Genomic DNA, 57,671 nt, shown 5'->3' on the forward strand with positions numbered 1-57,671 from the left:
TTAACCATGAAATATGTCCATGCGCTAATTTTGCTGGATAACATTCAGATTCACTTGGAATCGATTCAATACCAAGCTCGTAAATTTGATGACTTGACTGTGGTGAAAGTATTACCCGATAACCTAAATTTGTAAAGAATGTGTACCAAAATGGATAGTTTTCAAACATATTTAAAACTCTAGGGATTCCTACAACACCTCTTGCAGCTTTGTCAGCGGTGAGTGGTTCGTAGTCAAATAATCTATGTAATTTGTAATCAAAAAGATTCGGAATATTTTCTTTGTTTTTTTCCTGACCCAGACCTCGTTCACAACGATTACCAGTGATAAATTGTCGGCCACCAGAAAAACGGTTAATTGTAAGATGACAGTTGTTCGTACATCCCTTGCATCGAGCCATTTTTGTATCAAATGAAAGCGCATTGATATTATCTATTGTAAGCATCGTGGATTCTGTAATGGCGTCATATCTTTCTCTAGCAATTAAAGCGGCACCAAAGGCTCCCATAATACCGGCAATATCAGGACGTACAACTTCACATTTTGAAATCATTTCAAAGCTTCTAAGAACTGCATCATTATAAAAAGTACCACCCTGAACAACGATATGTTTACCAAGATCTTTTGGATCTGTGATTTTAATTACTTTATATAATGCATTTTTGATTACAGAATAAGCAAGACCAGCAGAGATATCTGAAACATCAGCGCCTTCCTTCTGAGCTTGTTTTACTTTTGAATTCATAAATACAGTGCAGCGCGTTCCAAGATCAATTGGATGTTTTGCAAATAGTGCAACCTTAGCAAATTCTTCAATTTCAAAGTTGAGTCCCTTTGCAAATGTTTCAATAAAAGATCCACAACCGGAAGAACATGCTTCGTTTAACTGGACACTGTCAACTGTCTGATTCTTGATTTTGATACATTTCATATCCTGACCACCAATATCAACGATACAGTCAACGGCTGGATCAAAAAATGCTGCAGCATAATAATGTGAAACAGTTTCAACTTCACCTTCATCAAGTAAAAGAGCGGCTTTAATTAATGCTTCTCCATATCCAGTTGAACACGAACGTACAATAACCGCTTCTTTTGGTAGTTTGCTATAGAGGTCCTTGATGGAACGAATCGTAGTAGCAAGTGGACTACCGTTGTTACTGCTATAGAAGGAATACAGCAAATCGCCATCTTCACTAACTAAAGCAACTTTGGTTGTAGTGGATCCAGCATCAACTCCAAGATAACAGTTACCTTTATAGGTAGCGATATCAGCAGCCTTAACACTATGAGAACTATGGCGCTTTGAAAATTCAGCGTATTCGACTTCATCTTTAAATAAAGGCTCCATACGTTCAACTTCAAACTCCATCTTAATCTTTCCATTTAACTTCTCAATAATAGAAGAAACAGTTACGACGATTTCTGGATTAAAGTTCATTGCAGAACCAGTAGCAGCAAAAAGATGTGCATGCACTGGGGCAATCGTTTGCTCAGGAGTCAAATTAAGAGTCCTAATAAATGCTTCTTTTAACTCTGAGAGGAAATGAAGAGGACCACCTAAAAATGCAACATTTCCACGTATTGGTTTACCACAAGCAAGTCCGCTAATCGTCTGATTAACAACAGCCTGAAAGATAGATGCAGATAAATCTTCCTTTGTTGCTCCTTCATTAATAAGCGGTTGTATATCCGTTTTTGCAAATACGCCGCATCGAGCAGCGATAGGATAAATTGCTTTATAATTTTTTGCGTATTCATTAAGACCAGTTGCATCTGTTTGAAGAAGAGTTGCCATCTGGTCAATAAATGATCCTGTACCACCGGCACAGATACCATTCATACGTTGATCTATTCCATTCGTAAAATAAATAATTTTGGCATCTTCGCCACCAAGCTCAATTGCAACATCTGTATGTGGTGCATAATCAATAAGCGAAGTAGCAACAGCTACCACTTCTTGAGTGAAAGGAATACCTAGATGTTTTGCAAGTGTGAGTCCTCCAGAACCAGTGATCACAGGATATACATCAAAGGTACCTAGTTGTGTCGTTGCTTTTAATAGAAGAGATTGAAGAGTCCCTTGAATATTAGCAAAATGTCTTTCATAGTCTGAAAATAAGATATTGTTGTCGTCATCTAATATAGCGATTTTTACAGTTGTGGAACCAATATCAATTCCTAATTTATATGTATTATTCATAATTATTTTGGCTAAAGCCAGCCTCCCTTATTGCAAGTCACTTTTTAATATAATCTGTATTATTATAGTATAGATTAATTAAATATTCAAGAAAAACAATTTTTAATAAACGTTTATAAACTCTTAATAAAGTGTTCGTTGACAAAACAGGCTCGTATCCGTATAATGGTAAAAGCGTCTTTGGGCTTATCCAAACAGAAAGGTACTGGTAATGTATGAAATGGTTTAGTAAATTAGAACGCAAGTATAGTAAGTATGCAATTAAGAATTTAATGTTCTATATAATTGCGTTATATGCTTTTGGATTCATAATTAATCTTTTTTATCCAATCGTTTATGTCGAATATTTTTCGCTCAATGCAGAGATGATTTTGCATGGTCAGGTTTGGAGGATTATAACATTTATAATTCAACCCACTACCACAAGTGTAATATTTATATTTTTCTCATTATACTTATACTATATGATCGGCACGGTTTTAGAACGTGCGTGGGGAGCCTTTAGATTCAATGTATATTTCTTTATGGGAGTTATACTTCACGTTTTGGCAGCAATATTGATATACTTGGTATTTGGAGTTAACCTTCAACTTAACACATATTATCTTAATATGGCATTATTTATGGCTTTTGCGACAGTACAGCCAGATATGCAGTTATTACTATTCTTTTTTATTCCTATCAAAATTAAGTGGTTGGCATATTTGGATGCAGCATTTTTTATTGCAACAATTGTGTTTGGATACTTAACACCTTGGTTACCAACTAATATATGGTTGGGTTTGTCTTCTATTGGAGTATTGCCTGCACCTGGATATGTATATTCAGCATATGTTTTAGCGACAGCAGCTTTGGTTTCAATGCTAAATTTTATAGTTTTCTTTTTGATTTCAAGATCAAATCAGAAAACAAAGACACAAAAAAGATATTCACAAGCTATGAAAGATAATTACAAAGGTTTTGGTGGAAGCACAAAACAAAATAATCAAGCGGGTACAAGTAGTACAAATAGTACAAACAGTACAAGTGGTACAAGTGATGCAAATGTAACGAATAAATATCACAAAATTACAAAGCACAAATGTGCAGTTTGTGGTAAAACAGAGAATGACGGTGATGATCTCATATTTAGATTTTGCTCAAAATGTGAAGGCAATTATGAATATTGCAGCGAGCATTTATACACACATAAACATGTTACTAATGAAACAAAAGAAAATGTTTCTAATTTTCCCAATAATAATTAACGTTAAAATAATGAATAATAATAACGAAGGATGAAGATTGGTAAATTACAATATATTATATTTCTATGGAGGAATTTATGAAAAAGACTAAAATTATTTGCACAATGGGACCAAACACAAATGACAGAGAAGTGATGAAACAACTTGCATTAAACGGAATGGATATTGCAAGATTTAATTTTTCACACGGTGACCATGAAGAACAAAAAGGCAGAGTTGAATTGCTTAGAGGCGTAAGAGAAGAAATCGGTAAACCAATTGCTATGTTACTTGATACAAAAGGCCCTGAAATCAGAACTGGATTATTAAAGACAGATGAAAAGATTACACTTGTTGAAGGAAATATCTACACATTAACAACAAGAGAAATCATAGGTGATGATAAAATTTCTTCAATCACATATGCAGGACTTGCAGAAGATGTTGTACCAGGTAACACAATCCTTATTGACGATGGTTTGATTGAACTTACAGTACTTGAAATCAAAGATGGTACTGAAATTGTATGTCGTATCGTTAATAACGGAGAAGTTGGACAAAAACGTGGTGTTAACGTTCCTAATGTAAATATCAAACTTCCAGGACTTACAGAAAAAGATAAAAGCGATATTGTTTTTGCTACAGAGCAAGGTTATGATTTCATCGCAGCTTCATTTGTAAGAAATGCAGCTGTAATTCAAGAAATCAAAGATATTTTAAAAGCACACAATTCAGATATTCAAATAATTGCTAAGATTGAAAATGCTGAAGGTATTTCAAATATCGACGAAATCATTGCAATTAGTGATGGTATCATGGTAGCTAGAGGTGACATGGGAGTTGAAATTCCAGCTGAAGAAGTTCCACATATTCAGAAAATGATCATCAAAAAATGTAATGCGGTTTACAAACCAGTAATTACAGCTACACAAATGCTTGATTCAATGATTAGAAATCCACGTCCTACAAGAGCAGAAGTAACAGATATTGCTAACGCAATTTATGATGGTACTGATTGTATTATGCTTTCAGGCGAAACAGCAAATGGTAAATATCCAGTTGAAGCTTGTAAAATCATGGCTCAGATTGCTGAAACAACAGAAAAACATTTAGAAACAAAGCTTGAAAATGTAATCCTTCATGCAAAACGTAATGTATCAAGTGCAGTTGCAGCCGCAGTAGTATCAACAGCAGCAACATTAAATGCAAAAGCAATCATTACTCCAACTATTTCTGGCTTTACTGCTAGACTTATTTCAAAAATGAAACCATCAATACAAATAATTGCAGTTTCACCTTCTGATAAAGTTCTTAGAAAAATGCAGATTTATTGGGGAGTAAGACCAGTGAAATCAGTAGAAGAAAAAACAACAGATGAAATTGTTAGCAATGCTGTAGAATCAGCTAAGAATGCAGGATATGTAGTAGATGGTGATTTGGTAGTCGTTTCATGTGGTTTAGCTGCTAGTACAACTGATCACAGTATACCTGGAGTTACAAACACAATGAGAGTTTTGAATGTATAATTTAATATAATATTGAGTTGTATTGATAAAAGTCAATATAATTAAAAAGTCAATATTAATAGACTATGTCTATTAATATTGACTTTTTTGTTGCTTCAAATGAAAGCTTATCAAAATATATCTTGTTTACAATTTATATTTTATAATCGTTTGTATTTTTATACTTTCTTAATATATTTTTAATATTTGTAAGATAACAAACACTAATTGATGAATAGTTTATTTCCATTACGTCTTATTTAATTTAATATATAAACATAGATACATTAAAAAATAAAGAGGAAAGGAAATAAACTTATGAAACAGATGGAAACGGCAAAAAAGAAAATCAATTTTGATAAGATTTTCCCATTTTTACTGATTAGTCCAACAGTTATATTGATTTTATGTTTTATGGGATATCCTATAATTAAAGTGTTTTATTTAAGCATGCAAAACTATAATTTAAAAAATATATTTGCCAACGGATATGTAGGTTTTGATAACTTCGTAAAGCTATTTACAAAGGATGAATTGTTTTGGAGCTCGGCAGTAATTACCTTGAAGTGGGTGGTTTCGCAAGTTGGTATTCAATTAGTTTTAGGAATGATTGTTGCCTTAATCTTGAATCAGAAATTCAAAGGAAGGGGTGCAGCTAGAGCTGTAGCACTTGTCCCATGGGCAGTATCTGGAGTTTTGGTGACGATGCTTTGGACCTTGATGTATGACCAGTCCAGTGGATTGATTAATGATCTTCTTATGAAAACTGGAATTATTCATGAAAAAGTAGCATGGTTATCTAATTCAAAAACATTTTTCCCGGCAGTAGTAGTTGCTGAATTATGGAGGGGCGTACCTTTTTTTGCAATCAATATACTAGCCGCTTTGCAATCAATTCCCGAGGATATATATGAATCAAGCTCAATTGATGGTTGTGGAAAAATAAAGACATTTATATATATAACACTTCCATTTTTGAAAGAAAGCATTATATTTGCAACGCTATTACGTGGAATTTGGGAATTCAATTCAATTGATATGATTTTCACATTAACAAATGGTGGTCCAATGAATCAAACAACAACCTTGCCAATTTACATGATGAAGACAGCAATTATAAAAGGTAATTATGGGTATGGTTCAGCAATTGGTGTAGTTACATTCTTATTCCTTCTAATATTTGCAGTCTTATATATAAAGTTAAGTCATTATGGAGGCGAAAAAAATGAATTATAAAACAAAAAAACAAATTGCCAAAATATTATTTGTATATATACCTTTGTTAATAACAGTAATTATTGTATTAATACCGTTTTTATGGGCTTTGTCAACTTCATTTAAAACCTTGCCAGAATTCACATCAGAAACAATTCAATATCTACCTAAAAAACTTAACTTTGAAAATTACATATTTGTATGGACAAAGAGTGGTTTCGCAAAATATTTTATAAATAGTATCGTTGTATCATTTAGCTCAGTCATCATCATAAGCTTGCTTTGTATATTTAATGCTTATGCACTTAGCAGATATTCTTTTAAAGGTAAAAATGCTTTGATTATTCTATTACTTGGAACTCAGATGATGCCTGTAATTTTATACATTGTTCCAATGTTTTCAGTGTTTAAAAACCTTAGCTTAATTGATACACCATTAGCTCTTATTATATTCAACGTTTTATTGCAGACACCATTTAATACACTTTTGATGAGGAGTTTTGTAAATGCGATTCCGAAAGAAGTTGATGAGGCAGCAATGGTTGATGGAGCTGGAAGATTTACGATACTGATTAAGATTATAATGCCATTGTTAAAGCCAGGCTTTGTAGCTGTTACGGCTTTTGGATTTATAGGATGTTGGAATGAGTTTTTGGTTGCATTTACATTTATTCAGACACAAAAGAAATTTACGATTCCAGTAGGCTTGAAATCAATGATAGGAGAATACTCCGTCAACTACCCTGCATTAGCAGCTGGGAGCGTTATAGCATTGATTCCACCAGTGATCTTATTCGCTTTCATTCAAAAATATTTAATAGCAGGATTGAGTTCAGGTTCAGTAAAAGGATAATAATGAAATATTATTATAAATATGTATTGAGGAGGAAATTTACATGAAATTGAAAAAATTATCAGCATTACTGCTTACAACAGTAATCGCATCAACAGCTTTATTTACAGGCTGTGGCAATACCAAGAACTCTGGTTCTAATGGTGAGACACAAAATCCGAATGATCCAGCCACAGTAACATTCTGGGCAGCATCAGTAACCCAAGAAAGACAGGAGTTTTTTGATTGGTTTGCAAAGTATGTACATGAAGTTTATCCTAATATCACTTTGGATATGCTTGGGGTTCCTGGTAACCTTACTGATTACAGACAAAAGCTTGATGTCGCAATTCAAGCAGGAACAGCACCAGACATCACAAATGATTTTAGACCAGAATTAGTAACCAATGGTTATTACCAAAATATGAATGATTATTTTAATAACTGGTCAGACAAAGGCTTAATCAATGAGCAATTAATCAAATCAAATAAAACATATGATCCAAATGGAACAGGTCTTTATGCATTACCATATAGCTCTCAAACATGGAATATGTGGGTAAGAACAGATTGGTTAAACGCAATCAATATGAAAGTTCCTACAAATTGGCCTGACTTTTTTACTGCCGTACAGAAATTGACTGATAAGAAAAGCGACAAATATGGTTTGGCAATTAGAGGCGGTGGCGGAAGTGCAAATACATTAGAAATGTTAATGTATGCATATTCTGGAGTTACAAATTACTTTGATGCAAATGGAAAATCAACAATCAACAATGCAAAAAATGTAGAATTTGTACAAAAGTACTTAGTGGATACTTATAATACTTATACATCTCAGGATGACCTTACAAAGGGTTGGGCTGAACTTGCAAATGCATTCCAGTCTGGAAAAGCAGGTATTGTTGTTCATAATCTTGGCTCAGCAAAATCTATGGTTACTGCATTTCAAAGCGATTACAGTAAGTTCCAGGCAGCTGTATTTCCAGCAAGCGTACAAGGATATGTAGTTCATGCAGGCTTAATGCCACTTGGATTATCAATGAATTCACAATCAAAGAATAAAGATGCGGTATGGAAAGTAATGCAGCTTTACTTGAGCAAGGAAGTAAATACAAAATATTGTCAACTATATGGTGAAATACCAGCAAATACAGAAGCTGCAAAAGATTCTTTCTTTTCAGATTCACCATACATGAGTGTAGGCGTTAAAATTGAAACTGATAAAACAATAAAATTTAATGATACACCATACTATTTACCAACGTATTCAAATATCCAAGCTGATATGGAAGCCAATATTCAGTCAGTAATGGCTGGGAAAATGACACCACAGAAACTATTAGATAATTGGGCTGCTGCACTTGAAGAAGCCAATAGTGAATATCATAGTTCATTAAAGAAATAAAATATAATAACAGCAAAACATGGACCTCATTTTAAACCATTCGAGGTCTGTGTTTTGTTTGTTACTTTTGCAAATGGTATTTTAATATGTTATACTTTGGAAATTATGTATAGGAGGAAGAAAAAATGTTAAAAAAAGTATATAGGAACCTTCCTTTTAAGAAACAGTTAATGTTATTTTTGACTGTAATAGGGTTGATTTGTGGCATTGTTATAGCTATAGTTATATATTTTTTTGAAACAAATCAAGTCAAGAAAAACTCAACTTATTTAATTAATAATACAACAAAACAAACAGCAACAATGTTTAATAGCAGACTTGAAATAATTTTAAATCAATATAATAAACTTGGAGATAATTTAAGCCTGTGGAGGCTTGTTAATGATAGATATAGTTCCGAAAATAGTGCTCAAAAGTATGATGATATTATTGAGATTTATAATAAAATGGATGAGATATATTCTAACAATGGCGAAATAATGGATTCAATATATTTTGAGAATTCACATGGAACGGTAGTACAGATTTATAAAGATATGGTATACGATAAGGCATCTGCCGATCTTGGATCCTATAATCTTAACCAGAATCCAGAAAATTATGGGTATATCTGGATTAATAATCATGAAGATAGCATCTTTAAGACAAAAATACCTCGAAATGTAATTACTATTGTACAAAAACTTAAAAATTTAAAAAATGAAGAAATCGGAACAATGATTCTTAATTTAAAAAGTAATTATTTTGAAAAATTATTGAATCAGGTAGAAATTAGTGAAAATGGATATGCTATGTTATTGAGCGAAGATGGATATATGATATCAGATGTAGTTGATGAGAAATTTATGTTAACAAAAGAGGAACAAGATTTGCTATTACAACAAGCACAAGTGAATACTGTAAATACAGAAATAAAAGGCACAAATTCAAACCAAAATATGTTTCTATATTATGCACCATTAAAAGTAAATAACTGGTATCTAGTGTCAGTTGTACCATATAATGATTTGATGAGTAGCTCAAGACAATTGGCCTACGTCTTAACTTTGATTATAATAATTGTATTGGTAGTAGCCATTATTATTTCTGCATTTTTAGCGACATTAATCACAAGACCTATTGAAAAATTGTCAAAGCAAGTAATTGAGTTTCAGACTAATCCCAACGTTGAATTTGAAGTGAAGTCAGGGTATGAACTTACAACGTTAGCAAATGGGCTATCAAGTTTGAAAATGTCTGTTGAAAAATTATTGGATCAAGTACGCATTGAGCAAGAGCAAAAGGCGAAATTGAAACTCCTTATGCTTCAGGCGCAGATACAACCACATTTTTTGTATAATACATTAGCTTCAATCAACCAACTAATTAATTTGAAAGAAAATAGCAAGGCAAGCAAAATGTGTGAAGCTTTGTCAAAGTTTTATCGATTAGGCCTTAGTAATGGAAAGGACATTATTTCTGTGAAAGAGGAAATAGAACATATCAAAAATTATCTTTTTATACAAAAATATCGATATGAAAAAGATTTTGAATATAGTATTAATATTGCTGAAAATATTATGGACATGAATATTTTAAAATTATCATTACAACCTTTGGTTGAAAATGCAATATATCATGGTATTAAAAACAAAGAGGATATTGGTATGATAGTAATTTCAGGATATAAAGCTGAGAATACAATGATTTTGGAAATATTTGATGATGGTTGTGGCATGACAGAAGATGAATTAAAACAAATCAGAGAAAATGCAAATTCACTTTCAAATGAAGTGATGGATAGTGGTTTTGGAATATACAATGTCAGCAGCCGACTAAAACTGTTTTTTGGAAATGAGGCCCAACTTATGTTTGACAGTAGTAAAGGTGTTTATACCCAGGTAAAGATTATCATTCCTTTAGATAAGTTAGGAGAATAATGCTATGTACAGATTAATGATAGTTGATGATGATGAAATAATAAGAGAAGGACTCGTTAAAAATATTAACTGGAATGAGAATGGAATTCAAGTAGTAGCAGAAGCAAAAAATGGTAAAGAAGCGCTCGAAAAGATAGAATTATTTATACCAGAGATTATTTTGTCTGATATTAAAATGCCATTTATGGACGGGATAGAACTTGCAAAATATTTATATGAACACAACCCTCAAATAAAAATACTTTTATTATCTGCGTATGAAGAATTTGAATATGCAAAGAAAGCACTACAGTATCATGTTAGCGATTATATTATGAAATATGAAAGTAATGATGTGATTCTTGATAGAGTGAAACATCTTATAGTTCAATATGAGATTGATAAAAAACATAATGAAATAATAGATAGTAATAAAGATTATCTTATGAAGGATTTTATCCAACAGTTATGTTTTAATAAATTGGAAAAAGGCGAAATAGAGAAGAAAATAGATGATGTTAACAGTGAATATAAAACAGGATTATTTTCTGTGTTATCATTTGCAATTGAAACTTATAACAGTAAGAGGGAAACAAGTATTATAACGCTTTCAAATGACCAGAAGATAATAAATCATATTAATGAGTTTTTTAAACAGAATGAGTTCTTAACTGTTGTATTTCAAGATAAGGAAAACATTAAATTCGTAATAAACTATAAAGGATATGTAGAATTAACTGCGGATATGTTTCGGAAAAAATTAGAATTATTGGTTTATGAAATCGAATCATCCCATCCAATTAATATGCAGATTGGTGGAGGAAACTTTTATACACGAATAGAGGATATCCATAAATCATATCTAGAAGCAGAAGAAGCTTTAAGCACAGTGAAATATATTGAAAAGGGTAGAAGAGGCTCTAGAGTAATTCTATTTGGAACGACAAAAGATAAGCATGGGAATATGGCTGAAACAATGGACAAGATTGTTCAATATATTAATGAGCATTTTTCAGATACCGATTTATCGCTTAATACAATTGCAAGACAAGTATATCTTTCGCCTAATTATATAAGCACTCTATTTAAAAAATATCTAGATGTAAATATAAGCAATTATATAATTGATATTAGAATGAAAAAAGCTGCAAAACTATTACGTGAAAGTGACTATAAAGCATACGAGATAGCAAATATGGTGGGATACACCAATTCACAGTACTTTAGTATTTTATTTAAGCGAAGTATTGGTATCTCCCCCACGGATTACCGTAGCCAAAATCAATAGGGAAAGGTCTATTACTATAGAACGTTAAAAAGCTAATTCTGTACAATACAGAATTAGCTTTTTATATAATTTAGTAACTTGAATTTAGTGCTTTTTAACCTTCGAAGCCGCTAATGCTGCTGAAAAGATTGCCAAGGCAAATATAAACTCAATTCCTAAATAACTTAGAAATGTATTGATTTGCGTAGAAGTTCCTGTGTAAGTATCGATAATCTCATTTGCCTTTACATACCAATAAGTTGGTAAAAACTTTGCGAAAGCGACAACACCGCTACTCATATATTCAAGAGGAACGAATATTCCACCAAGGAAGCTAAGTCCAAGGCCAAGAACATTTGAAGCCATATTTAATGTACTAGAAGATTCAACAAAATAACTAATGAAATAAACAATACTCATGGCAACTAATAAGAAAACAATACTATTACATACATAGAGTAAACCCTTTATACTGAAAAAATCCGAGTTATACATAATTGCAGCTAACACCATAAATAATGCCCAACAAGAAAAACTAAATAACAAACTGCTTAAAGTTAAGGATATATTTTTCTTGGTTATGGAGAGTGCTGAACACTGAATCCTTGAATTTAAGTCATACTTCCTAAAAGTAATTAAAATAGATCCAAGTCCAACGGTAAGTATACATATAAGAATATAAGGGATATATGCAAAAAAGTAATAAGTTGAACTTCGTACGTTTGAAGTATCACTAACTTTGTGGAGCGATATTTGTGCAGAGATAGCAGAAGTATCAAGTGCAGATTTCGCAGCATCCTCTACAGAGTAACCAGAAGATACATAGATGTTTAAGGTTTTTAAATATTGATTGATTTGATTATCAACAAATTCACCACTTACACTTTGAGGAACTTTAACACTTTCTATCACATTTTCACTGTCACCAGCTTTGATTTTATCTTGGAATCCTTGATTTATAATAACAATATATTCAACATTTTGATAAAAAAGTTCGTCTGCCATCGTATCTTTATCATCTATAATATTAACAATTGTGTGATTATCATCTATATACTTATATAGGCTTTTACTAAGAATTGTGTTATCCCTATCAATCACGGCAATTTTTACTTTGGTCGGCTTATAAGTCGTCTCTAGTTGTGATGGACCATTATTTGTAAGAAATATAGTTAAAGCTAGAAAAATACCGAAATATATAAATAGGCTTGATAATTGCCGTTTAACTGTTTTGAAAAATGCTTTAAATACTTGCATATTTGTTCCTCCTTAATAAGAAAAAGCTTCCGAAACAAAGCAATAATGCCATAATCCCAATAATAGCGATATCACTAATAAATCGATCATATGTATCGTACATATTAAGCGAATATAGACAGTCGGTAATTAATGCAGCTGGATTAAGTCTATTAATTATTGGATAGGTATGTTCAATGATATCTTTCATGTCGTTCTTCATTAGACCACTTAAAAAGCAACACAACATGGTAAATGCCATAATCACAGATTCTTTTGTTTTGTCAGACCATTTGCCAACTGATCCAAGAAAAGTACCTGTAGATACACCAATTACAGAGCCGGCAAAACTGGTAAGTAGTATTAATCCTATTTTTGATCCAAAATCGATTTTTAGTATGACGATTAAGTAGAAGAATAAGAGTAATACTGACATGTAATTCACCACAACGGACGCACAGAAATCACCGAATATTACAATGAGTTTATGCGCTGGTGAAACTTCTCGTCTTGCACCAAGTGCCGATAAATTAGCCTGAATATTCATAACCGTATTAAGTCCAGTAATTGAACCATATAAACAAGTCATTGCAATCAGTGCGTAGAAATACTGCGAAAGTGCATCCATTTTTGAGTTGGAAAAAGATACTTCTTTGTTAAAACTAATATCTTGTGACATCAAATTAATTGTATTAGTCAATTCTTCTGGATGATTGATAGCGATTTGCTTAAATATATATTCATGTTGAAGATATTGCTCAATAAATGATTTTATAATACTTTGATTTAAACCATCACCTGAAACTGTTATTGTTGGAGTTCCAGTTGAATATATAATGCCATCAATTTTTTTATCTTTTAGTAATTGAAGTGCTTCTTCATTATTACTTGCGCTAGTAATCGTGAATAATTGGTTACTATTTTCTTGGCTAAATTGATCAATGACTGTTTCAAAAGCACTGTTTGGTATGCCTTCTGATACTAATGCTACTGGAATTGGTTTGAAATTAAATTCATTAGTATTCAGTAAATGACCGAATGAAAAATAAAATAACGTTCCAAGTACAATTGGAAATGCGAATGTCCATAAAACTAATTCTTTCACATGGAAAAGTTGTTTGATTCTATATTTGAAAATATGAATAAACATATATTTGAATTCCTTTCTGAATGATTTATTTGGTTAATCTCTTAATTCTTTTCCAGTGATTTCAAGGAAAACATCATTAAGTGTTGGCAATTCTGAGTGTACACGCCCAAAATTAATATTGTTATCCTGCAAATAGTTCATAACATGGATAAGATTATGTGTGCCGCCATTACATTTAACTACTAATTGATTATTTGAATAATCAGCTGAATATACATGGTTGAGTTGTTTGATATTTCCTACGTTTTCATTAGAAAGATTGAGAACATCAATATAGATGGTTTCGTTATTTTTAATCATCATTTTCAATTCGTTAGCAGTACCGTTAGCAAGATTCTTTCCTTTATCCATAATTACAATTCTAGAACAAATCTGTTCAACTTCTTCCATATAATGAGACGTGTATATGATAGTGGCACCATTTTTGTTGAGGTCTAAGATTCCTTCAAGAATCTTATTCCTACTTTGTGGATCAACTGCAACCGTTGGCTCATCAAGAATAATTAACTTTGGTTTATGCGCAATACCACATGCAATATTGAGTCTTCTAAGTAAACCACCGGAAAGCTTTCTTGGATAGAACTTTCTGAATTCTGTTAATTCTACAAATTCAATTGCTTCCTCAACATATTGTTTACGAAGCTTTTTGTCAGTTATGTATAAGCCACAGAAGAAATCAATGTTTTCATATACAGTAAGAGAGTCAAATAAGGCAACGTTTTGCAACACTACACCAATATCTTTCTTTAAGTCATAACTGTCTGGTCTCATCTTTTTACCAAATACCTCGATATTACCTTTGTCATAAGTGAGTAATGAAAGTAGGCAATTCAGTGTAGTTGTTTTACCAGAACCATTTGGTCCAAGCAATCCAAGTATTTCACCTTCTTCAAGGTTTAAGTTAAAATGATCAACTGCAATTAGTTCTTTGTATCGTTTTACTAGATTTTCAATTTTTACAACAGATGTGTTCATTTACAAATCCTCCTAATATTTTTTGAAATTTCTTATAGGTGTATTGTATACATTTAAATTACATGTGTGTAGTGTAAAACGTAAGCATCTTATATGACATTTGTCATAATTTACAAATACGGTTAAATTTTATAATTCTCTATAAAAAAGTAGATTAGTATATCTAAATTTGATATAGTAGTAATAATTGGTAAAGAAATGGAGACAGGTGCGAGAGCTATGCAAGGAATAGGTGATAGATTAATCGTTTGGATGTGTTGTTTGACATTGGCTATTTATAACAGCGGTTCATCAACAATCGTTCTAATTGGGGCCTTATTAGCATTTACAGTAAGCAGCTTCGGAATTTATATTGAAGGTAAAATTATTCGATTATCACAAATACTGATTTTTACGATAGTTTCAGTTAACTTTTCTGTTTTCATGTTTTTTATGCCCGTGGTTGTATATGAATGGTTAAACGTGGTTTGGGCATTCAACAAAGTTAAGCGTGAAAGCAAAAATAGGAATGAGTTATTTACGTTCCAAGATATATATGAAAAAAATATAATAATGTGTGCGATCCCTGCGATTGTTTTGGCTATATCAGTTGTTAATAATTTGAATAAGATTAATATAAGTTATAAGTTATGTATATTCGTCCTTACATTTATAGCTATATGGCTGAATGTATATTGTAACAATTATTCCGAACTAAAACAGAAATTCATAATCAATAGAGATAATAGTGCAGAACTGACGATAGCATTAAAGAATAAAAATAAGTATCTAATGGAGAAACAGGATAGTGAGATATATCTAGCAACGCTACATGAGCGAAACCGTATTGCCAGAGAGATACATGATAATGTCGGACATATGTTGTCACGTTCTATTTTGCAGATTGGTGCAGTCCTTACGATTAATAAGGACAAGGAATTACAACCCCACATAACAGGTATTAAGGATACGCTTGATATGGCAATGACGAGTATACGGACAAGCGTACATGATTTACATGATGAATCAATTGATTTAAATGAAGCCGTGAAAGAAATCGCTGCAAAAGATATGAAGAACTATGAAGTTAATATAGATTTTGACATGTCAAACGATGTGCCTCGTAATATAAAATATTGTTTTATTTCAGTATTAAAAGAAACCGCTTCAAATATAATTAAGCACAGCAACGCTGATAAGGTTAATATTTCATTGCGAGAGCATCCAGCCTTCTTTCGATTATCAATAGAAGATAATGGAACGGTATGCGATAAAATAGACCTCGTGAATTTTGAAAATAATGGAATTGGTTTATCAAATATAAACGAACGGGTTGAAACTTTTAATGGAACTTTGAATATTAATACTAGTAAGGGATTTAGAATCGTTATTTCTATTCCAAAGAAGTATACGGGGGATGATTTCAAATGAAAATAGTTATTATAGATGATGATAAATTAGTATCGATGTCATTACAGACAATATTAAATGCGCATGAAAAGATAGAAGTCGCAGGAGTTGGAAATGATGGGACAGAGGCAGTGATATTATATGATGTACATTTACCAGATGTATTATTGATGGATATCAGAATGGAAAAAATGACGGGATTAGAGGCTGCAGAAACAATTATACATAAACATCCAAAAGCAAAAATATTGTTTTTAACAACATTTTCTGATGATGAATATATTGTAAAGGCATTGAAAATCGGAGTGAAAGGGTATATCTTAAAGCAAGATTTTGAAGGGATTGCACCAGCCTTAGAGGCGGTTTTTCAAGGACAGTCTGTTTTTGGAGAATTAATTGTTGATAAGCTCCCTAATCTTTTACAAAATAGCGAAATATTTGATTATGGAGAACTTAATATCACCAAAAAAGAATATGAAATAATTGAACTAGTAGCAGAAGGACTTAGCAATAGAGAAATTTCGGAGAAGGCATTTCTTTCCGAAGGTACAATTCGTAATTATCTTAGTTCAATTCTTGAAAAACTCGAATTACGAGATAGAACGCAGTTGGCAGTTTTTTATTACCAACACGGAGGCAGAAAATAATAAGTTATCAAGTAAAGGAAATAGTATGAAATTTAATTTGAAATTTGTTGTAAAATTTATATTGAAATTATTGGTTTGGGTTCCGCCAGTTATAATTGCATTATTTATATTTGGATTTTCTAGTCAAAATGCAGAGGAATCATCCGGTTTAAGCTCCAAAGCAGCCACGACTATTATTCACTTTGCAAATGATTCGCATATTATTAGTGTAAATGCCGAGAATGAGGCGAAATTCATTGAAAACTTGCAGTATCCCATTAGAAAATGTGCGCATATGACGGAGTACATGATATTTACTTTATCTGTTGTGCTTGCATTATATGTGTGGAATGTCAGAAACAAATGGCTTTATTTAGTTGCATTGGCAGTGGCAGTAATATTTGCCAGCACAGATGAATTTCATCAGCTATTTGTTTCGGGAAGATCTGGAAGGATTGTAGATGTACTGATTGATAGTATTGGGGCTTCAATCGGACTTCTTATTGTTTGGGGTGTTAGAAGAAAGATGTTCAAGAGAAAAATGATAAATAATTCTATTGTTGATTATTGAGTTGACATTCTAAATTCATTGTTTTATAATCGTGATAGTTGAATATTGAAAAATGCATTGAAAAGAAGAAGTAATAATATGTGAAACTTACAGAAAGCCGCCGGCTGATGAGAGGCGCAATATATCAGATTTATTTGGTATATAAGGGAAACACATTATGAATACATCTTAGAGCTTCGTACCGAATATAAATCATCAATCAGTTGGATATAAATCTGCTGATTAGATAATTTGAAAAGTAGGCTACGACGGAACCTCGCACACGTTATAGTGCTATAGTATTGTTCCTATATAAGGGGCGTACTAGAAAAGGTAAGCAGTGTGAACTGTTTATAAATTAAGGTGGTACCACGAATATATCTCTCGTCCTTATTGGTTTGTTAATTATAAAACCAATAAGGGCGGGAGTTTTCTTTATGTGTAAATAGTTTTAATATTATTAATTATAATCCAAATATTATATGAAAGGCGCCAAATTTGGCGGTACTGTTATAAGCTGATGCACCTATTACAATCAACCCCAGTACAGGAATAAAAACATGAAAATATACGAAGAACTACAAGCAAGAGGTCTAATTGCACAAGTAACAGATGAACCAGAAATCAAAGAATTAGTGAATAACGGAAAAGCAATATTTTATATCGGATTTGATCCAACAGCAGACAGCCTTCATGTAGGACATTTCATGGCACTATGCCTTATGAAGAGACTTCAGCTAGCAGGAAATAAACCAATCGTCTTAGTTGGTGGTGGAACAGGCATGATTGGCGATCCATCAGGCAAGTCAGATATGCGTAAGATGCTTACAGTGGAAGACATAAATCATAATTGTGATTGCTTCAAAGAACAAATCAGCAAATTTATTGATTTCTCAGACGATAAAGCGATTATGGTAAATAATGCTGATTGGCTTATGAAACTTAATTATGTTGATATGCTTAGAGAAGTTGGACCACATTTCAGTGTTAACAGAATGCTTTCCGCTGAATGCTACAAACAACGTATGGAAAAAGGACTTAGTTTCCTAGAATTTAACTACATGATTATGCAAAGCTATGATTTCCTTCAGTTATTCCAACAATACGGATGTAACATGCAGTTTGGTGGAGATGACCAGTGGAGCAATATGCTTGGTGGCACAGAACTAATCAGAAGAAAGCTCGGTAAAAATGCCTATGCAATGACAATCAACTTGCTACTTAATTCAGACGGTAAGAAGATGGGAAAAACAGTTTCAGGAGCTGTATGGCTGAATCCAGAAAAGACCACACCATTTGAATTTTACCAATACTGGAGAAATGTAGCGGATAGCGATGTCCTAAAATGCATCAGACTTCTTACATTTTTACCACTTGAGGAAATAGATACAATGGATTCATGGGAAGGCTCACAACTGAATGTTGCGAAGGAAATACTTGCATTTGAACTTACAAAAATGGTTCATGGAGAAGACGAAGCTCACAAAGCAGAATCAACAGCAAAATCATTATTTACAGGTGGTGAAGATGCAGAAAATATGCCAACTACTGAACTTACAATAGAAGATTTTACAAATGATTCAATTGACATTATTTCAATCCTTCACAAAGCAGACCTTGTAACATCACGATCAGAGGGCAGACGTGCAGTTGAACAGGGCGGTGTAACTGTTGATGGTGAAAAAGTTAGTGATTTTACAGTTTCATATACGAAGGATCAATTCGAGGGTGATGGGATTGTTGTAAAACGTGGTAAGAAGAACTTTAAGAAAGTGATAGTTAAGTAAAAAAATATAGCCATTTCATATAAAAAGAGGAGTGTAAAATGCAAGCGTTTCGTATTCTAAAGGGAATAAATAAAATGAATATTGATGAGGTTAAACAATTAATAGCTCAGACATATTGGGCAAAAGACCGTACAATTGATGTAATACGAAAGTCAATGGAAAATTCTATTTGTTTTGGTGTATTTCTAGACAAAGATGTTAAACAGGTTGGCTTTGCAAGAGTAATTACAGATTATGCAACGACTTATTATATATGTGATGTGATTATAGATTCCCAATATAGAGGCTATGGTTTTGGAAAAAAACTATTGGAGTCAATCGTAAGTGATCAAGATTTATGCGACTTGAAAGGAATATTAGTGACCAAAGATGCGCATGGGTTATATGAAAAATTTGGATTTGCTAAGGATGGAAGCATCTTCATGCAAAAAGCAAGAAAAATATAAATAATGGGATAATTTCTAATCAAACAATTAAATAGAGTCCCAATAAGACATAACAAGTCTGTCATTCTAGTTTTTTTACAACTAGAATAGCAGGCTTGTTTTCGTATTCAGTTATTTTGAATGTAAAATAATAGTACATTTCGTGATTTTATTTTACAAAAGTTATATGTAAATATTACTTAGAAGTGATTATGGACTTTACATGAAGATAGTATCATTCATATATCAAGTTAATAACAAAACTTGATGGAAAATACTATTACAAGTTGTGAATTGATAATAGTATTTCTCAAGTTAGAAAGAGCATATAAATTTAATCGTTGGAGGAAAAGAAAAATGAGAATTAAGAAATTATTGTGCATGTCATTGAGTATTATGGCAATTGCGGGAGGTATCGTTGGATGTGGATCAGATACTTCTAGTACATCAGGTACAACTACAGGAACTGCTGCAGTTACAGCAACGAAATCAAGCATTTCAGGAACAGTTATCGGTTCTGGTTCATCAGCATTACTTCCATTAGCTCAGAATGCAGCTGATAAGTTCAAAGAAAGCTATCCTAATATTTCAGTAACACTCAATGCTGGTGGTTCTGGTACAGGCTTAAAACAAGTAGCAGATGGTACAGTTGATATTGGTAATTCAGATGTTGAAGCAGCAAGCAAGTTAGAAGCTTCAGTTGCAAGTGCATTAGTAGATCATAAAGTATGTGTAATCGCAATGGCACCAGTTGTGAACAAAGATGTTGCAGCAACAGTCAAGAGTCTTACAAAACAACAACTTGTTGATATATTTACAGCAAAAATAACAAACTGGAAAGATGTAGGCGGTCCAGATGAAAAAGTTATCCTTGTAACTCGTCCAACAACTTCAGGTACAAGAGCATTATTTAAACAATATGCATTAAACAATACTGATGAAGCATCTAATGCATCATTGGAAACAGATGATTCAGGTACATTGTTACAAAATGTTTCAGATAACAAAGGCGCAATTGGCTATGTAGCATTATCTTACCTTGTTAACAACACTAAGGTTAGTACATTAGCAATCGATGGTGTAGACCCAACTATTGCAAATACATATAGTGGAAAATACCCAGTATGGGGATATGAGCACATGTATACAAAAGGTGCACCAAAAGAAGCTGTTAAAGCATATCTTGATTATATCCTTTCAAGTGATTATGCTACACAAATTGAAGCTCAGGGTTATTGTGTAACATCTAAGATGCAAGTATCTAGATAAGGTATCAGGATAAAAATTCAATGGATAAGTTGGTAGTTAACTTTCCATAAGAGTAAACCAGAGAAATCAGAATATCGGTTCTCTGGTTTTTTATAGAAAGGAAGTGTTGTATATGAATCACAAAAGAAATATGTTTCAAAAAGAATATTTCTGGCATGGTCTGGTTACAATCGGTGGTTGTTTTATGATTGTGCTTACGTTGGCAATAGGTATATTCCTAGTGTATAAAGGAAGCGCATCTTTTACAACTTATGATCATAAAATAACGGAGTTTTTATTTTCTTCAAAGTGGAATCCAGCGGATAATTCAACTGGTGGGGGTAATATAGGCGCAGCAATATACATTTTTGGTTCTATTAGTACATGTGCGCTTGCTTTATTAATTGCTACACCATTTAGTATTGCAGCTGCAATTTTCATGACTGAAATCGCTCCCAAGGTAGGAATGCATGTTTTTCAACCAGCAGTGGAGATCTTCGTTGGAATCCCTTCGGTCGTTTATGGTTGGATAGGGTTAACCGTTCTCGTTCCTGCAATAAAAAATATATTTCACTTAACCTATGGATTTTCTGTTTTGGCGGCTGGAATTGTACTGGCGGTTATGATTTTTCCAACGATTACTAGCGTTACAGCAGATGCCATTCGAAGTGTACCAATTCAATTTAGACAGGCATCCTATGGACTTGGTGCTACAAGATGGCAAATGATTCGTACAGTGGTTCTTCCGTCAGCGAAGTCAGGAATATATACTGGTATCATTCTTGGACTAGCGCGGGCATTTGGTGAAGCGTTGGCTGTAGCAATGGTTATTGGTAAGACAAGAGCATTTCCTAAAAATATTTTGTCTTCTACAAATAATCTTACAGCCTCCATTGCATCAGACATGGGTGGGGCAATGGAAGGTGGAGAATATAACAGTGCATTGTGGTCAATGGCGTTATTACTGTTCCTGATTTCATTGTTGTTTATATTCATAATTCATTTTATTTCATCAAAAGAGGAGAAAAAACTAAATGGGAAAAATTAAAAGCGCAAAAATTGCTGACAAAATTATGACGATTGTTTTTTACTTTATCGCTCTTTTGTTTTTGATATTGTTATTAGTATTAGCTTTATATGTAATTTTCAAGGGATTTGTAGATTTTAAGCTTGAGTATTTATCATTTAATAGAAAAGGAATAGGCAATCAATTCTTTAACACCATATATTTGGTATTCTTATCATTAGTAATCAGTGTTCCATTGGGGACACTTGCTGGGATATATATGGCAGAGTATGCAAAGCAAGGAAAAATAACAAATTTTCTTCGTATTAGTATTGAAACGCTTTCTTCCTTACCATCAATTGTAGTTGGTTTATTTGGATATTTGGTATTTATCGTTATGACAGGTGCTAGATGGAATTTGATGGCAGGAGCACTTGCGGTATCAATCTTAAGTATCCCGTTAATTACGACTACTACGGTGGATGCATTTAAGTCGCTTGAAAATGGATATAAGAATGGTTCGTTAGGACTAGGAGCCACACATTGGCAAACGATTTACCATGTTATGCTTCCTGCGTGTTTTCCACGCATTATGACTGGTATAATATTAGCGGCAGGTCGAGGGTTTGGTGAAGCAGCAGCTTTACTATATACATCGGGCATGAGCACGGATATAAACTGGTCTAACTGGAATCTATCGGCTGCAACATGCGCATTAAATCCATTTCGACCAGGTGAAACATTGTCTTTACTAATATGGGCATCTCGTTCAGAGGCAGTATCTGCGAATGCAACCCAGATAGCAAATCTATCATCAGCAGTTTTAATGATTATGGTATTTACTTTTAGTATAGGTGCAAGAATGTTAAGTCGAGGAATTAATAAGAAAGCGAAAGGGTGTTAACCATGGACAGTAAGATAATAATAAATGATTTAAATTTGCATTATGGTGCTTTTCAAGCGTTAAAGAATATAGGTATGGATATAAAAAAGAACGAAATCACTGCCTTAATTGGTCCTTCAGGATGTGGAAAGTCTACATTTTTAAAGACGTTGAATCGAATGAACGATCTCGAGGAAAATGTAAAAATAGAAGGAAGTATTTTGTTGGATGGTATCGATATTTATCATGAAATGGATTCTATATTGCTTCGTCAGAAAATAGGAATGGTGTTCCAACAACCGAATCCATTTCCGAAAAGCATTTATGATAATGTTGCATATGGACCTAGGATTCTAGGAATAAAGAAAAAAAGAGAACTTGATAAAATTGTTGAAACTAGTTTAAAACAAGCGGTAATCTGGGAGGAAGTTAAGGATCGTCTTCATAAGAGTGCACTTAGCTTATCGGGCGGCCAGCAACAACGTATATGTATAGCAAGAACGCTAGCTGTCAATCCAGATGTGATTCTTATGGATGAGCCAACATCAGCGCTAGATCCTATATCAACATCAAAAATCGAAGATTTAGCCGTTGAATTAAAGAAAAATTATACCATAGTAATTGTTACTCATAATATGCAACAGGCAACAAGAATCTCAGATAAAACTGTATTCTTCCTATTAGGTGAGACAATTGAATCAGGCGAGACTCATGAAATTTTCTCAAGACCGAAAGATAAGAGAACTGAAGATTATATTACTGGTAGATTTGGTTGATGCAAATGGAGGCGGAAAATGAGAGATATATTTAACGAACAATTAGAACAGCTAAATTCGGATTTGGTTGAAATGGGAACGCTTATAGGGCAAGTGATTAGAATGACAGTCGAGGCCTTGGTGGATAAAGATATTGAGAAGGCAAAGAAAGTTATCAGATTTGAGGACCAAATTGATCGTCAAGAAAAGACAATTGAAAATCTATGCCTTAAATTATTGCTACAACAACAACCAGTCGCAAGTGATTTTACACAAATTTCTGCAGCGCTTAAGATGATTACAGATATGGAAAGAATTGGTGACCAGAGTGCTGATATTTCCCAAATATTAATAGGTATGGCAGGTCAACCATATATCAAAAAATTAGATCATATTCAAGCAATGGCGAATGAAACGACTAGGATGGTTTTTAAAAGTATAGATGCATATGTAAAAAAAGATCTTGAATTAGCAAAAGAAGTTATTCTGCAAGATGATATCGTGGATAATCTGTTCTTAATTATTAAACACGAATTAATAGATTTAATTAATGAGAATACCGAAAATGGTGAACAAGCAACTGATCTGCTTATGATTGGTAAATATTTTGAGCGCATTGGTGATCATGCGACTAATATTGCTGAATGGGTCATTTTTTCTATTACAGGTAAACATGATGACATTGATAAAATAACAGAATAGTTTATTGGAGAGGAGTTATCATGCCACTAATTTACATAGTAGAAGATGATATTGATATACAAGAAATTGAGACTTATGCGTTGAAAGATAGTGGATATACTGTTGAAGCATTTGGGTGCGCGAAAGATTTTTATAGATCAATATCACTGAAAGTACCCGATTTGGTTTTACTTGATATAACACTTCCTGATGATAATGGTTTCGATATATTAAAAAAGCTCCGTGAATCTCCTGAAACAAAAAAGATTTCAATTATAATAATCACAGCAAAAAATGAAGAAGCCGATAAAGTTAAAGGCCTTGAATTGGGTGCAGATGATTATATGACTAAACCATTTGGTATACTTGAGTTTCTTGTTAGAGTAAAGGCTGTTTTACGTAGAACACATAATATGCAAGAAGAAAAAATCTTAGAAGTTAATAATATATACTTGGATAGTGAAAAAAATATTGTATATAATAATGGAAACTTATGTAAGCTCACATTTATTGAATATAATATATTAAAATTATTAATGGTAAATAACAAAATAGTAGTATCAAAAACTGATATGATTGAGCAAATTTGGGGAACTAACTTTAACTGTAAACCAAGGACATTAAATTTGCATATGAATACGTTAAGGATAAAACTTGGTGATACAGGCTCTAAGATTAAGACCGTTAGGCATGTGGGATATATTTTAGAATGAAAGTTGGTAATTTGTAATCAATATAATGTTTAATTTATTAGGTTATTAGTAATGTTAGGGCTTTGAGTGGAGAATGTTGAATATAGTAAAATACAAACGGTTCTGTTACACAGTAAGTTATTTGACTTACTGTGTAACAGAACCGTTTTAGATTGATTTCAATCATGTATTATGTTAAGTCCTGAGATATCAGTGTCAGCAACCATAGAAAAATTAGTATTATAAATTACAAATCCTGGCTTTGCTGCATTAGGCTTTTTGAGATTCTTGCGTTCGGTATAGTCAATTTCCACCTTTTCCTGGTCACGACCTTTTGAATAGTGGGCTGCAAGGCTTGCGGCTTCTTCATATGTTTTGTCCGTAAGTTCATTTCCGCCAGTTTTTACAATAACATGGGAACCAGGGATGGTTTTTGAGTGGAACCACCAGTCACCACCATTGGCAAATTTAAATGTAAGTTCATCATTTTGAAAATTATTCTTTCCAACATACATATGGAATCCATCGGACGAGATATAGTGAAAAGGCTTGCTTGTAATCTTGACTTTTTTGCCAACATAGCCTTTTTTACCAAGAAGACCTTTTTTGCCAGTAGGGCCTTTTCTTCTGATGTATCCATATTCAATTAATTCTTCTTTTAGTTGAACAAGGTCTTCTTCTGCAAGTGCAATATCAAGTGATGTTGAAATGGACTCCAAATGATTGATCTCTGAACTGGTTTCTGCAACTAATTTTGTATCAGCTTCAAAAGTACGTTTTAACTTGTTATATTTATCAAAATACTTCACAGCATTTTCTTTGGGTGTAAGCATGTTGTCTAAAGGAATTGTAATCATTTCATTTGTATAGTAGTTCAAAGCTTCAAAAGACTTGCTTCCTGATTCAATCCCATAACCATAAGTATTGATTAACTCTCCATACACCTTAAATTTATCACGTTTATCAGTATCTTTAAGTTGTTTTAACTGCAAATCGTATTTTTTATAATTTCGTTCAAGAGCAGTGTTTAGAATTTTTCTTAAATCAACGGAGCGTTGTCTGATTCTAGAAATGGCATTTTTGGTCGCATAGAAAGTATGAAGTACTTCACTGATTGTTGAATATTTCACACAAGTTAATAAACCACCTGCTTTTTTGCTTTCCTTACTGTCCGTGTCTTGATAGATACTTAATTCAAGACTTCCAAATTCAATTGGCTCATTTCCCTTGTAAACAATATTGGGAATGTATTGTTTTGAACTGACTGTTTCCATGATGCCTTTAAAAATAGTATAAAGATGCTTTTGTTCGTTTTCACTGAGGACATTTGCAGGGGTTGTGCTGTCAATAGATGCATCATAACATAATTCTTCAGAAACAATAGGACTAATGCCTGTAATACTCGTATAGATGGCTTTTACAAGAGGTATCGGCTTACTATATACAAGCTCTGCAAAAGTTTCATAATCGACTTCCAAAGGATTGGCTTTATCCGTTGTCTGAGGAATGAAGTATTCACGTCCTGGAAGAACTTCACGAACGGAACTCATTTGTGATGAAACATGTTTGATACTGTCAATTATCATGTTTTTGTCATCACAGAAGATGATATTACTATGTTTTCCCATAAGTTCCACAATAAGATGCTTTTTGCATAAATCACCCATTTCATTTAGATGTTCCAGCTCAAAATCAATAACTCGTTCCAAACCAGGCTGGCTGATGCGAATAATTCTTCCATTATTTACGTGCTTACGCAGTAGCATGCAAAAGTTCGGAGCAGTAATTGGGCTTGTCTTATTAACATCTGTAAGATAAATAAGTGGAAGACCAGCATTTGCTGAAATTGTAAGTCTGTATTGTGTACCATTATTTTTAATTGTCAATAAAAGTTCATCAGCCTCAGGCTGTGCAATTTTATATAAACGTCCACCGACAAGACTACAATTTAATTCATTTACTATATTTGAAATTACGATACCATCTAATGCCATAAATTCACTCCATTCTTGCGTCTAAGACGCCATAAAATAATCTTTGTTCGACTTAATATTTTAACACATTTATGCTTTAATATGCTGATAATTATTCATTTTTCTTAAATATTAAACTTATTTAAGCTTATTCAATCATATTTGGTAAATTAATAAGAGTTAATAAGAGATATCTAGTGAATAAATAATGTATAAACTTGCTTTTATACGGAAACTTGATATACTTAAATAGGTATTTGTTAGGCTTGAGATTTAACTTGGTCTATTATAAAAAAAAGTGGGGATAATTATAATGATTAAAAGTATGACAGGATTCGGTAGATATGAAATAGAGGAAGGACAACGAAAAATTTGTGTTGAAATGAAGTCGGTTAACCATCGTTATCTAGAGACTGGTATCAGGATGCCTAAAAAGCTCAATTTATTTGAGGCACGTATTCGAGATGTATTAAAGAAATATGTCCAAAGAGGCAAGCTAGATGTATTTATTACATATGAAGATATTTCAGAGAACAAAGTATCGTTAAAGTACAATCCTGAATTAGCGGCTGAATATATGGGGATATTCGACCAGATGTCATCAGATTTTGGAATCAAGAATGATGTTACAATATCGTTGCTTTCAAAATATCCAGAAGTTATTATCATGGAAGAGCAATCTGGTGACGAAGAAGAATTATGGAATTTTATAAAAAGTACAATTGAACAAACTTGCAAACGATTTGTAGATACAAGAATTATAGAAGGCGAGAATCTAAAGATTGATTTGAATAGTAAGCTGAATAATATGCTTGAATTAGTGAATTTCATCGAAGTCAGAAGCCCACAAATAATTGAGGAATACAGAACTAAAATAGAAAACAAAGTAAAAGAGCTTCTTGCAGATACAACGATTGATAAAAATCTATTAGCAGCCGAAGTCATCATATATGCTGATAAAATCTGTGTGGATGAGGAAATTGTACGACTTAGAAGCCATGTAGATCACGCTCAAAAGTGTCTTGCGCAGGAAGGTGGAATTGGACGAAAACTTGACTTTATTGCCCAGGAAATGAATAGAGAAGCCAACACAATTCTTTCAAAAGCAAATGACTTAGAAATATCAAATAAGGCAATAGATTTGAAAACTGAGATTGAAAAAGTTAGAGAACAAATTCAGAATATCGAGTAATATAATTTACACTTGATTGTTACTTGATTATTGTGTATACTATTGAAGCATCTTTATTACTTAGAAGGAGCTTTGTATGACGCAATTAATTAATATAGGATTTGGAAACATTGTTAATTCAGATAAGATTGTTGCTATAATTGCACCTGATTCTGCACCAGCCAAAAGATTGGTACAGAATTCGAAAGAAACAGGTAACGTTGTAGATGCTACGCAAGGTAGAAGGACAAGAGCTGTAATTATAACCGATAGTGCTCACGTGATTCTATCGGCATTACTGCCAGAGACAATATCTGGAAGGTACAAGGGTGAAGATAATGAGTGAAAAAGGTCTATTGATTGTTTTGTCTGGTTTTTCAGGGGCTGGTAAAGGTACCGTTATGAGGAGATTGTTACAAAAATATGAAAATTATTCTTTGTCAATTTCAGCAACTACAAGATCCCCTAGATTTGGCGAAGTAGATGGCCAAGATTATTTTTTTAAAACAACTGAACAATTTGAATCTATGATTTCAGATGGGCAGTTGATTGAATATGCAAAGTATGTAAGCAATTTTTACGGAACTCCAAAAGATTATGTTGAAGAACAACTTGAACTTGGTAAAAATGTAGTCCTTGAAATAGAAATTCAAGGCGCACTTAAAGTAAAGGAAAAATTTCCAGGTACTGTGCTTTTGTTCTTATTGCCCCCAAGTGCAATGGAACTTCAAAAAAGACTGATTGGAAGAGGTACCGAAGATTTCGCAACAATTAAAGCAAGGCTTTCTAGGGCAGTTGAAGAATCACAAGGAGTTGAAAACTATGATTATATCGTAGTGAATGACAATTTGGATATATGTGTTGATGATATCAATTGTATTGTTGCAAGTGAACACAACAAAGCAGTTAACAATTTAAATTTGATTGATAATATAAGAGAAGAACTCAAGAGTTTTTCGGAAGGAGTAATATATGATACATCCATCGTATAAAGATTTAATGGCAGTAGTAAACAGCGAGGTAGAAGAAGGCGAACAACCTGTTGTTCAAAGTAGATATTCAATTGTAATTGCAACTTCTAAAAGAGCTAGAGACATCATTAGTGGGGAAGAACCTTTGATTGATAATGCTGCTGGAATGAAACCATTATCAATTGCTGTTTCCGAATTATATACTGGTAAAGTAAAGATTGTAAGTGACGAAGATATATCCGAAGATTAAGGAATTGGTTTTTGATAGACGGACGAAAAAGCCAATGCATTTCCGCTTGTTCGCTATTGCCTCTACAGCCTTACGTGATTGTTTGCATTCGGTTCGACACCGTGAAAATGGTGTCAACCGCCTGCAGACAATCGCGTAAGGCTGTAACGGCAAATGCGTACAATTGCGAAAATGCATTGGCTTTTTCTGCGCGTTGGCGATTCAAGAAACTGCACGGCGCGGTGATGCGAGACGGCGATTAAAAAACGGCATGGGGATTATCTCACCCCCATTCCACTCCCGTTCGACATCCAACGCCCAAAATAAATTCGTCGCACGGAATATTCAGCGAAAAAGCATATAGGTCCTCAATTGTCCGCATATTGCCGTTACAGACCCGATTATTGTTATACAGGCTGCAGACACCGCTTTTTAGGTGTCTGACAGAATGCATAACAAAAACCGGGCCTGTAGAGGCAACTAAGGACAAGTGGACCTATATACTTTTTCGCGTCCGTCCGCCAACCTATATCCTCGTACTCCACTCGGAGCAGTCATATACTTTCGTTACAATGTCTTCGTAAAACTCAGGTTCATGACAAATAAGTAAGATACTACCTTTGTAAGCAATAAGCGCGCGTTTTAACTCAGCTTTTGCATCCTGGTCAAGATGGTTTGTGGGCTCATCAAGAACTAGAAGATTAGATTCCCTATTGATTAATTTGCAAAGTCTAACTTTCGCTTGTTCTCCACCGCTTAGTACACGAACCATACTTTCAATATGCATCGTTGTAAGACCACATTTTGCAAGAGCAGCGCGAACTTGATACTGTGAGTAGGAAGGAAATTCCTTCCATATCTCTTCAATACAAGTTGTATTGTCTGTTGATTTTGATTCCTGCTCAAAATATCCTAAGTAAAGGTAATCACCAAGTTCAGCAGTACCACTGATTGGTTTAATAAGTCCTAAAATACTTTTAAGAAGTGTTGTTTTACCAATACCATTTGATCCAATCAAAGCGATTCTTTCACCACGTTCCATTGATAAGTTAAGTGGTTTTGAAAGGGGCTCATCATATCCGATTACAAGATCTTTTGTTTCAAATATAACCTTTCCAGCAGCACGAGCTGTAAGGAAGTTAAATTCTGGCTTTGGTTTATCTTTTGTAAGTTCAAGTACATCCATTTTGTCAAGTTTCTTTTGACGAGACATCGCCATATTTCTAGTTGAGGCACGTGCTTTATTTCTGGCTACAAAATTCTCTAAACCCTTAATTTCTTGTTGCTGACGGATATAAGCTGACTCTTGTTGTGATTTTCTTACAGCATGAACGTCCTCGAATTTCTCGTAATCACCGACATATCTGTTAAAACTTTGATTTTCCATATGATAGATGATATTTATTACACTATTAAGGAAAGGAATATCATGAGAAATCAATATAAATGCATTTTCATAATCAATTAAGTAGCGTTTTAACCAGGTAATGTGAACTTCATCTAGGTAGTTAGTCGGTTCATCAAGAAGAAGAATGTCGGGTTTTTCTAAAAGAAGTTTTCCAAGTAGTACTTTCGTACGATGACCACCGCTAAGCTCAGATACATCCTGGTCAAGGCCTAAGTCAAGAAGACCAAGCGCTCTTGCGACTTCTTCAACCTTAGCATCTATAACATAAAAATCATGTATAGTAAGCGTATCTTGAATAACGGCAAGCTCATCCATCATCTTATTAAGTTCGTCTTCGCTTGCTTCACCCATTTTGTCGCAAATTTCGTTCATATTTGTTTCCATATCAAATAGATATGAGAAAGCAGAAGATAAGACATCTTTAATCGTCATCCCTTTCTCAAGAACGGTGTGCTGGTCTAGATAACCGATATGAATGTTTTTAGCCCATTCAATTTTACCAGTGTCAGGCATGAGTTTGCCTGTGACTATATTCATAAATGTTGACTTACCTTCGCCATTCGCACCGATAAGACCAATATGTTCGCCTTTTAAAAGACGGAAAGATACGTTATTAAAAATTGCACGATCACCAAAACCGTGACTCAAATTTTCTACATTTAAAATCATATAAACCTCCGAAATAATAATTGTAATCAACTTTTCCTATTATTACATAGTAAGAATGATTTCTGCAACATTAATTAAAAATAATTTTTCCCATAATAATTAATTACATAAGTCAAAATAAATGGTTAATAATAAAAAAGGTACAAGGTTAATAATAAAAAAAGGTACAAGACTTGTAATTTTCACATCTATATTCTATAATAAACTCATTATGTTGTATTGAAGTACACAGTTATTATTAAGATTTGAAGAAAAGGATGGATATTATAAGATGAAAAGTGCAATTAAAGCATTGACGGAAGGAAAAAATCTTTCTATCGACGAGTCAAAAAGAGTGATGAATATTTTACTTGGTGGTGAGGCTACACAGGCACAAATAGGCGCATTTCTTACAGCATTAAGAATGAAGGGAGAAACTTTGGATGAAATCGTAGGTCTCGCAAGTGTTCTTAGTGAGAAAGCGATACATATTTCACCTAAAGTAGATAAATATATTGATTTTGTAGGTACTGGTGGAGATGGAACGAATACATTTAATATATCTACGACATCAGCACTTGTTGTTGCGGGTGCAGGAGTATCTGTTGCAAAACACGGTAATAGAGCTATTTCTAGTAAGAGTGGTGCCGGTGATGTACTGGAAGCACTTGGTGTGAATATTACTGCAAAACCTGAAGAAGTTGAAAAATGCGTTGAAGAAGTTGGAATTGGGTTTATGTTTGCACAAATATTTAATCCTGCAATGAAGCATGTTGGCCAAGCTAGAAGTGAAATGGGAATTCGTACTGTATTTAATATCCTAGGTCCACTAGCGAATCCTTCAGGAGCAAAATGTCAGGTAATTGGAGTATATGATCCAAAGCTTACAGAGGTAATTGCAAAAGCAATGCTTATTATGGGTGTTGAAAGAGCTATGGTAGTGAGTGCTAAAAATGGTATGGATGAAGTTTCAACGGCAGAAGATACTGTGGTTTCTGAAATCAAAGATGGTCAGGTATCTACATATACAGTCACACCGGAGCAATTTGGTATGAGAAGAGTTGATGTAATTGAATTGGTTGGTGGTACAAGTAAAGAGAATGCTAAGATTACGATTGATATTTTATCTGGTTTAAAAGGACCTAAAAAAGACATTGTAATTCTGAATGCAGCATGTGCGTTATATATAGCAGATAAAGCCTCTTCAATTGAAGATGGAATTAAGCTTGCAGAGGAGTCAATTCATTCTGGTAAAGCGATGGAAGTATTAAATAAACTTATTGAGTTTTCAAATAAGTAATTATGTTAGTTAGGAGAATTTTAATAAATGAAATTGTTATTTATATCACTTGGATGTGATAAGAACTTAGTAGATACTGAGGTAATGCTCGGACTTTTAAATCAAAATGGGTATACATTTACTGATGATGAGAATGAAGCCGATGTTATTGCAATTAATACCTGCTGTTTTATTAATGATGCGAAACAAGAAAGCATCGATACTATATTAGAGATGGCAGAACATAAAAAAGACGGAAATTGTAAGGCCTTAATTGTATCTGGGTGTATGGCACAAAGATATAAGCAAGAAATTATTGATGAGATTCCGGAAGTTGATGCGGTTATTGGTACATCAACATATGATAAAATTGTTGATACAATTAATGCGGTTTTAGCTGGAAAAGGGTTTAATCAATTTGATGATTTAGATAGATTACCTGTTGTTTCATCAAAAAGAGTGATTACAACTGGCGGATATTATGAATATTTAAAAATTGCTGAAGGCTGTGACAAGCACTGTACCTATTGTATAATTCCTAAAGTCAGAGGGAATTTTAGAAGCGTTCCTATGGAACAACTTATTGAAGAAGCCAAGAATCTTGTAGAACAAGGTGTTAAGGAAATCATATTAGTTGCACAAGAAACAACACTCTATGGTATGGATATATATAGTGAAAAATCGCTTCCAAAACTTTTGCACGAATTAGGTAAAATTGAAGATTTGAAGTGGATTAGAATCTTATATTGCTATCCAGAAGAGATAACAGACGAATTAATTCAGGCAATTAAAGAGGAACCAAAAGTTTGCCATTATCTTGATATTCCGATTCAACATGCGAGTGATGTAATACTCAAACGTATGGGAAGGCGTACCACGAAACAGGAACTTATAGATATAGTAAACAAATTAAGAAAAGAAATTCCTGATATTGCACTTAGAACGACATTAATCACAGGATTTCCTGGAGAAACCATTGAACAGCATGAAGAAGTACTTGAATTCGTGGATGATATGGAATTTGATAGATTAGGCGTATTTGCATATTCACAAGAAGAAGATACACCAGCTGCTCAGATGGATGATCAAGTTGATGAAGATGTGAAAAACGAAAGACGCGATGCGATTATGGAGATGCAACAGGAAGTTTCTATTGATAAATCAGCTGATATGGTAGGCAAAACGATTGAAGTTCTTATCGAAGGAAAAGTCGCAGATGAAAATGCATATTTAGGCCGCTCATATATGGATGCACCTAATGTTGATGGTTATATATTTATAAATACAAATGAAGAATTAATGTCTGGAGACTTTGTGTTTGTTAAAATAACAGGAGCTTTAGAGTATGATTTAATAGGAGAGATTGATTATGAATTTACCAAATAAACTTACGATTGCAAGAATAATATTGATTCCATTTTTTTTATTCTTTTTGATGACTGATTTTGCAGGTGATTTTAGTAATTATATAGCTGCAGTTATTTTTATAATAGCAAGTTTGACGGATTTCCTTGATGGCAGTATAGCTAGAAAGAATAATATTGTTACTAATTTTGGTAAATTTATGGATCCATTAGCGGATAAGTTGTTAGTGTGTTCTGCATTAATTGCATTTATCCAACTTGAATATTTACAAGCGTGGATAGTAATTATTATAATTAGTAGAGAATTTATTATTAGTGGGTTTAGACTTGTTGCATCTGACAATGGTATTGTTATAGCTGCTAGTTACTGGGGTAAATTCAAGACAACTTTTCAGATGCTTATGATTATACTACTCATTTTTAATTTTGATTTTCCATATGTGAATATAATCGAAAATATATTTATATATACAGCACTTATATTAACAATTATTTCACTTCTTGATTATTTGATTAAAAATAAAAATGTTATGATTGAAGGGGGCAACAAATAATGGTTGCAGAGCTTATTTCTGTTGGAACTGAAATTTTACTCGGAAATATTGTTAATACAAATGCCGCTTATTTGTCAGAAAAATGTGCTTCATTCGGACTTTCTTTATATAACCAACAGGTTGTGGGAGATAATGAAGATAGACTAGCAGATGCATTAAAAGTCGCAATAGAAAGGTCAGATATAGTGATTCTTTCAGGTGGACTGGGACCAACGCAAGATGATCTTACGAAAGAAGTTACCGCAAAAGTAATGGGATGTGAGCTTATTGAAGATGCACATTCGAAAGACCATATAATAAGTATGCTTAAAAGTTTCGCTTTAAAAGAAAATATTACTGAAAACAATTGGAAACAAGCATTTGTTCCAAAGGGCGCTATTATTATGGAAAATCATAATGGAACTGCACCTGGAATCATCATTGAAAAAGATGGTAAATCTATCATTTTATTGCCAGGGCCTCCTAATGAAATGATACCTATGTTTGAAGAATCAGTTACCGTGTATTTAAATAAATTGCAACCGGAAATACTATATTCCATGATGGTTAAAATATGTGGAGTTGGAGAAAGCAAAGTTGAAACACTAGTCCTTGATTTGATTAATGGTCAGACGAATCCAACAATTGCAACTTATGCAAAAACAGGCGAAGCACATATACGTATTACTGCTAAAGCAAAAAACTTAGGATCTGCTAAAAAAATGGTAGAGCCAATAGTGGAAACATTAAAAGATAGATTTAAGGATAATATATATAGTACAAATGAAAATGAAGAGTTAGAAGATGTCGTTGTTAAAGAACTTATCAACAAAAAACTTCAAGTAGTTACAGTTGAGTCTTGCACAGGTGGTTTATTGGCAGGAAGATTAATTAACGTTAGTGGTGTTTCCCAAGTTTTAAAACAAGGTTTCATTACTTACGCTAATGAGTCAAAGATGAAATTAGTTAATGTCAACGAATCAACTTTAAAACAGTTCGGTGCTGTCAGTAAAGAAGTCGCTATCGAAATGGCAAAAGGCGGTATTATTGAAGCGGATGCAGATATAGGAATCGCAATAACTGGTATTGCTGGTCCTAATGCGGAAGAAGATAAGCCAGTAGGTCTTGTATATATTGCTTGCTGTTACAAAGATAATGTTGTCGTAAAAGAATATAATTTCAATGGAAATAGACAAAAGGTCAGAGACCAATCGGTTACTAAGGCACTTGATCTTCTTAGAAGGTGCTTGAAGTAACGGAACCTAAAATTATCACTTTATATTTGCTTTCTCATTGGCTTGTATGAAAGTTACTAATGTATTCGTTTTATGCTAGAAACAAAGATAATAAGCAAAGACTAGAAGAACAATATATAAACGCTTGGCAATAATTATTTTTGAGAAGTATATTTAAATTAAGCTATATTTTAATCATGGAAACTTTCAAGTTAAGTGATACTATATGGCTTATTTTTATACATGTGGAAAATAGATAATGTAAAATTTATGATATTAAATAAAGTAGTTTACGTAATAACATTTATATGATATAGTGAAATTGTAAGTTATAAAATGGGTTAAGAGCAGGATATCAAATTCCATTTTGAATAATTTTTCCCTACCAGTCATGTGCTGTAAATTATTCGAACAAATATTCGTAAAACTCTTGACACATAGCAGAAAATATAATATAGTTATGAAAGAAAGCGAACAGCTGTTCGCAATATGGATTATTTAAGGAGAGGGATATATGTTAAGAGAAGATAAATTAAAAGCACTGGACGTAGCGATATCTAATATTGAAAAACAATTTGGTAAAGGTTCTATAATGAAGTTAGGAGATCCTAATATTAATCTTAATGTTGAAACCGTTCCAACAGGCTCATTAAGTTTAGATATTGCTTTGGGTCTTGGTGGAATCCCAAGAGGAAGAGTCGTTGAAGTATATGGACCTGAGTCAAGTGGTAAAACAACAGTTGCATTACATATGGTTGCCGAAATTCAAAAACGTGGCGGAATTGCAGGATTTATTGATGCAGAGCATGCTCTTGATCCCGTTTATGCTAAGAATATAGGCGTTGATATTGATAATTTATATATTTCACAGCCAGATAGTGGAGAGCAAGCTCTTGAAATCACTGAGACGATGGTACGTTCTGGCGCAATTGATATCGTAATTATTGATTCAGTCGCTGCACTTGTACCAAAGGCCGAAATCGATGGAGATATGGGTGATTCACATATTGGTCTTCAAGCACGTCTTATGTCACAAGCCTTAAGGAAGCTAACACCAGTTGTAAGTAAAAATAACTGCGTAGTAATTTTTATTAATCAGCTTCGTGAAAAAGTTGGCGTTATGTTTGGTAGTCCAGAAACAACATCCGGAGGTAGAGCTCTTAAGTTCTATGCTTCCGTTAGACTTGACGTTAGAAAAATCGAAACTTTAAAGATGAATGGTGAAGTAGTTGGTAATAGAACCAGAATTAAAGTTGTAAAAAACAAAATTGCGCCTCCATTTAAAGAAGCAGAATTTGATATTATGTTTGGACATGGGATTTCACAAGAAGGAGATATTCTTGATTTGGCTTCTAATGTTGGAATTGTTCAAAAGAGTGGAGCTTGGTTCGCTTATAATGACGGTAAAATTGGTCAGGGACGTGAGAACGGAAAAGCTTATCTGAAGGAGAATCCAGATATAATGCGTGAAATTGAAGCGAAAGTAAAGGCACATTATGGAATTAGTGAAGATGGAAAGATAAAACCGGCACCAGATAAAAATGCAAAAGATGCCACAGAAGCATCACCTGCTAAAGTAGCCGCAGAAACACCACCTACTAAGAAAAAAGCTGCTGACAAATAGTTATTAGAAACATACGTTATAAGTCTTCTGAAATTGTCGCAAAAAGCTTGCTGTAGGTGAAGTATAATATAATACTTCACCTACAGCATTTTTAAAATTCATAATTAAGCAAAATCAAAGAAAGCAGAAAATATAAGATGGATAATGATGAGATATATTTAGTTACTGAAATAGTTGAGATTAATAAGAAAAAAAGAAGAATATATATTAATTATGATTCAGCATTTTCATTATATGTTGGTGAAGTTAGAAAGTACAAAATAAAAAAAGATTTGCCTATTGATAAGGAAATCTATGATGAGATTGTGAATGAAATCTTGCCTAAAAGAGCAAAACTTAGAGCAATGAATTTATTGAAGGATAGAGATCTTACAGAGCATTCGCTTAGAGGAAAGCTTAAAGAAGGATATTATCCGGAAGACTCTATTCGTATTGCAATTGAGTATGTTAAAAGTTATGGATATATAGATGATAGAAGATATGCACAAAACTATGTTAACTTTAAAAGTGTCTCAAAAAGTAGGTATCAAATCAAAAATTTGCTTCTACAAAAAGGACTAGATAAAGATTTGATTTCCGAAGTTTGCGACGAATATTATGAAAATAGCGATAACAATGAAAACAGTGAAAGTAAGTTGATAGAAAAGCTCATTTCCAAGCGTAAAGTAGACATAATTAATATAACTAGAGAAGATAAATCAAAGCTTTTAGGTTATTTGACGAGACGAGGATTTCGAATTGACTTAATAAATGGTGTAATTAGTGAAATTGTTAATAAATGAAGCTGAATTAATACAGTCTTTGCTTGACATAATGTCCAAAAAAGTATAATATTTAACTATTGTATATTTGTACAATGAAAATTAAATAAGGAGGTGCTCCTGTGCTAATTATAATTATTATTTCTATAATTGTCACACTTGTTGTAGTCGCACCTATTACTTGGATTATATCAGGAACTATTCAAAAGAGGGTTAGTGATGCTAAAATTGGAAGTGCAACTGATAGAGCAAGGGATATAATAGACGATGCACTAAAAACTGCCGAAACGAAGAAGAGAGAAGCGCTTTTGGAAGCAAAGGAAGAGTCAATTAAGACTAAGAATGAGCTTGAGAAAGAAACACGAGAAAGACGTGCTGAAGTACAACGTTATGAAAAACGTATACTTATTAAAGAAGAAACTCTTGATAGAAAAACGGAAACAGTTGAAAAACGTGATGCAAATATTACTAGGAAAGAAGAAGATCTTAGTAAGCAAAAACAACAGGTTGAAGAACTTGAGCAAAAAAGGCAACAGGAACTAGAAAGAATTTCAGGATTAACCTCCGAACAGGCAAAAGAGTATCTTTTGAAAACTGTTGAAGATGAAGTTAAACATGATACTGCTATAATGATTAAAACATTAGAAAGCAGAGCTAAAGAAGAAGCAGACAAGAAAGCAAAGGAATATGTTGTAACTGCAATACAGAAATGTGCTGCAGATCATGTAGCAGAAACAACAATTTCAGTTGTTCAGCTTCCAAATGATGAGATGAAAGGCCGCATAATTGGTCGAGAAGGACGTAATATTCGTACTTTAGAGACTTTGACAGGTGTTGAATTGATTATTGATGATACGCCAGAAGCAGTTGTGTTATCAGGTTTTGATCCTATTAGAAGAGAAGTTGCAAGAATCGCACTTGAAAAGCTTATTCTTGATGGACGTATTCATCCAGCAAGAATCGAAGAAATGGTCGAAAAAGCTCAAAAAGAAGTCGAAGTATTAATACGAGAAGAAGGTGAAGCTGCAACCCTAGAGGTTGGCGTTCATGGAATACATCCAGAACTAGTTAGATTATTAGGAAAGATGAAGTTCAGAACAAGCTACGGACAAAATGCGTTAAAGCATTCTATCGAAGTTGCTCAGCTCTCTGGATTATTAGCAGGGGAAATTGGTGTCGATATTAAAATGGCTAAAAGAGCTGGTTTATTACATGACATTGGTAAAGCTGTTGACCACGAAATGGAAGGCTCACATATTCAAATTGGTGTTGATTTATGTAGAAGATACAAAGAATCAGCCATTGTTATTAATGCGGTAGAATCACATCATGGTGACGTTGAACCTGAATCTTTAATCGCTTGTATTGTACAAGCAGCTGATACAATATCTGCTGCTAGACCCGGCGCAAGAAGGGAAACGTTAGAAACTTATACAAACAGACTAAAACAATTAGAAGATATTGCCAACTCTTTCAAAGGGGTTGAAAAGTCATTTGCCATTCAGGCGGGTAGAGAAGTTCGTATTTTAGTAGTTCCAGAAGTTGTTAGCGATACAGATATGATACTTTTAGCTAGAGATATTTCAAAGCAGGTTGAATCTGAACTTGAATATCCTGGACAGATTAAAGTGAATGTTATTCGTGAATCAAGAGCAATTGATTACGCTAAGTAACTAAAAAAGCGAAATTAACAGATAGCCAAACCCTTATAAACAGTGATGTTTTGTTGGGTTTGGCTATTTTTTTGCAATTAAGGCATATCGTAACTTATCGTAAATTGGTGTAAATTATTAATATTTTGGCGTAAATAATGGCGTAAACTAAATTAACTAATGGCGTAAAAATGAGAAAAACTTAATGTGATATAAACACTAAAATAAGAGCATTATTTGATTGTAGAAATACAGCTAATTAGTGTTCTTATTTTAATGCTTAAATACAGAGGCATATCAATTAGATGACATCATATAAATCACTTCATATTGTAGACACAAAAACTAATACCTATATAGAATAATAGAGGCTCACAAAGGCTCACAAAGGCTCACAAAGGCTTGTAGAGTGTTACTTTAACCGTATAATTCTATAATATATATGAAATTGCAATATACTAGTAATCGAAACTTAAGATTATACAATTATTATTGGTAGAATATGTCTTTACATCTTATACTATTGGATGTACTATTATCTTATAAAAATCAAGGGGGATAAAAATTGGCTGATTATGGTATTTGTGAAGTTCATTATAATGATGATCATTCGAAAATTGAAGAGGTACATGCATTCGAAATTATAGAGAATGATGCTGGTGAAAAACATACTGATGGTATTAAACACACTTTTTCAAAAGAAAGCATTATCTTAAGAATTGATTGTGGTGATAAGGTTACTACACTAATCAAAAATGATAAAGGTGAGTGGGACAGAGGTTCAAAGGTTATAGTTTATACAGAGGATAAAGGAAAATTTATAAGAACAAAAAATAACACTAAAAAAGTGGACAATTTAGGGGAATTACCTGAATACTAGAAACGATATTACACGACTTCAAAGTCAAATCGTATTACTTCTTGTGATATTTTTCATTAGATATATAATGTTGGAAAACAATTATAGGGGGGATAAAAATGAGTGTAAAAGTAAATAAGAAAATGAATAATATAACATCTAATTATAGTTATTACATAAGTGAAATTGATCACATAATGCATAATCTTGAAAAAGGTCGTACTTATGAAAAAACAGGATGTCGACAAGATGGCTATTTAGCGACAAATATTAGTAAATTACGTAAAGAAATTAATGAGATGATGTATTATATACAAAAAGATGAATTAGGAATTGAGGAACCAAGCAAAAAAGTATTACGAACATATGAAGAAAGAGAAAACAAGGAATAAAATGATTTATTTTTAAGGCACTTGCAGCAAGCAGGTGTCTTTTTAATGTATTTTCTAAGTTATCAAAAATTATTCAAATTACCATATTGGGTTTACTTCTTGTCCATTAAGATGTAAAATTATTTGATGAGTGTTTATGAAAATGAGGTTAGAGAATGAAAGATAAAGAAATTTTGTTATATGGCAATAAATATGCTGGATTAAGTAAATCTATGGTAGAAAGTTTTTTGCTATTATCAAAATCTATCGTACCATTAGCTGAAGGGGCTGGTAATTTTGTAAATAATTATATTAAATTATCAGAGAATCTTAGTAAATATATAACTGATCTTTATGTAAAGTTTGACTCTTCTGAATATCGTAAGATGTTAGAAAATATTGGGAAATTAGCAATATATAATAATTACAACGATAGTATATTTTCGCCCAGTATCACTACTGAAAACATTATAAATGTTTTAGATTCGTTAAATATTAATAAGAATGAGAACGGATATATTACTAAAGATAGTGATGAAATTAGTTTTGATGAAATCAGTGAATTCACAGATGATATAAACACTGTTGTAAAAAGTAAGTTCATTACAAAAGATTATATGGAATGTGCAGAAAAATGGGGAATGAAGCATCCTATATTAGTAACAATTATAGGTATTGTGATAGCATTTTTATTAAATTGTATGACCTCAAAATCTGCCATCACCATAAACAACACGAATATTTATGTCAATCCTACAAGTCATTCTCAAAAGATATATGTCATTCCACAAAATACTAAAATTGTAATTGATAATGAAGGTACTAGATATTTTTATAAAATACTATATACTGATGTTGAAAATGATAGGGATATTGATGGTTATGTTGCTATCAAAAATATTAGAATAGATAAATAATAGGACAAAATGTATATTTAATACATAAAATGAAGGATGAAAGTGAAAAAACATACTAGAATTGCAATTTCATATATTGCGTAATTTGAAAGATTTTCATAAGAGGGGAGTAAAATTATATGGTAATAACATGTTGTCCTGAATATGGACGAGAAGGAGTAAGTGATTCTGAGAAAGTATATTATTTTAATGGAGGTTCTTCATGGATAGTATAGGCTTAGTGATTTCAATAATTTCAATTTCAATTGTGGCTTTTTCTTTCGCATGGCAATGGAAAATAAAAAATACAGAAAAATTGAAATATAGTATTTTCTCTTATATATTTGAATTTTATGCACCCTGTTATATGATTGATAAATTACCTACTACAGCTGATGTGATAAATCATATTTTAAAATTTAAAAGTCATAAGAACATTATGAAAGTAAAATATTTATTAATTGAATTAAATCATGAAAAAAAGATATTAGCTACTACTGATATGGATAGATCATTTGAAAGAATATGTTGGAGACCAAGTATAATATTATGATGATTATTCACAGGAGGTAAATAGGATGGAATATAAGTTCCCTGATTTTAGTGAAAGTATTAGAAATTGTGTTGATCAAGGTCATAAAGTTTTAGAGGAATTAGCTCGGACGATATCAGAAATAAAATTACCCATAATTGATATTAGCGTTTCAGAGGAAACTAGTATTGGAATTCAATACCTTATGATTGCGAGAAAATATAAATGGCCAATTTTTATGGAAAGGAACTTAGAATTTCAAAAAAAAATAATTGCTGCAGAAAAAGAAAAGGATGACATAGAAAAGATTATATATGAACATTTTGATGATAATTGTATAAATGAAATGTTTAATGCTTGGAAATTTTCGAAATGTGTAAACAAATTTAGAATGTCTATATTTGAAGAAAGTAAAGAATTATATTTTAATAAAAAATATTATGCAACTACATCAATAATGATGTGCCAATTATACGGTGTAATCATCGATATTAATTCCTTTGCGAAGGATAATGGAATAGTGATTTCTGAAGATGATAAAAAATTTATTGCTTTACAATGTGATATTAAACCAGAAAATATTAATTCAGAAAAAGGTAAATTACATCAAGTAGCATTTATTCCAGATACGGGGAATTTACTTTGGGAAGCAATAACAGAATATTTCCGTAAAATCATCTTGTCATCAACAGAAAGTAAAGAAATATGGAATCATCAGCCGATTAGAAATAAAATTTGCCATGGAGATCAATTGAACTTTGGAACTAAAGAACATGCACTTAAATCAATACTTGGGATTAATTTGTTAATACAATTAGGAGAGGCTGTAGAGTATACAATTGAAAATAATAACGATAAAGAGGTACATATAATATAAATTCTAAATATATTAGCATTTATATATTGTATTGAGTTGGTGCGATTATTTCATTTTTAAGAGTAATAAACAACAATATAAATCAAGAAAAATAAATCACTAATCAAGAAACTTTCAGCAATGTAGGTGGCTTTTTTATATTCAAAAAATAGTAAAAAGGCACAGGTACGAATTATATTTGCTACCCAGTACGCGGTTTATAAAAGGAATAGGATTAAATTATTACCCTGCTTAAATGCGGGAGTATACATGAGGTTTGAAAATAATTTTATAAGTATCAATAAAGGCTCCTATCTGTACAAGGAGCTTTTATTGATACTTCATCGATTACCAATTATGTGTTCGGGTGGTTTTAGATTATGTATATTAAGATATACAAATAGTTTCCTTATAAATTATTTTTTATTACACATAATAAGAAAAATACTTATGGAGGTAACAATATGGCAGTAGCACACAAAGGCTCAATATCTATGGGATTAGTATTGATTCCGATTGGAATGTATAAAACAACGACAGATAATGATATACACTTTAATCAATTAGATAAAGAAAGTAAGGCTCGGATTAAATATAAGAAGTACTGTAGTCACTGTAATAAAGAGGTTACGACAAGTGATATAATAAAAGGTTATGAATATGAAAAAGATAAATATGTTATTATGACTGATGACGAACTAGAGAAAATCAAAACAAAAAGGGACAAATCAATTCACATCATTCAGTTTGCTAAAATGATTGAAATAGATCCTATATTTTACGAAAATGATTATTATGGATTACCTGATGTAGGGGCAGAAAAAGCCTTTGAATTATTACGACAATCATTGTTAAGTCAAAAGAAAGTAGCTATTGCTAAAACAGTTATTGGTACCAGGGAAAATCTTATAGTATTATACCCAACAGATGAAGGAATTATTGTTAAGACATTATTTTATCAAGATGAGATTGTAGAGATTCCTAAAAAAATTCCAAAGATGAAGTTAGATAAGAATGAATTAGATATGGCAAAGATGTTAATAGAAAATATGACTAAGCCATTTGATGCAGCTGAATTTAAGGATGAGTATCAAACCCGATTACGCGAGGCAATTATGACAAAAATTCAAGGTAAAGAAATTATTAGTGTGGATAATGGAGAACAAAATAATGTTATTGACCTTATGGAGGCATTACAGCGCAGTCTCGAATTAACAAATAGTCCAAATGCAAAAACTAAAACAGTGAAGAATAAGAAGAGTACTGCATGATAGATCTTTTTGAAGAAAAAGCAATTAAACCAATGCTAATAAAAGATATGATGAATCCATTTAATTCAAATGATTGGATTTATGAATTAAAACTGGATGGGATTAGATGTATTGCATACCTTGATGATTTTGAAACGGATTTAAGAAATAAACGAAATATGAAATTACTCCCTAGATTTCCGGAGCTGCAATTAATTAATAATCAAATAAAAAACAAATGTATTTTAGACGGTGAGCTAATAGTACTTAAAAATGGGGTTCCAGATTTTTACGAATTGCAAAGACGTACTTTGCTGACTGATACATTTAAAATTCAACTGGAAAATAATAAATATCCTGCTTCTTTTGTTGCTTATGACATTATTTATTATAATAACAAGACGATAACAGACCTTTCATTAATAGAAAGAAAAAAGATATTGCAAGATGTATTAGTGGAAAATAAAGATATTGCAATTTCAAGGTTTATACAGGAGAAAGGAATTGAATTATTTAATATTGCAGACCAGAATCAACTAGAAGGGGTAGTTGCCAAAAGAAAAGACTCTAAATACTATTTTGATAAGCGTACCAATGATTGGGTGAAATTCAAAAGGATGGCAGATGAAGATTTTGTTATTTGCGGATATAATAAAGAGAAAAATACATTGACATTAGGACAGTTTAAAGGTGATGTGTTAATTTATAAAGGAAATGTATCATTTGGTGTAAAGCAAGATTTCTTAAGAATATATAATTGTAAAATAACAAATGATTCACCATTTAATTTAACCCCTTCTAGTAATGATGATGTAACATGGCTAGAGCCAACATTAGTATGTGTGGTTGAATATATGCCAAATACAAAAGATTCATTAAGACAACCTGTATTTAAAGCTATTAGAGATGATGTGATACCTAAAGAATGTCAGGTAAAACCATAGTATGAGTTATGTGGACCTCACGCATAACATCAACAAGCTTACGTAGTGCTAGAGATCGCTGACATGATAGGTAAGACATAGTCCTGTAATGTGTGCACTGTTCTTCCTAAATTTCTCATAGTTCTTTCTGTTTTGAAATTAATATGGCTAATTTGAAATGCTTTAGACTATAGGCATAAACTAATACCTAGATCAAATAAAAACTGCTTACAGAGCTCTTGAGAGGGCTACTTTATTTCTATAGTTCTGTATATTACAGATTTGTAATATACAGAGCTATTTGAAGGAATTAGCATGAATTTAAAATTGAAAAGGTGAAATAAATAATTAGCATAGTAAAATATTTTAGTCTGTAAGGGGGCATCTCAATTTGAGGTGCTCTTTCTTACTTTTTTATAATGAATATATGAAAAGTGAAAATCTTATTTTTTCATCCCAGACGCTTCTCTGATATAGTCATCGATAGCCTGTTTTGATACACGCCATACAGTGCCAATTCTAAATGCTTTGATTTTACGTGAGCGTAGTAACTCGTAGGTACGGTTTTTTCCTATCTTTAAGTAATCTGCAACTTCATCTGAAGTCATAAGTGTTGATGTGTTGTAATCAGCATTATTTGCTGTCATGTAGTCGTTCATTGAATTATTCATGATTAAATCCTCCTTATATTTTATATTATATTAATGTTTGCATTGTTATTTCACATGTGTTACAAAATCTAACTAAAGTAAAAAAGTGCTTGTTGTACGTTAGGTAATCAAAATTATATAAAAAGATACTAACAGTAATGTAAAGCAGTGAATTGAATTTCCCTACTTGCTATTTTATTATAATACTAGTTATTAATAGAATAAGAGTATAGCTATTATATAGATATAACTTCTATATACAATATAACTACTCTATAGATATACACATACTGTATATAAAATATATACATGTATAGAAAATTACATAATCAATAACTAATAAGTAAAAACAATAATGGAGGTATAACAAATGGGACAAATTGTATCAAGAAATGTAAGTCTAGAAGAAATGGAGATGTTTAATAATTTTAGAGGAGAACTTAATATGTCACAAGGATTAAAGGCTATGGTTCATCAGGTATGTGATAAGAGATATAGTCTAGTAGAGCTATTGCATGAATTATTGGAACTTGATAAAGATTTAAAAAGTATAGAAGATAATTTATCTGAAAAAGATCGATTGTTATTTAATAACGCACATGAAAGGATTGAACAAATATGGCAAATCTTATCGCGATAACAGATGGTTATAAAAACGAAGATGCTGTGTACATTGTGTTGAATTATATGTGGTCGCCATATTGTGATAATGATTTATCTTATAGGGGAAATATATATTCTTACAATCCTTATATTGTTGCTAATCAATACATGGCTGTGCAGAAAGTTTTTATGCAGGAAAGAGGAAAACGAATATGTCACATGGTCATTGGCTTTGAAAATAAGGAGATTAATTATGATGAAGAAGTGTTAGATGTTATGAAATTAGTGATTGATTATTTTAAAGATAGATTTCAGGTGTTTGCAGTAATACATAATGGATCGAAACATAGAGTGGATGAATATCTACATATTCATATTACAGTAAATACAGTTTCGTATGTAGATGGAAGTAGATTGTATGATTCTGGAGAAATGTATTATAAATTAAAAGAATATTTAGAGTCCTGCTCAAAATATAATTGGGCCTTGAAGAGAAAGAAGGCTAAAGATTGGCCAAATAGTTAGAAATATTTTATGTTGTATAAAGATATCTCTCATATGTGAAAATTAGTGATTATTTAATCAACATATTTATAATAGCAGAAAGCTAAGTTTCACATATGGAGGTATTAATTAATGAATGGTAAAAAAAACAAAGTGGTTCCGGTTTCTATGCCAGAAGAAATGAATAATGAAATCGCAAAGAATGCTGCAGAACAAAATATGTCCAAGTCGGCCTATATAAGAAGTATTATGTTAGATTCCGTAGAATACAGAATTAATAGACCAACTCTAAATGTAATACTCATAGGCTTAATTGAGCATCTAAAAGAAACAAAAGATAAAAAGGTCAGAAATACATTGAATGCAGATATAGAAAATATTATCAGTTTACTGAAGTAGGAGGAAGTGGATAATGGAGTTTAATGTTTATAGAGAACAAATAAGGAATAGAAGCGAGCTAGAGAGCTTTATTTCATTATGTTGGAATTCAGATAAAATCAAGTATAGAGGTGGCTATGGAGTGATTACGAGAAGTGTTGAATCTATAGTGGGTGGTTTCGAAATGACTCACAGAACTTTTTGTAAGAATATAAGTTTACTAGTACATTGCTTTTCGATTACCTTTGATCAAGGAATGTCAGAAGCCTTTGTGGTGAATGTAGCTGAACAAATCAAAGTTTATTTGTCGCAGAATTATCAATTGATATATTTGATAACAGAAAATACTGATGGAAGAAAGGAAACTGTTTTTATACTTAATTCAGTTTCATATGCAACTGGAAAGAATTTTTGCGATAACAATAAGGCATACATATTACTACGGGAAAAATTAAAAGAGATAACTGGTATTGTGTGTAATATAAAATTTGGCCAAAATGTGTTTTTCAAGGCTGCTGGATCAAATATGAATTGTTATGTAAGATAAGGAGGAATCAAGTAATGGAATATAATTATAATAAGCTCTGGAAAATGCTAATTGATAAAAATATGAGTAAGAAGGAATTGTCAGAGCAATCTGGAGTATCAGGAGCAACATTGGCAAGAATGAAAAATAACCGACCAGTCACAATGAATGTTTTGGTGAAATTATGTGGTGTTTTGAATTGTCGTATAGATGATATTGTTAAAATAAACTTATAATATGGTATATATTGTAAGACTTTTGTTTTATAATAGAATAATAGTAAATATAATATTTCAATAGATAGCAAGATTAAAAAGAAATGAGGATGGTAGATTATTATGAAAGCACAATATGGAAAAATGGAAGAAATAATTAGACGCTATCGTGGAGGTTTGATGCGAACAGAAACCATAAAAGCCTATGAAGAAGCAAATAAAAAGACAATGGAAGATATAATTATGAAGATGGAAGCTTTCCTTGATTTGAAAAATCATGTGATCAGCGCTATGAAGATTGGTGACTTAAAAAAGATTATTAAAAATCAGGATGCTCTTGCAGAGGAAGAAAAACTCAAATATATTAACATTAATAAGTGCAAGGATTATGACACCTTTATTCGAATCGCAAGTGAACGAGTTGAAGAATTTGATGCAGAAAGAGATAATCGCCATGTGCGTGGAGAAATTTGTAGAATCCAAAATAGGCAGAGATTGGCCAAGCGTTCAGAACTTAATTGGGTTGATATGGATGCGAAAGGAATTGGAGAATATGATAAGGAGACAGAGAGTTTTGCTTCAGGTAATTTTCTTGGAATGCTTAACTACCGTGCGAGTGGAGGGGAAGAGTGGCGGCGAATGTTAAAAGAGTTCCAGGAAAATCCACGTGATGTTCATACAATGCCAGAAACAGGATATGAAATTGAGTGGTTTCATGTGGCATCTGATGGCGAAAAGGTTACCATTATGCAGGCCAAGAAAAAACCGTTCAAGGTCATTAGCACACCTATGGTGCTCAACGAAAGTAAGCTGTCGTTGATGGTTGCACTTTATCGAAATGTAAAACATGGCGTCAAATTCAAAGAAAATCCAGATTCTGAAATGGAGTATTGGCTGGGTATATTTAAACTTCTACGAGTGAGGGGATAAAATAGGATAAAGACTGTAACCTGTTCAAACTTCATGGTAATATAAAGCTGAATTTACGACGTTTTTTATTTTAAATTAATAAGATAATACCTGGATAGAATAAGACTATTTGCTTTTGATATAATTGGTTGTGGTAGCAATAATGGGAAGCTGACCAACTGAAAGAAGGAGTTATATGGAATCGAAAATAGAAAATTTGATGCGAGAAATTGCATTGCCTAAGAGATATTTTAACAATGATTTTGTTATTTCTGACAAGTTTAGAGAAGAGGCAGATACCTTCATATTACTTCTTTATCAATGTAATGGTAAAGAATTTAATGCTATTCAAGAAGAAAAAATTAATAAGAATTTAGCTGAGATTTGTGACATAGCTAAACTTAATATAGACTCTATCCTTAATATAATTAAGTACTACGAAAATGCGGATATAAAAACTGCTCAAAAAGAATTTGATATATTAATGAGCAGAATAAAAGATGATATATTTATCGGTTCGATTGATGACCACGTTCAAATAACTACTAAAGAGCACACTTTCTGGACAAGATTTCGCATTACGCCAGGCTATCAATATTTCAGGGTTAGGCCTTCTGAATATGAATCCTACACTATTTCGCAGAATGCAGATGAACTTTTCCATATCCCGCTTTCTAAGCGGGCATATTCTAATAACGAACGATTTAGTTTAGCGGGTTTCCCAAGTTTGTATTTATCAACAATGCTTCCGTTAGCTTGGCAGGAATGCGGATATCCGCAAAAATACTATTATTCTGAATATCAGTTTGAGCATAGCTATGATACTATTTTTGAAAATCGCTTGGTTGACGAGGAACTACAATTTCTCTCATTGTATTCGCCAGACGAAATATGCAATTGGGGGGGCATCTGTAAAGTATAATCATTTTGATCTTTGGTTAGAAGTAGTTACTAAGTATTTGAAGAGCTATCCTTTGATATTAGCTTGTTCTTTTGTGAATCAGAGTGGTAAGGTTCCATACAAGCAAGAATACATTATCCCTCAAATGCTTATGCAGTGGGTTCAACGTAATAATTCAACAGTACAAGGTATTTCATATTTCACTTGTGTTGATACAAGCATGTGGCCAAGCCAATGGTGTGCATACAACTTAGTTATTCCAGCGGTGGCACCATACGACGATAAAATGTACAGTAGCATATTAAGGGATAAATTTTGCTGGACAGAACCTAGGTTCTTCACGGTTCCGATAGCTGACAAAAAGTATAACGAACACGATAGAGAAATTATATATAGTTTTATTAGAGATATAAGAAGTGCTACGAGAACATATCAGTTACCTATGAAGTTTCTAGCTTTACTAAATAAAATGATGAATGTTAGTGGCTGCCTCATGAGCTTGCTGGACAGTGGAAGTGCTCAACATATGCAGTTGGCATTACATATGTTGAATTCTCTTGATGATAATTGTAACCAGCTAAATGCTTTTCAATTGGAGAACTTATTTGATGAAGTCTTACAGGATAAACAAGATCTCAATGTAATTAATAATTTGAATTTAGATGATACAATTAACACATTTAGAAACTTGTATAACAGATTTATTGTAGATGGCGGAATTGACGATAGTATTGAGAAATTAATTGATAAATACAAAATGCTTTGTTGGAACGGCTTACATCCACACTCTGAAATAATACTGATTTATTCTAATCGTACTGAAATTAACGAACCAATAAAGTGGTTGCGTGAAAACCATGTTTTGCACTTCCCCACAAAACTAGATTCTAGCGATAATACAGTCGAGTATTTGAATAAAATTGCAGAGGGAGCAAAGGTTTCAATTCAAGATTTTTGGGACAAGCCTATAGGAAACAATGAATGGATTAAAATGAATATTGGAGCAATTAAAACACCAATTTTTATCAAACAAAATGACGTTAGCATTTTCTCGCCCGATGGAACCGCTTCTTATGAATTTGTACAAATAGGATTCAATAAAGACCTTTTAGCAGAGAAATTACATTTATCAAAAAGAATATTATAAACACTTCTCTTCAAACGAAATCAAATTATACAAGTCACATAATGTTAATGTTTGAATGGATAAAAGTACTTTATTATTAGCTACAAATATATATTTATAAATATTCGTCGGCTGTCGCTGATTGTGTGGATAATACTGTAGAAGAGTGATATTTCTATGACAGTTGTATGGTGGAAAGGTGACTTGATTAATTAATTGAAAGATCGAGATATTTTCATTTGGCTAAAGTTAAATTTAATCACAGATATACCAAACAGATATCTAATCAAGAGTGTAAATTAAGATATGTTACTAAAAGACTGATAAAAATAAGAGATAAATTTGGCAGTGAAATTAAAGAACTGTTAATAATATGGAGAAAATGACAATATGATGGTAAATGAAAATAAGGATTCCTATGATAGAAAAACAGATACATATATCGTTGCATATTTTGATCTTTTAGGAGTCACTTCAAGGATAAAGTCAGATATGGAAAAGCAAGAAGTGTTCATGAATAAATTGCATAATTTATATACATTTTCCATGAATCTTACAAGAGAAATTAAAATTAAAGAAAATAAGGAAATACAATTTAAAATATTCTCAGATAATATTATTATTGCAAAAAAGATATCAGAAGAAAACAGATTAGAAGATATAAATTGTTTGTTATCATGTGCAGCACATTTTCAAGAACTTGCGGCAAGTGACAGTGTTGGATGGATGTTGCGTGGAGGGATTACAATTGGTCAATTATTTATTGATGAAGTCATGGTATGGGGTGAAGCCCTGGTAAAATCATATTTTTTGGAAGATAAGGTGGCAATATATCCACGTGTTATTCTTGATTCAAATGTTATAAGTGAAATTAAAAATGATAGTGTATTAAGTGAATATATGCGTAAAGACTTTGATGATTTGATGTATCTTAATTATTTAAATAATTGCTATTATTGTGGAGAAAGGTTGATGAAAGGCTTTGAGTTAATGAAAGAAGAGCTAGAAAGCCATTGGGATGAACGGATGCGACAAAAGTTTAGCTGGCATATGAATTATATTAACTCTGAATTGGATAGGAAAAAAGAGAAAAAAGATAAAAAATATAGATTAACATTGACTATATTGTAGAAAAAGTGAAATTAATATGGGGATGGTTGGAGAATCTAATACATCGGATATTTTAAATAGTTATCTACTTCCTAAAAATAGTGAATTTATTTAATTAAACTACCCATTATGATTGAATATTTTAATACAGAGTAAAATGAAATATTATATTTGAATTTCTAATTAAAACTATAGAGCTGAGCACTTTAATGCGCTCAGCTCTTATTTTTTATCCGCTTATTTATTTCTTGTATATCTTTTATAAGCTGCTGTATGTGTGCAATCTGTTCAGCTGTTATATCGCTTGTTTCTATAAGAAAATTATTCTCATTTAATTCAAGTAAGTAATCAGTTGAACACGAAAAATAAATAGCAATCTCACGTAGTTTATCAACAGAAGGCATAATATTGGAGTTTTCCCAATTACTTACTGTTTGTTTTGAAACATTAAGCATTTTTGCTAAATCAACTTGATTTAGACTGTGTGAAATTCTTAAAGTTTTCAATTGTTCACCAAACATAAATACCTCCAAGTTTTTTAATATAATAAGAATTATATCTCATTAAAAGTCTATTTACAAAATACCAAAGTATTGCTATAATTGACACAAAATTACAAATAAGGACATTATTGGTTATTACTTTAATTCCGATTTTTGTAAAGTGAGGGGAACAAATGAAAAATTATTATGAAAGTTTAGAAATTTCTCCTAATTCTTCTGAAGAAGTAGTGAAAGCTGCTTATAAGAGTTTAGTGAAAAAATATCATCCTGATAATATTAAAGGTGATTCGGTTAATCATGAAGAAAAGATGCTTGAAATCAATGAAGCATATGAAATGCTATCAAATGTGAAAAAGAGACAAGAGTATGATCAATTAATGAAAAATCAGTATAGCGAAGATAGGAATCGATATGATCCTAATGATGAGGATTATTATGATAAAGAAGATGATGATGTAAATGACTTAAAGAGTGGAAATGCTAAAAGTAATGAAGAAAATGACAGACAAAACATGGCTGATCAAAAAAAAGATAGGTTTGATAAAGGCGATATTTTTACAATCTTATTTTTTATTGGAACGCTTGTGTTTATTAATTATAAGGACTGGTCAAATTTTTTTACGAAAGCCTGGGCAGTGATTTGTATATTGGGTATACTTGGCTTGGCGTCAGATTGGCTTAATAAATCAAAAAGAATTATTAGTAAATTAATAATTATAATAATTGTAGGCGTTATTGTAGTTGGTATATTCCAAATAAATGTTACGAGTATTTTTGGTAGTAATTCAATTATTGGTACATTTTTTGATAAAGTTAAAACGTCTATTGTAAATAAAAATGATGATTTTAGTTTCTTATTAGCCTCGAATGACGAAAATGGTACTTTAAATAAAATAATGGGATTGGAAGATGTAACATTAGAAAAATATGTAGCAGAAAACAATATAGCTATTAATAAGTTTAACGTGAGCGATAAAGTCGAGAACTACAAGAAAGATGACTATAATATACAATATTTAACATTAAATAATCAAAACAAAGATGATGCTTATTTTACATATTCAGAAAGTTGTACGCATTTTTGTTACTATGGTGAAATTGCAAATGGTAAACCTAACGGAGTGGGCCTTGTTTTACAAGATTTGAGTATTACAAAAAGTGATGGTTCTACAATTGATGTACAAGAGAGAATGTATTTTGGAGAATTTAAAGATGGTATGTATGATGGATATGGGATTGTATTTTCTGAATATGGTAGCCGTAATATTAATTCTAGTGCATATAGTGATTTGTTAAATTATTATTCTAAGAACGGAAAATCTCTTGAAAATGTGGTAATTGATTACATGAACCCCATTTGTTATGAAGGACAATTTTCTAAAAATTTAATAAATGGAAAATGTAATTACGTTTTGATTTCAGAGAGTTATGACTACAATAATGGTGGCATTTCAAGTATCAATATGTCAAATTCAGAAAATGGAATATATGTAGGTAAGGCAAAAGGGGAACCGATTAATAACTGGGATGGAAATGTTAAGTATTATGAAAATGGAAAATTGGTTTATGATTGCACGTATTCATTCAGCTTTTTTGTTAAAATAGCTAGTAGAAATGGCAAAGGAATATTATATTATTCTAACGGTAAAGTAAAGTATGATGGCGATTTTGCAGCGAATGAATATGATGGAGATGGAAAACTTTATTTTGAAAATGGCACTTTACAATATGAGGGTGAATTTAGCATTGGTGAATATAATGGAAAAGGAAAACTTTATAATTCAGAGGGTGGCTTGATTTATTCTGGTAGTTTTAAAAAAGGAACATATTAGTTTAGAATTTTATGAAGAAAATTATAAAGATTATAAAAAATACAAGGAAAAAGAGAAAATACATTATAAATTAAAATGTATTTAGAGGTGGGATATATAATGGCGATAATTGAGTGTTCTGAATGTCATGGTAAAGTTTCCGATAAAGCTACAAAATGTCCACATTGTGGGAATCCAATATCAGGAATAATGAATATTGACAATAATGAAGAAAAAAATATCCAAGAAAAAAATGAAAGTGATAAATATAGAAAAGTTGAGTCAGATAATATAAATGATAATAATTCAATAAATACAGATAAGGATAATCGCAATAAAAAATCTAAGATGTCAGTAATAAGGATTGGTATTATTATTGCAGTTATTCTTATTTGTATAGGCTCGGCTGGTGTATATTTTGGATTCTTTAAAGGGGATAACCATATTATGCAGTCAGTTCAAAATACTACAGCTGAGCAAATAGAAACCCTGAAGAGTTCAAAACAGGAAGCTTCTACGCAGCAAAGTACAAAAGCAGATACAAATACTTATTACACAACAGAAATGGTGAGATGCAGCAGTTTTAATGTAACAGTTAAGTTTGCCTGGACCATTAAAGATAGTAATTGGAATACAATCACTGTGAAATGCGATTGTGTAATAGAAAATATCACTGGAAAGAGTATTGTGTTCAATGCATCAAAGAATTTTGCGTTAAGTAATAATGGTGTTGGTATAAATGCTAGTTATAATGGCTATGACGGCAAAACAATAGATTCAAATGGAAAAATTAATACAACTTTGGAATTCACATATCCAAGTACAGCTAACATCGATTTATCACAAATGATTATGACAGCAGATTCAAAAAAAATATCATTGAATGATAAACCACAAACAGCAGTAGAAAAGAAGAATTTTGAAGGCGCATATTACCGAAGTGGTGCAAAGGAAGTAGTTATAAAGTTAAGTGATAATACATATCAGGTTATTACATTTTATAGTTTTGACGGTAGTGTTACTTATGAAACGGTGAATTTGAGCTTAGACAATACCTTTTATTTAGGAAAAGCTCAGTATATTTGGTATCCGGACACATATACAATAAAATCGTTATCAAGTGACAATATCTACACATTCGTAAAAAAGTAAAATTCGATTGAAGTACATATCAAATATTGAAAATTGGAGATAAAAAATATGGCAATATTAATTTGCATAGAATGTGGTGGTAAAGTATCGGATAAAGCAAAGTATTGTCCCCATTGTGGCTTTGAGGACAAAAATATAGATTCAGGTGAGAAACAAAGTACTGTTGATAATAGGAATAAAATGATCGAAGAGCAAGGAGAATTTACATCTTCTGAAATATTGGAAGATAATAAAAAAGATGTTGTGACAACCAATGAAAAGATAGAGCAATATACAAAACAATATAAGGAAGAAGGAGATCCAGTAGATTCGGATGGAGATAAGATAACAAAATGGACATATTGCGTTGATAAATATTCATGGTTTCGGAATATGTCATTTGTATTATTTATTGGATTTATTTATTATGTGATTTATAAGTTTAAACTGCCAAATAACGGGACATATGAAACTATTTACAATTGGTGTATTTACTACTTAATTGTGTATTTGATTGTATTTTTTGTACTTAAATTTACAGTTACAACGGATGATATAAGAAAACTTGGAAAAGAAAAATACGGAACTAACGGGTCAAAGAATTTTAAAAAGAAAAAGTAGCTTATTAAAAGTATTGCGAGGTAAATCCCTATTCATTTAAGTCATCTTTAGATATTAATTACATAGAGTGAGAAAAAATAGTTATTAAACATGGAGGATAAAAATATGGCATTAATGAATTGCCCAGAATGTGGTGGACAAGTGTCTGATAAAGCGGACACTTGTCCACACTGCGGATTTGAAATAAAAAAAACAGTATTGAATGAAGAACAAAAAAAAGTGGATGTCATTAATATTAATGAAACAATGCAGGAAGAACTAGATAATATAAAAAATGTAGACAAAAAAGAAACTAAGGAATATAAGCTATGGTCATCATTCGGCATAAATTTTCTGCACAGGCAATGTACATACGTTGAGATAAATGGCACTGGAATCAATGTATCCCAGAAAAGAAAACAAACCAATATTGGATTTGATAAAATAAGCGAAATTCGTCCTTCACTTTACATTTCTCCATTATATATAGTAGCAATGCTACTAATTATGGTGGTATGTGCAATTGGAATATCTAACTGGGATTTTGGATCAGAGTTACTGATTGCAATAATAGCTACGATGATAGTCTTATTTTTAATTGGTAAAAATCAGAAAATAGAGATTTTATATAATAATGGATGTAAATTATTTATTTTTGTTGCAAGTAAGAAAATAGCGAAAACTTTTTTAAATAATATAAAATCCATTTCAAAATGTAAGGTACAAAGAAGGATATGTATATGGCAGGTAACCTGTATAATCATAATTTTCATATTGTTTGGATTTAATACATATCTAAATTTCTTTTCACCTGCCAAAATAAATATAGAATGTGTGAAAAGTTCCTATAACAGCAACTATCCAGGGAAAACATATGGAGAAGCTTTTAATGATTTTTTCTCGGAACCTAAATGGAAGGGCTTTAAATCGGAGACTGGTGAGTATACTGTTGAATTTAATGGTAAATGCCTTATGAATGGTACTACTAAGAAAGTGACAATACAGTATACAATCAAGGATGATAGTTTTAATCTTACATACTACGGTATTGATGGAAAAGTAGGCAGTGAGTCGGATTATCAAGAATTAATGGAATCTGTTTTTAACGGAAAAACTATATCGCAAAGTGCTGCTAAGGAAACTGAAACTTCAACTGTGAAGTCGACAGTAGGTGTTGCTAATAATCAAACAACGAAGGATGAATTAATAACT

Annotated in this window: 57 protein-coding genes (2 of these 57 cut by a window edge); 49 read left to right on the forward strand and 8 right to left on the reverse strand. The window is 32.1% G+C overall.

Going from position 1 to position 57,671, the window contains the following annotated elements; genetic code table 11:
• Window positions 1–2,203: the 5' portion of a 2-hydroxyacyl-CoA dehydratase gene (locus BMY18_RS09300; RefSeq protein ID WP_092453275.1), read on the reverse strand. It extends 2,027 nt beyond the left edge of the window; only the first 2,203 of its 4,230 coding nucleotides appear in the window; it begins with the start codon at window positions 2,201–2,203; its stop codon lies beyond the left edge, outside the window.
• A gap of 215 nt (window positions 2,204–2,418) precedes the next feature.
• Here BMY18_RS09300 and BMY18_RS09305 point away from each other — a divergent pair, with 215 nt between their 5' ends.
• The 7 genes from BMY18_RS09305 to BMY18_RS09335 all read left to right on the forward strand — a co-directional run bounded on the left by BMY18_RS09305 (window position 2,419) and on the right by BMY18_RS09335 (window position 11,575).
• Window positions 2,419–3,450: a rhomboid family intramembrane serine protease gene (locus BMY18_RS09305; RefSeq protein ID WP_092453278.1), complete on the forward strand. Its 1,032-nt coding sequence runs from the start codon at window positions 2,419–2,421 to the stop codon at window positions 3,448–3,450.
• 77 nt (window positions 3,451–3,527) lie between these two features.
• Window positions 3,528–4,955: a pyruvate kinase gene (gene pyk / locus BMY18_RS09310; RefSeq protein WP_092453281.1), complete on the forward strand. Its 1,428-nt coding sequence runs from the start codon at window positions 3,528–3,530 to the stop codon at window positions 4,953–4,955.
• Window positions 4,956–5,252: 297 nt separating this feature from the next.
• Entirely contained in the window at window positions 5,253–6,170 is a 918-nt protein-coding gene (locus BMY18_RS09315) for a carbohydrate ABC transporter permease (RefSeq protein ID WP_092453283.1), read from the forward strand.
• Window positions 6,160–7,002, forward strand: coding sequence for a carbohydrate ABC transporter permease (locus BMY18_RS09320; RefSeq protein WP_092453285.1), 843 nt, complete (start codon window positions 6,160–6,162; stop codon window positions 7,000–7,002). The genes BMY18_RS09315 and BMY18_RS09320 overlap by 11 nt, the downstream gene beginning before the upstream one ends.
• A 43-nt stretch (window positions 7,003–7,045) precedes the next feature.
• Window positions 7,046–8,389 (forward strand): ABC transporter substrate-binding protein, encoded by a 1,344-nt coding sequence (locus BMY18_RS09325; RefSeq protein WP_092453287.1) that lies wholly within the window; start codon window positions 7,046–7,048, stop codon window positions 8,387–8,389.
• 125 nt (window positions 8,390–8,514) lie between these two features.
• On the forward strand, window positions 8,515–10,308 hold the full coding sequence (locus BMY18_RS09330) for a sensor histidine kinase (protein ID WP_092453289.1): 1,794 nt from the start codon (window positions 8,515–8,517) through the stop codon (window positions 10,306–10,308).
• 4 nt (window positions 10,309–10,312) lie between these two features.
• Entirely contained in the window at window positions 10,313–11,575 is a 1,263-nt protein-coding gene (locus BMY18_RS09335) for a response regulator transcription factor (protein WP_092453291.1), read from the forward strand.
• Between the two features lie 84 nt (window positions 11,576–11,659).
• Here the strand turns inward: BMY18_RS09335 and BMY18_RS09340 are convergent, their stop codons facing one another.
• From BMY18_RS09340 to BMY18_RS09350, 3 genes are read right to left on the reverse strand one after another with little or no spacing between them, the layout of a single operon-like run.
• Entirely contained in the window at window positions 11,660–12,811 is a 1,152-nt protein-coding gene (locus BMY18_RS09340) for an ABC transporter permease (protein WP_092453293.1), read from the reverse strand.
• Window positions 12,798–13,940 carry an ABC transporter permease gene (locus BMY18_RS09345; RefSeq protein WP_092453295.1) on the reverse strand — a complete coding sequence of 381 codons (1,143 nt, stop codon included), beginning with the start codon at window positions 13,938–13,940 and terminating at the stop codon, window positions 12,798–12,800. Before BMY18_RS09345 ends, BMY18_RS09340 begins: the two co-directional genes overlap by 14 nt.
• Window positions 13,941–13,973: 33 nt before the next feature.
• The gene (locus tag BMY18_RS09350) at window positions 13,974–14,915 is read right to left on the reverse strand and encodes an ABC transporter ATP-binding protein (RefSeq protein ID WP_092453297.1); all 942 of its coding nucleotides are present in this window, start codon (window positions 14,913–14,915) and stop codon (window positions 13,974–13,976) included.
• Between the two features lie 219 nt (window positions 14,916–15,134).
• Between BMY18_RS09350 and BMY18_RS09355 the strand changes: the two genes are divergently transcribed.
• From BMY18_RS09355 to BMY18_RS09405, 11 genes are all read left to right on the forward strand, one after another.
• The gene (locus BMY18_RS09355) at window positions 15,135–16,325 is read left to right on the forward strand and encodes a sensor histidine kinase (protein WP_170841365.1); all 1,191 of its coding nucleotides are present in this window, start codon (window positions 15,135–15,137) and stop codon (window positions 16,323–16,325) included.
• On the forward strand, window positions 16,322–16,951 hold the full coding sequence (locus BMY18_RS09360; protein WP_092453301.1) for a response regulator transcription factor: 630 nt from the start codon (window positions 16,322–16,324) through the stop codon (window positions 16,949–16,951). The genes BMY18_RS09355 and BMY18_RS09360 overlap by 4 nt, the downstream gene beginning before the upstream one ends.
• Before the next feature lie 25 nt (window positions 16,952–16,976).
• A complete protein-coding gene (locus BMY18_RS09365; RefSeq protein WP_092453303.1) occupies window positions 16,977–17,501 on the forward strand; it encodes a VanZ family protein in 525 nt (174 codons plus the stop codon).
• A gap of 539 nt (window positions 17,502–18,040) precedes the next feature.
• On the forward strand, window positions 18,041–19,267 hold the full coding sequence (gene tyrS / locus BMY18_RS09370) for a tyrosine--tRNA ligase (protein ID WP_092453305.1): 1,227 nt from the start codon (window positions 18,041–18,043) through the stop codon (window positions 19,265–19,267).
• Window positions 19,268–19,305: 38 nt separating this feature from the next.
• Window positions 19,306–19,713: a GNAT family N-acetyltransferase gene (locus tag BMY18_RS09375; RefSeq protein ID WP_092453307.1), complete on the forward strand. Its 408-nt coding sequence runs from the start codon at window positions 19,306–19,308 to the stop codon at window positions 19,711–19,713.
• 336 nt (window positions 19,714–20,049) lie between these two features.
• A complete protein-coding gene (locus BMY18_RS09380; protein ID WP_092453309.1) occupies window positions 20,050–20,961 on the forward strand; it encodes a phosphate ABC transporter substrate-binding protein in 912 nt (303 codons plus the stop codon).
• Window positions 20,962–21,073: 112 nt separating this feature from the next.
• Window positions 21,074–21,988, forward strand: coding sequence for a phosphate ABC transporter permease subunit PstC (gene pstC, locus BMY18_RS09385; RefSeq protein ID WP_092453311.1), 915 nt, complete (start codon window positions 21,074–21,076; stop codon window positions 21,986–21,988).
• Complete coding sequence (gene pstA, locus BMY18_RS09390) at window positions 21,975–22,850, forward strand: phosphate ABC transporter permease PstA (RefSeq protein ID WP_092453313.1); 876 nt, start codon at window positions 21,975–21,977, stop codon at window positions 22,848–22,850. The genes pstC and pstA overlap by 14 nt, the downstream gene beginning before the upstream one ends.
• 2 nt (window positions 22,851–22,852) lie before the next feature.
• On the forward strand, window positions 22,853–23,605 hold the full coding sequence (gene pstB / locus BMY18_RS09395) for a phosphate ABC transporter ATP-binding protein PstB (RefSeq protein ID WP_092453315.1): 753 nt from the start codon (window positions 22,853–22,855) through the stop codon (window positions 23,603–23,605).
• A gap of 18 nt (window positions 23,606–23,623) precedes the next feature.
• The gene (phoU, locus tag BMY18_RS09400) at window positions 23,624–24,286 is read left to right on the forward strand and encodes a phosphate signaling complex protein PhoU (RefSeq protein WP_092453317.1); all 663 of its coding nucleotides are present in this window, start codon (window positions 23,624–23,626) and stop codon (window positions 24,284–24,286) included.
• A 20-nt stretch (window positions 24,287–24,306) separates the two neighbouring features.
• Entirely contained in the window at window positions 24,307–24,978 is a 672-nt protein-coding gene (locus tag BMY18_RS09405) for a response regulator transcription factor (protein WP_170841366.1), read from the forward strand.
• Between the two features lie 158 nt (window positions 24,979–25,136).
• Here BMY18_RS09405 and BMY18_RS09410 read toward each other — a convergent pair whose 3' ends face one another.
• Window positions 25,137–26,951: an Rqc2 family fibronectin-binding protein gene (locus tag BMY18_RS09410; protein WP_092453321.1), complete on the reverse strand. Its 1,815-nt coding sequence runs from the start codon at window positions 26,949–26,951 to the stop codon at window positions 25,137–25,139.
• A gap of 292 nt (window positions 26,952–27,243) precedes the next feature.
• On the opposite strand from BMY18_RS09410, the gene BMY18_RS09415 reads away from it, so the two are divergent.
• The 4 genes from BMY18_RS09415 to rpoZ all read left to right on the forward strand — a co-directional run bounded on the left by BMY18_RS09415 (window position 27,244) and on the right by rpoZ (window position 29,322).
• Window positions 27,244–28,122, forward strand: a complete 879-nt coding sequence (locus tag BMY18_RS09415) for a YicC/YloC family endoribonuclease (RefSeq protein WP_092453323.1) — start codon at window positions 27,244–27,246, stop codon at window positions 28,120–28,122.
• Window positions 28,123–28,198: 76 nt separating this feature from the next.
• Window positions 28,199–28,447, forward strand: a complete 249-nt coding sequence (locus BMY18_RS09420; RefSeq protein WP_092453325.1) for a DUF370 domain-containing protein — start codon at window positions 28,199–28,201, stop codon at window positions 28,445–28,447.
• A complete protein-coding gene (gmk, locus tag BMY18_RS09425; protein WP_092453327.1) occupies window positions 28,440–29,093 on the forward strand; it encodes a guanylate kinase in 654 nt (217 codons plus the stop codon). Before BMY18_RS09420 ends, gmk begins: the two co-directional genes overlap by 8 nt.
• Complete coding sequence (gene rpoZ, locus BMY18_RS09430; protein ID WP_092453329.1) at window positions 29,074–29,322, forward strand: DNA-directed RNA polymerase subunit omega; 249 nt, start codon at window positions 29,074–29,076, stop codon at window positions 29,320–29,322. Before gmk ends, rpoZ begins: the two co-directional genes overlap by 20 nt.
• 505 nt (window positions 29,323–29,827) lie before the next feature.
• Here the strand turns inward: rpoZ and BMY18_RS09435 are convergent.
• The gene (locus BMY18_RS09435; RefSeq protein ID WP_092453330.1) at window positions 29,828–31,378 is read right to left on the reverse strand and encodes an ABC-F family ATP-binding cassette domain-containing protein; all 1,551 of its coding nucleotides are present in this window, start codon (window positions 31,376–31,378) and stop codon (window positions 29,828–29,830) included.
• Between the two features lie 271 nt (window positions 31,379–31,649).
• On the opposite strand from BMY18_RS09435, the gene trpD reads away from it, so the two are divergent.
• The 14 genes from trpD (at window position 31,650) to BMY18_RS09505 (ending at window position 45,513) form a co-directional block, all read left to right on the forward strand.
• Window positions 31,650–32,657, forward strand: coding sequence for an anthranilate phosphoribosyltransferase (gene trpD / locus BMY18_RS09440; RefSeq protein WP_092453332.1), 1,008 nt, complete (start codon window positions 31,650–31,652; stop codon window positions 32,655–32,657).
• A 27-nt stretch (window positions 32,658–32,684) separates the two neighbouring features.
• On the forward strand, window positions 32,685–34,022 hold the full coding sequence (gene rimO, locus BMY18_RS09445) for a 30S ribosomal protein S12 methylthiotransferase RimO (protein ID WP_092453334.1): 1,338 nt from the start codon (window positions 32,685–32,687) through the stop codon (window positions 34,020–34,022).
• Window positions 34,006–34,554 (forward strand): CDP-diacylglycerol--glycerol-3-phosphate 3-phosphatidyltransferase, encoded by a 549-nt coding sequence (gene pgsA / locus BMY18_RS09450; protein ID WP_092453336.1) that lies wholly within the window; start codon window positions 34,006–34,008, stop codon window positions 34,552–34,554. Before rimO ends, pgsA begins: the two co-directional genes overlap by 17 nt.
• Window positions 34,554–35,789 carry a competence/damage-inducible protein A gene (locus tag BMY18_RS09455; RefSeq protein ID WP_092453338.1) on the forward strand — a complete coding sequence of 412 codons (1,236 nt, stop codon included), beginning with the start codon at window positions 34,554–34,556 and terminating at the stop codon, window positions 35,787–35,789. Before pgsA ends, BMY18_RS09455 begins: the two co-directional genes overlap by 1 nt.
• A 493-nt stretch (window positions 35,790–36,282) precedes the next feature.
• The gene (gene recA, locus BMY18_RS09460; protein ID WP_092453340.1) at window positions 36,283–37,392 is read left to right on the forward strand and encodes a recombinase RecA; all 1,110 of its coding nucleotides are present in this window, start codon (window positions 36,283–36,285) and stop codon (window positions 37,390–37,392) included.
• 137 nt (window positions 37,393–37,529) lie between these two features.
• Window positions 37,530–38,174 (forward strand): regulatory protein RecX, encoded by a 645-nt coding sequence (locus BMY18_RS09465; RefSeq protein ID WP_092453342.1) that lies wholly within the window; start codon window positions 37,530–37,532, stop codon window positions 38,172–38,174.
• A gap of 101 nt (window positions 38,175–38,275) precedes the next feature.
• Window positions 38,276–39,826, forward strand: a complete 1,551-nt coding sequence (gene rny / locus BMY18_RS09470) for a ribonuclease Y (RefSeq protein WP_092453344.1) — start codon at window positions 38,276–38,278, stop codon at window positions 39,824–39,826.
• A 544-nt stretch (window positions 39,827–40,370) separates the two neighbouring features.
• Complete coding sequence (locus BMY18_RS09475) at window positions 40,371–40,685, forward strand: DUF3892 domain-containing protein (RefSeq protein ID WP_092453346.1); 315 nt, start codon at window positions 40,371–40,373, stop codon at window positions 40,683–40,685.
• Window positions 40,686–40,783: 98 nt separating this feature from the next.
• Window positions 40,784–41,056, forward strand: a complete 273-nt coding sequence (locus BMY18_RS09480) for a hypothetical protein (protein ID WP_092453349.1) — start codon at window positions 40,784–40,786, stop codon at window positions 41,054–41,056.
• A 155-nt stretch (window positions 41,057–41,211) separates the two neighbouring features.
• The gene (locus BMY18_RS09485; protein WP_092453351.1) at window positions 41,212–41,952 is read left to right on the forward strand and encodes a hypothetical protein; all 741 of its coding nucleotides are present in this window, start codon (window positions 41,212–41,214) and stop codon (window positions 41,950–41,952) included.
• Between the two features lie 202 nt (window positions 41,953–42,154).
• Window positions 42,155–42,484: a hypothetical protein gene (locus BMY18_RS09490; protein ID WP_092453353.1), complete on the forward strand. Its 330-nt coding sequence runs from the start codon at window positions 42,155–42,157 to the stop codon at window positions 42,482–42,484.
• A gap of 25 nt (window positions 42,485–42,509) precedes the next feature.
• A complete protein-coding gene (locus BMY18_RS09495) occupies window positions 42,510–43,340 on the forward strand; it encodes a hypothetical protein (protein ID WP_092453355.1) in 831 nt (276 codons plus the stop codon).
• 443 nt (window positions 43,341–43,783) lie between these two features.
• Complete coding sequence (gene ku, locus BMY18_RS09500) at window positions 43,784–44,590, forward strand: non-homologous end joining protein Ku (RefSeq protein WP_092453357.1); 807 nt, start codon at window positions 43,784–43,786, stop codon at window positions 44,588–44,590.
• Complete coding sequence (locus tag BMY18_RS09505; RefSeq protein WP_092453359.1) at window positions 44,587–45,513, forward strand: ATP-dependent DNA ligase; 927 nt, start codon at window positions 44,587–44,589, stop codon at window positions 45,511–45,513. The genes ku and BMY18_RS09505 overlap by 4 nt, the downstream gene beginning before the upstream one ends.
• A 422-nt stretch (window positions 45,514–45,935) precedes the next feature.
• On the opposite strand, the gene BMY18_RS09510 is transcribed toward BMY18_RS09505, so the two are convergent.
• The gene (locus BMY18_RS09510; RefSeq protein WP_242941002.1) at window positions 45,936–46,163 is read right to left on the reverse strand and encodes a helix-turn-helix domain-containing protein; all 228 of its coding nucleotides are present in this window, start codon (window positions 46,161–46,163) and stop codon (window positions 45,936–45,938) included.
• A gap of 349 nt (window positions 46,164–46,512) precedes the next feature.
• Between BMY18_RS09510 and BMY18_RS09515 the strand changes: the two genes are divergently transcribed.
• The 9 genes from BMY18_RS09515 to BMY18_RS09555 all read left to right on the forward strand — a co-directional run bounded on the left by BMY18_RS09515 (window position 46,513) and on the right by BMY18_RS09555 (window position 52,435).
• Entirely contained in the window at window positions 46,513–46,782 is a 270-nt protein-coding gene (locus BMY18_RS09515) for a hypothetical protein (protein ID WP_092453361.1), read from the forward strand.
• A complete protein-coding gene (locus BMY18_RS09520) occupies window positions 46,761–47,270 on the forward strand; it encodes a relaxase/mobilization nuclease domain-containing protein (RefSeq protein WP_092453363.1) in 510 nt (169 codons plus the stop codon). The genes BMY18_RS09515 and BMY18_RS09520 overlap by 22 nt, the downstream gene beginning before the upstream one ends.
• 111 nt (window positions 47,271–47,381) lie before the next feature.
• Complete coding sequence (locus tag BMY18_RS09525; RefSeq protein WP_092453365.1) at window positions 47,382–47,648, forward strand: hypothetical protein; 267 nt, start codon at window positions 47,382–47,384, stop codon at window positions 47,646–47,648.
• Window positions 47,649–47,661: 13 nt separating this feature from the next.
• Window positions 47,662–48,174: a hypothetical protein gene (locus tag BMY18_RS09530; protein WP_092453367.1), complete on the forward strand. Its 513-nt coding sequence runs from the start codon at window positions 47,662–47,664 to the stop codon at window positions 48,172–48,174.
• A 14-nt stretch (window positions 48,175–48,188) separates the two neighbouring features.
• On the forward strand, window positions 48,189–48,389 hold the full coding sequence (locus BMY18_RS09535) for a helix-turn-helix domain-containing protein (RefSeq protein ID WP_092453369.1): 201 nt from the start codon (window positions 48,189–48,191) through the stop codon (window positions 48,387–48,389).
• A gap of 102 nt (window positions 48,390–48,491) precedes the next feature.
• Entirely contained in the window at window positions 48,492–49,298 is an 807-nt protein-coding gene (locus BMY18_RS09540; RefSeq protein WP_092453371.1) for a hypothetical protein, read from the forward strand.
• 175 nt (window positions 49,299–49,473) lie between these two features.
• Complete coding sequence (locus BMY18_RS09545; RefSeq protein ID WP_092453372.1) at window positions 49,474–50,199, forward strand: hypothetical protein; 726 nt, start codon at window positions 49,474–49,476, stop codon at window positions 50,197–50,199.
• The gene (locus BMY18_RS09550) at window positions 50,096–51,325 is read left to right on the forward strand and encodes a hypothetical protein (protein ID WP_139197248.1); all 1,230 of its coding nucleotides are present in this window, start codon (window positions 50,096–50,098) and stop codon (window positions 51,323–51,325) included. Before BMY18_RS09545 ends, BMY18_RS09550 begins: the two co-directional genes overlap by 104 nt.
• A gap of 369 nt (window positions 51,326–51,694) precedes the next feature.
• Window positions 51,695–52,435, forward strand: a complete 741-nt coding sequence (locus BMY18_RS09555; protein WP_092453376.1) for a hypothetical protein — start codon at window positions 51,695–51,697, stop codon at window positions 52,433–52,435.
• A gap of 194 nt (window positions 52,436–52,629) precedes the next feature.
• Here BMY18_RS09555 and BMY18_RS09560 read toward each other — a convergent pair whose 3' ends face one another.
• Complete coding sequence (locus BMY18_RS09560) at window positions 52,630–52,935, reverse strand: helix-turn-helix domain-containing protein (RefSeq protein WP_092453378.1); 306 nt, start codon at window positions 52,933–52,935, stop codon at window positions 52,630–52,632.
• A gap of 155 nt (window positions 52,936–53,090) precedes the next feature.
• On the opposite strand from BMY18_RS09560, the gene BMY18_RS09565 reads away from it, so the two are divergent.
• From BMY18_RS09565 to BMY18_RS21275, 4 genes are all read left to right on the forward strand, one after another.
• Entirely contained in the window at window positions 53,091–54,749 is a 1,659-nt protein-coding gene (locus BMY18_RS09565; protein ID WP_092453380.1) for a DnaJ domain-containing protein, read from the forward strand.
• Between the two features lie 99 nt (window positions 54,750–54,848).
• Window positions 54,849–55,880, forward strand: a complete 1,032-nt coding sequence (locus BMY18_RS09570; protein WP_092453382.1) for a hypothetical protein — start codon at window positions 54,849–54,851, stop codon at window positions 55,878–55,880.
• Between the two features lie 48 nt (window positions 55,881–55,928).
• The gene (locus BMY18_RS09575; protein WP_092453384.1) at window positions 55,929–56,480 is read left to right on the forward strand and encodes a zinc ribbon domain-containing protein; all 552 of its coding nucleotides are present in this window, start codon (window positions 55,929–55,931) and stop codon (window positions 56,478–56,480) included.
• Window positions 56,481–56,585: 105 nt separating this feature from the next.
• Window positions 56,586–57,671 carry the 5' portion of a zinc ribbon domain-containing protein gene (locus BMY18_RS21275; RefSeq protein WP_092453386.1) on the forward strand. 339 nt of this gene lie beyond the right edge of the window, so 1,086 of the gene's 1,425 nt are visible here — the first part of the coding sequence; it begins with the start codon at window positions 56,586–56,588; its stop codon lies beyond the right edge, outside the window.

The sequence above is a fragment of the [Clostridium] fimetarium genome (genome assembly GCF_900111235.1).
Classification (GTDB): domain Bacteria; phylum Bacillota; class Clostridia; order Lachnospirales; family Lachnospiraceae; genus Clostridium_N; species Clostridium_N fimetarium.

Excerpts from the sequence above, each read along its gene's own strand:
- BMY18_RS09510 (WP_242941002.1), bottom strand. The coding sequence starts at position 46,163 with ATGAATAATTCAATGAACGACTACATGACAGCAAATAATGCTGATTAC.
- BMY18_RS09335 (WP_092453291.1), top strand. The coding sequence starts at position 10,313 with ATGTACAGATTAATGATAGTTGATGATGATGAAATAATAAGAGAAGGA.
- BMY18_RS09330 (WP_092453289.1), top strand. The coding sequence starts at position 8,515 with ATGTTAAAAAAAGTATATAGGAACCTTCCTTTTAAGAAACAGTTAATG.
- BMY18_RS09415 (WP_092453323.1), top strand. The coding sequence starts at position 27,244 with ATGATTAAAAGTATGACAGGATTCGGTAGATATGAAATAGAGGAAGGA.
- BMY18_RS09485 (WP_092453351.1), top strand. The coding sequence starts at position 41,212 with ATGAAAGATAAAGAAATTTTGTTATATGGCAATAAATATGCTGGATTA.
- BMY18_RS09355 (WP_170841365.1), top strand. The coding sequence starts at position 15,135 with ATGCAAGGAATAGGTGATAGATTAATCGTTTGGATGTGTTGTTTGACA.
- BMY18_RS09410 (WP_092453321.1), bottom strand. The coding sequence starts at position 26,951 with ATGGCATTAGATGGTATCGTAATTTCAAATATAGTAAATGAATTAAAT.
- BMY18_RS09380 (WP_092453309.1), top strand. The coding sequence starts at position 20,050 with ATGAGAATTAAGAAATTATTGTGCATGTCATTGAGTATTATGGCAATT.
- ku (WP_092453357.1), top strand. The coding sequence starts at position 43,784 with ATGGCAGTAGCACACAAAGGCTCAATATCTATGGGATTAGTATTGATT.
- BMY18_RS09360 (WP_092453301.1), top strand. The coding sequence starts at position 16,322 with ATGAAAATAGTTATTATAGATGATGATAAATTAGTATCGATGTCATTA.
- BMY18_RS09490 (WP_092453353.1), top strand. The coding sequence starts at position 42,155 with ATGGATAGTATAGGCTTAGTGATTTCAATAATTTCAATTTCAATTGTG.
- BMY18_RS09565 (WP_092453380.1), top strand. The coding sequence starts at position 53,091 with ATGAAAAATTATTATGAAAGTTTAGAAATTTCTCCTAATTCTTCTGAA.
- BMY18_RS09345 (WP_092453295.1), bottom strand. The coding sequence starts at position 13,940 with ATGTTTATTCATATTTTCAAATATAGAATCAAACAACTTTTCCATGTG.
- BMY18_RS09340 (WP_092453293.1), bottom strand. The coding sequence starts at position 12,811 with ATGCAAGTATTTAAAGCATTTTTCAAAACAGTTAAACGGCAATTATCA.
- BMY18_RS09505 (WP_092453359.1), top strand. The coding sequence starts at position 44,587 with ATGATAGATCTTTTTGAAGAAAAAGCAATTAAACCAATGCTAATAAAA.
- pgsA (WP_092453336.1), top strand. The coding sequence starts at position 34,006 with ATGAATTTACCAAATAAACTTACGATTGCAAGAATAATATTGATTCCA.
- BMY18_RS09555 (WP_092453376.1), top strand. The coding sequence starts at position 51,695 with ATGATGGTAAATGAAAATAAGGATTCCTATGATAGAAAAACAGATACA.
- BMY18_RS09520 (WP_092453363.1), top strand. The coding sequence starts at position 46,761 with ATGGCAAATCTTATCGCGATAACAGATGGTTATAAAAACGAAGATGCT.
- BMY18_RS09550 (WP_139197248.1), top strand. The coding sequence starts at position 50,096 with ATGATACTATTTTTGAAAATCGCTTGGTTGACGAGGAACTACAATTTC.
- BMY18_RS09435 (WP_092453330.1), bottom strand. The coding sequence starts at position 31,378 with ATGATTTTAAATGTAGAAAATTTGAGTCACGGTTTTGGTGATCGTGCA.
- BMY18_RS09315 (WP_092453283.1), top strand. The coding sequence starts at position 5,253 with ATGAAACAGATGGAAACGGCAAAAAAGAAAATCAATTTTGATAAGATT.
- BMY18_RS09350 (WP_092453297.1), bottom strand. The coding sequence starts at position 14,915 with ATGAACACATCTGTTGTAAAAATTGAAAATCTAGTAAAACGATACAAA.
- BMY18_RS09480 (WP_092453349.1), top strand. The coding sequence starts at position 40,784 with ATGAGTGTAAAAGTAAATAAGAAAATGAATAATATAACATCTAATTAT.
- BMY18_RS09560 (WP_092453378.1), bottom strand. The coding sequence starts at position 52,935 with ATGTTTGGTGAACAATTGAAAACTTTAAGAATTTCACACAGTCTAAAT.
- BMY18_RS09405 (WP_170841366.1), top strand. The coding sequence starts at position 24,307 with ATGCCACTAATTTACATAGTAGAAGATGATATTGATATACAAGAAATT.
- pyk (WP_092453281.1), top strand. The coding sequence starts at position 3,528 with ATGAAAAAGACTAAAATTATTTGCACAATGGGACCAAACACAAATGAC.
- BMY18_RS09525 (WP_092453365.1), top strand. The coding sequence starts at position 47,382 with ATGAATGGTAAAAAAAACAAAGTGGTTCCGGTTTCTATGCCAGAAGAA.
- trpD (WP_092453332.1), top strand. The coding sequence starts at position 31,650 with ATGAAAAGTGCAATTAAAGCATTGACGGAAGGAAAAAATCTTTCTATC.
- BMY18_RS09465 (WP_092453342.1), top strand. The coding sequence starts at position 37,530 with ATGGATAATGATGAGATATATTTAGTTACTGAAATAGTTGAGATTAAT.
- BMY18_RS09375 (WP_092453307.1), top strand. The coding sequence starts at position 19,306 with ATGCAAGCGTTTCGTATTCTAAAGGGAATAAATAAAATGAATATTGAT.
- BMY18_RS09420 (WP_092453325.1), top strand. The coding sequence starts at position 28,199 with ATGACGCAATTAATTAATATAGGATTTGGAAACATTGTTAATTCAGAT.
- pstA (WP_092453313.1), top strand. The coding sequence starts at position 21,975 with ATGGGAAAAATTAAAAGCGCAAAAATTGCTGACAAAATTATGACGATT.
- rpoZ (WP_092453329.1), top strand. The coding sequence starts at position 29,074 with ATGATACATCCATCGTATAAAGATTTAATGGCAGTAGTAAACAGCGAG.
- recA (WP_092453340.1), top strand. The coding sequence starts at position 36,283 with ATGTTAAGAGAAGATAAATTAAAAGCACTGGACGTAGCGATATCTAAT.
- rimO (WP_092453334.1), top strand. The coding sequence starts at position 32,685 with ATGAAATTGTTATTTATATCACTTGGATGTGATAAGAACTTAGTAGAT.
- BMY18_RS09540 (WP_092453371.1), top strand. The coding sequence starts at position 48,492 with ATGAAAGCACAATATGGAAAAATGGAAGAAATAATTAGACGCTATCGT.
- BMY18_RS09515 (WP_092453361.1), top strand. The coding sequence starts at position 46,513 with ATGGGACAAATTGTATCAAGAAATGTAAGTCTAGAAGAAATGGAGATG.
- pstB (WP_092453315.1), top strand. The coding sequence starts at position 22,853 with ATGGACAGTAAGATAATAATAAATGATTTAAATTTGCATTATGGTGCT.
- BMY18_RS09320 (WP_092453285.1), top strand. The coding sequence starts at position 6,160 with ATGAATTATAAAACAAAAAAACAAATTGCCAAAATATTATTTGTATAT.
- BMY18_RS09325 (WP_092453287.1), top strand. The coding sequence starts at position 7,046 with ATGAAATTGAAAAAATTATCAGCATTACTGCTTACAACAGTAATCGCA.
- pstC (WP_092453311.1), top strand. The coding sequence starts at position 21,074 with ATGAATCACAAAAGAAATATGTTTCAAAAAGAATATTTCTGGCATGGT.
- BMY18_RS09545 (WP_092453372.1), top strand. The coding sequence starts at position 49,474 with ATGGAATCGAAAATAGAAAATTTGATGCGAGAAATTGCATTGCCTAAG.
- gmk (WP_092453327.1), top strand. The coding sequence starts at position 28,440 with ATGAGTGAAAAAGGTCTATTGATTGTTTTGTCTGGTTTTTCAGGGGCT.
- BMY18_RS09535 (WP_092453369.1), top strand. The coding sequence starts at position 48,189 with ATGGAATATAATTATAATAAGCTCTGGAAAATGCTAATTGATAAAAAT.
- BMY18_RS09305 (WP_092453278.1), top strand. The coding sequence starts at position 2,419 with ATGAAATGGTTTAGTAAATTAGAACGCAAGTATAGTAAGTATGCAATT.
- BMY18_RS09570 (WP_092453382.1), top strand. The coding sequence starts at position 54,849 with ATGGCGATAATTGAGTGTTCTGAATGTCATGGTAAAGTTTCCGATAAA.
- BMY18_RS09455 (WP_092453338.1), top strand. The coding sequence starts at position 34,554 with ATGGTTGCAGAGCTTATTTCTGTTGGAACTGAAATTTTACTCGGAAAT.
- BMY18_RS09495 (WP_092453355.1), top strand. The coding sequence starts at position 42,510 with ATGGAATATAAGTTCCCTGATTTTAGTGAAAGTATTAGAAATTGTGTT.
- phoU (WP_092453317.1), top strand. The coding sequence starts at position 23,624 with ATGAGAGATATATTTAACGAACAATTAGAACAGCTAAATTCGGATTTG.
- BMY18_RS09365 (WP_092453303.1), top strand. The coding sequence starts at position 16,977 with ATGAAATTTAATTTGAAATTTGTTGTAAAATTTATATTGAAATTATTG.
- BMY18_RS09575 (WP_092453384.1), top strand. The coding sequence starts at position 55,929 with ATGGCAATATTAATTTGCATAGAATGTGGTGGTAAAGTATCGGATAAA.
- tyrS (WP_092453305.1), top strand. The coding sequence starts at position 18,041 with ATGAAAATATACGAAGAACTACAAGCAAGAGGTCTAATTGCACAAGTA.
- BMY18_RS09530 (WP_092453367.1), top strand. The coding sequence starts at position 47,662 with ATGGAGTTTAATGTTTATAGAGAACAAATAAGGAATAGAAGCGAGCTA.